Genomic DNA, 56830 nt, shown 5'->3' on the forward strand with positions numbered 1-56830 from the left:
CCCCGACCCGGTCCCGCCCGGCCCCGAGCCCGACCCGGTCCCGCCGACCCCGGCGCCGAGCCCGGCCCCGCCTCCGGGCCGGCCCTAGAACCTCCCGGTCGGCCCTACAGCCTCCGGGCCGTCCGGGTCGGCTCTAGAACTGCCGGAGGCGCCGGGGGCCCAGCTCCGTGCGCGGGCCCAGCGGACGTTCCAGGCGGAGAGCGACGTCGCGCACCGCGACGCCGGACACGTCCGCCATGACCGGGTTCAGTTCGAGCCGCGCCACCTCCGGCAGGTCGTACCCGAGCCGCGAGACCCGCAGCAGCAGCTCCTCCAGCGCCGCGACGTCCACCGGCTGCGCGCCGCGATGGCCGAGCAGCAGCGGCGCCGTCCGGATCGCCCGGATCAGCTCCGCGGCCTCCACGTCGGTGAGGGGCCCCAGGCGGTAGGCGCGGTCGTCGAGCAGGGCGGCGGTCTCGTCGGCGAGGCCGAACGAGACGACTGCGCCGAACGACGGGTCCTCCATGGTCACGACCCGGGTCGGCACTCCCCCGGCGGCGGCGTCCGCGGAGATCGAGATGCCGTAGCAGCCGAGCAGCTCGGCGGCCTGCTCCGGCGTCGCCTCCACCGGGTCGCCCGAACCGAGCCATCCCTCGACCAGGGCCCGCGCGCGCTTGCGGTCCGTTCCATCCAGCTCCGGCAGGCGGCCTGCGGGGGTCCGTCGCCATTGCGCGTACTGAATCACGTAGGCCAGGGCCCGGACGGCGTCCTCCGGCGCGGCATAGGACGGCACCGAGCCCTCCGCCGCCGTCCCGTCCGGCCCGGTGATCCGCAGGTCGGCCGGCATGCCCTCCGACCCCAGGTACGTCGCCACGATCGGCTTGCTGCCGCCCGCCGCCAGCCGCAGGATCTTCTGCGGGACGCGCACGTCGTACCCGCCGATCGTGGGCGGCGTGAACAGCGCCACGATCGCGTCCACGGAGTCGTCGGCCAGCGCGCCCGCCAGCGCCGCCTCGTAGTCGTCGGCGTCGGCGCGCGGCCCGAGGTCGACGCGCGGGCGGACCTCCAGGCCCAGCGCGACCGCCGCGTCCTGCGCCAGCAGCCCCAGCGAGTCCGAGTTGTCGATGATCGCGATCCGGTCGCCGGACGGCAGCGGCTGGTAGGCCAGCAGCTGCGCCACGTCGAACAGCTCCGCCAGGTCCTCCACCCGGATCAGGCCCGCCTGCTGGAACAGCGCGCTCACCGCGTGGTCGGGCAGCGTCAGCGCGCGCGCCGCGTGCCCGATCGGGACGCCCTGCGTGCTGCGGCCGCTCTTCACCGCCACGATCGGCTTGCGGCGGCCCAGCCTGCGCGCCAGCCGCGCGAACTTGCGCGGATTCCCCAACGACTCCAGATAGAGCAGGACGGCCTTGGTCGCCGGGTCCTCCTCCCAGTACTGCATCAGGTCGTTGCCGGACACGTCCGCCCGGTTCCCCGCCGACACGAACGTCGACAGCCCGAGGCCGCGCTCCGCCGTCCGCTGCAGGATCGCGATGCCGAGCGCACCCGACTGGGAGAAGAAGCCCACCGGGCCACGGCCCGGCATGGTCGGCGCCAGCGTCGCGTTCAGCCGCACGTCCGGGTCCGTGTTGGCGATGCCGAGGCAGTTAGGGCCGACCACCCGCATCCCATAGGCGCGGGCCAGCCGCACCAGCTCCTCCTGGTCCGCGCGTCCCTCCGGGCCCGTCTCACCGAACCCCGACGACACGACGACCAGCCCCCGCACGCCCTTCCCCGCGCACTGCTCCACGACCTCGCGGACCGCGTCCGCGCGGACCGCGACCACCGCCAGGTCCACATCGTCGGGAATGTCCAGGACGGACGCGTAGGCCCGCACCCCCGCCACCGCCGTCGCCGTCGGATGCACCGGGTACACCGGCCCGCTGAAGTCCCCGCTCAGCAGGTTCCGCAGGACGGTCTGCCCCACGCTGTGCTCCGCGCGGCTCGCCCCCACCACCGCGACCGACGACGGGAACAGCAGCCGCTGGATCGACCGCGACTCCGCCCGGTGCTCGCGCGCCGCCATCACCTCCACCGACGTCTCCGTCGGCTCCAGGTCCAGGACGAGCTCGATCACGCCCTCCTCGAACCGCTGCTCCGCCTGGTAGCCCGCCTCGCGGAACACCCGCGTCATCCGCCGGTTGTCCGGCAGCACGCTCGCCACGAACCGGCGCACGCCCCGCTCCCGCGCCGCCGCCGCGATGTGCTCCAGCAGCACCGCGCCCAGCCCCCGCCCCTGATGGGCGTCCTCCACCAGGAACGCGACCTCCGCCGTCTCCGGCCGGTCGCTCAGCATGTCGTACCGGACGACCGCGACCATCTCCTCGCCGATCGTGGCGATCAGCGCGACACGCCGGTCATAGTCCACTCCCGTGAAGTGCTCGACCTCACGGTCCGTGAGGTACGGGCGCGGCGAGAAGAACCGGTAGTAGATCGACTCCGGCGACAGCCGCGCGTAGAAGACCCGCAGGAGATCGGCGTCCTCGCTCCGGATGGGCCGCAGATGCGCCGTCCCGCCGTCACTCAGGACGACGTCGGCCTCCCACTGATCCGGATAACCCTCGGTCACGTACCCGAGCGTAAGGCACGCGGCGCCGGCGGCACGCTGAGGAAAAACCCGGGTTCCCGGGTTTCGCTGCGCGTTCGAGACCTAATCGGGGGCCGAGAGCTGTTACGGTCGTTCCACGCCCTGAATGCCGCTCGCGCGGGCCGTGTTGATCGAGGTGATGACTCCATGACGCGCGTGGTCGTGGTCGGCGATCTCATGACAGACACCGTGGCTCGTGCCGCGTACCCTTTGGCGAAGGGCAGCGACACGCCCGCCGCCGTGACGACCCATGGAGGAGGCTCGGGCGCCAACGTCGCGTCCTGGCTCGCCCTGGAGGGGATCGAGGTCGCCTTCGTCGGCCGCCGCGGCTCCGACATCGCCGGCCGCAACCGGGACATGGAGCTGATGGGGTACGGCGTCGACGCCCGCCTCGTCATGGACCAGGAGCGCCCCACCGGGACCTGCGTGGTCATGGTCACCCACAAGGGCGACCGCACCATGCTGTCCGACCCGGGCGCCAACGCCGCCCTCCTCCCCGAGGACGTCGAGCGCTGCAAGGACCTGTTCTCGCAGGGCACCCACCTGCACATGTCCGGCTACTCGCTGATCAACGAGGGCTCGCGGAAGGCCGCCATCCACGCCCTCGAGCTCGCCCGCCAGGCGCAGATGTCGGTGTCGGTCGACGGCGGCTCGTCCTCCCCGCTCAAGCGGATGGGCGCCGAGCCGTTCCTGGAGTGGACGCAGGGCGCCCGCCTCCTGGTGGTCACCGCCAAGGAGGCCGAGATCCTCACCGGCCGCGAGAACCCGGCCGCCGCCGCCAAGGTGCTCACGGCCTGGTACCCGCAGGTCGTCATCAAGGTCGGCGAGGACGGCGCGCTCTGGTACACCAACGGCCGGCCCGAGCCCGTCACGGTCGCCGCCGAGCCGGTCGAGAAGGTCGTCGACGGCACCGGTGCCGGCGACGCGTTCATCGCCGGGTTCCTGCCGCCCTGGCTGGACGGCAAGCAGCCCGCCGACGCGCTCACCGCCGGCTGCCGCCTCGCCGCCCAGGCCACCCAGCACCTCGGCGCCCGCCCGTCCCTCGACGTGGTCGACAACCAGATCAAGTAGCGCGGACGGCTCTGCGCCCCCGGTTCAGGCCAGGGGCGTGTAGGTGCGGACGTCCTCGCGGACGGCGGCCCAGAGACGGTTCAGCGGGTGCCCGGCGTCGTAGCGCTCCAGATCGGCGCGCCGGACGAACGCGCCGGTCATCAGCTCGGCCTTCGGCTCCAGGTCGTCGTGCAGGCCGATGGCGCGCAGCGGGACGGCGTCCGGATCGTCGCGTCCCGCCATCCCCCGCCCGATCGAGCCGGTGACGATCATGCAGCCGCGGACGAAGCCGGAGCGCAGCAGCGACAGCCCGTAGTGGACGTCGTCGATGTCGGCGACGACGTTCAGCCGGTCCCGGAACGCGGGGCCGTACCAGGTGGCCAGCAGGTCGGCGACCAGGCCGGCGGGCGGCAGCACCAGCGGGACGCCGCCGAGCCGGCTGGTGCGGACCGGCCCGTCGGGCAGCTCGCTCTCCGGCAGGTTGGTCAGCAGCAGCGCCTGCCCGCGCGCGTACTCGATGACCTCGTACTCCTTCAGCCGCTGGTCGCCCTCCGGCGTGCTGACGATGCTGCCGCACACCAGGTCGACCTGCTTGGTCTCCAGCCGGGACCACAGGTCCTTCGTGCGGACGTGCGCGACCTTGAACTCGACCTCCCGCTGGCGGAACTCCTCCGACACCCGCGCCCAGGCGCGCGACACGATCGGCAGCGTGAACTCGGTGGTGCCGACCGTCAGCATCCGGCCGAGCCGGCGGCGGCTCCAGTGGATCGACTCCAGCCAGTTCTCGATGGTGGTCCGCGCCAGCTCCACCGTCGTCTCGCCCGTCGGGGTGAACAGGAAGTCCTTCCCGCGTCCCTGCCGGACGGTCAGCACCTCCCCGCACAGCGCCTGGCTGTTGCGGTTGAGGGTGTCGAGCTGCTTCTGGACGCTGGACTGCTCCCGCCCGAGCGCCCGCGCGGCGCGCAGAGCGGACCCCGTCTCGTGCACCACCAGCAGCGTGCGGAGCTGGTCGAACGTGGTGTCCAGCAGGCCGGGAGGGCAGTCGAGCAGCGCGTCGAGGGTCGATGACACGGGGAGGGACATTACTACCTGCTCCTTCGTCCCGCTGAAATGGCCGTCCGTTCATTTGAGCGGGAAATGATGACATTTCCCGCTCAACTTATCTCAAGATGTTCCCTCAAACAGCTGGACAGGGTTTTCTGACCTCTAGAACACTTTCTTCCCGTCGCCACCCGTACCCGAGGAAGCAGATCCGTGACGCCGACCGCCCCCGCGCACCCCGTCCCGCCGACCCGCGGCGGGCCGCCGGAGAAGATCGCCATGCCGGTGCTGCCGTCGGCGGTCCCGGCGCAGCCGGGCGACCTGCTCGTCTACTCGGCCGTACAGGCCGGGCGGCACCAGCCTCGCCCCTCGGGCGACCCCGAGGGCCTGGGGGTTCTCCCTTAGAGGCCGTCCTTGACCCCGGTTCGCCGCGGCTCTTCTCCGCCGCGGCGCCCGGACCGGTCACCGGTCCGTGCGCGGGGCCGCGCGCACGGGCCGGTCCACCGCTCCGCCCGCGCCTACAGGGGCGCGCGGGCGGCGCTCGCGGTCACGGCCGGGCCGCTCCCGCCCCCCACAGGCCCGGCCGCCCGAGAGCCACCCCCTGAACCCACCGCATAGCCCGGCCGCCGACAGCACCGCAGGTGGTGAACATGGCCGGTCGGCGGCGGCGTAGGTGAGGGCGGCGAGGTTCCCCGGCCGGGGACGGCGCAGGGTGCCGCGTACATGCTCGTCGGCGCGGCCGTGGTGCGCCGGGCGGCACAGCGAGCAGCACATGGCGTGATCGACGCGCGGAACGGGAGCGCGGACGCGGCACGGCAAGCCGCCCCGACACGGCAAGTAAGCAAGACCCGACGCGGCGAGCAGCACGTGACGCGATCGGCGCACGACCGGGCACGCATGCGCACCGCGAACGGGGCGCAGCACGGCAAGCGAGCACGGCGCGGCATGGCGAGCAGCACATCGGCGCAGGCACGGCACGGCGAGCAGCAAGTGGCGCGATCGGCGCACGATCGGGGCGCCGGTGGAGCATGAACGGGAGTCGGCCCGCATGCGGCGCGGCACGGCAAGCGGCACGCGGCAAGCGGCACGGCAAGCGGCACGGCAAGCAGCGCGGCGAGCGGGGCGGCGAGCGGGGCGCGGCGAGCGGGGCGGGGGCTGGGTGGCGGGAGGGGCGTGGGATGTTCGGGGTTGCTGGGGAACAGGACACGTGTCGTCCGGCTTGCCATGTACGCCGGCGGTGAGCGCCCGAGGCGGGCGCGCCCATAGGACCGAAGGAGAGAGCCGCGATGCGTGCTGTCATATTCGCCGAGTACGGCGTCCCGTCCGTCTTGAAGGTCGTGGAGACCGGCCTGCCGGAGCCCGGGCCCGGGCAGGTGCGGGTGGCCGTCCGGGCCGCCGGGGTGAACCCGATCGACGTCAAGGTCCGCTCGGGGTCCATGTCGGGCGGCAAGCCGCTGGCGGCGCCCCGCTCCCTGGGCTCGGAGGTCTCCGGGGTCGTGGACGCCGTGGGAGACGGGGTCGCGGACGTGGCGGTGGGCGACCCCGTCGCGGGGTGGCCCGTCGGCGGCGGGTACGCCGAGTACGCGCTGATGTCCGTCTACGCGAGGAAACCGGACGCGCTGACCTGGGAGCAGGCCGCGGTGCTGCCCGTGGCGGGCGAGGCCGCGCTGCGGTCGCTGCGCGCGCTCAAGACGCGCCGGGGAGAGACATTGCTGATCAACGGCGCGTCCGGCGCCGTGGGCGCCCTCGCGACGCAGATCGCCGTGGCCGACGGCGTCACGGTCGTCGGTACGGCGGGCCCGGCGAACCTGGACCGCGTGCGGTCGTTGGGCGCGGCAGCCACCGCGTACGGCCCCGGCCTGGCCGACCGGGTCCGTGAACTGGCGCCGCAGGGAGTGGACGGAGTCTTGGACGCGGCCGGGCACGGGGCCCTTCCGGACGCGATCGCGCTGCGTGGCGGCGTGGACCGCGTCGTGACGATCGCCGACCCCGCCGCCTTCGACCTCGGCGTCCCGTTCCTGTCGGGCGGCCCGGAGGACCAGACGGCGGAGGTGCTGCGCACGCTGCTGGAGGCGGCGGCGCAGGGGCGGATCACTCCGCCCGCCGCGCACGGCATGGCGCTCGATCAGGCCGTGCAGGCGCACGAGCAGGTGGAGAAGGGCGGCGCGGGGAAGATCGTCCTGCTTCCCTGACGCGCCTCTCGACGTGGGCCCTTCGGCGGGCACGGGCCCTGGTCCGCCGCGGGGCGACCGGGTCAGTTGGGGGTGGCCAGCGTGAGCGGGAGGATCGCCTGGGCGCCCGCCTCTTTCAGCAGGCGGGCGGCGACGGTCATGGTCCATCCGGTCTCGATTCGGTCGTCGATCAGGAGAAGGGGCCCGGCCGCCTCCTTCGCGGCGATGGCGACGGGGTCGGGCAGCGTCAGCGAGGTCCAGACCGAGCGGAGGCGCTGCGCGCTGTTGTGCCGGCGCGGGACGGGCTCGCCGACGGGGACGAGTTCGCCGAGGTAGGGCAGGCGGCCGATCTCGGCGATGCGGTGGCCGAAGGTGGTGACGAGGCGGGGCCGGGAACGCGAACCGATCGTGACGACGCCGGCGGGGCGGGCGGGCCAGTCCCAGGCGGCGAGGACCTTGACGACCGCGTCGACCATGTCGGCGGGGACGTCGGTGTCGCCGCCGGCGAACAGTTCGCGGAGCCGGTTGCCCCAGCCGATGTCGGTGAGGCGGCCGAGGGCGCGTCCCGTCTCGGCCTGCAGGTCGGGTTTGATGCGGCCGGAGACGCCGAGGTCGTCCTTGACGCCGGTGGGCCACATGCGGCGCGGGGCGACGTCGACGCCGGGCCGGTGCAGGCGGTCGCGGGCCTGGGTGGCGCCCTCGGCGGTGACGTCGGCGGGCCAGTGCTCGCCGGTGCAGTTGTCGCAGCGTCCGCAGGGCGCCGCGGCGGGATCGTCCAGCTGCCTGCGGAGGAACTCCTCGCGGCAGTCCGCCGTCACGATGTAGTCGAGCATGGCCTGCTGCTCGCGGCGGCGCTCGGCCGTGACGCGCTCGTAGCGCTCGCGGTCGTAGGCCCACGGGAGGCCCGTGGACGTCCAGCCGCCCTTGACGCGGCGGACCGCGCCGTCGACGTCGAGGACCTTCAGCATCATCTCCAGGCGGTTGCGGCTGAGGTCGACCTGGGGTTCCAGCGCGCCGGTCGACAGGGGGCGGTCGGCCGCGTCCAGGACCTCCAGGGTGGACCGGACCACAGGCTCCGGCGGGAACGCGAGGCCGGCGAAGTAGGCCCAGATCTCGCGGTCCTCGCGGCCGGGGAGCAGGATCACCTCGGCGCGGTCGACGCCGCGCCCGGCGCGCCCGATCTGCTGGTAGTAGGCGACCGGGGACTGCGGCGCGCCGACGTGGACGATGAAGCCGAGGTCGGGTTTGTCGAAGCCCATCCCGAGGGCGCTGGTGGCGACGAGGGCCTTCAGCCGGTTGGCCTGGAGGTCCTGCTCGGCCTGGAGCCGCTCGGCGGGCTCGGTCTGGCCGGTGTAGACGGCGACCTCGTGGCCGCGGTCGCGGAGGTAGCCGGTGATCTCGTGGGCGGCGGCGACGGTGAGGGTGTAGATGATGCCCGAGCCCGGCAGCGACGCGAGGTGCTCGCCGAGCCAGGCGATGCGCTGCTCGGCGGTGGGCACGGCGACGACGGCGAGGCGGAGCGAGTCGCGTTCGAGCGGCCCCCGCAGGACAAGGGCGTCGTCGCCGGCGAGCTGCTCGGCGACGTCCTGGGTGACGCGGGCGTTGGCGGTGGCGGTGGTGGCGAGGACGGGTATGCCGGGCGGGAGCTCGGCGAGCAGGGTGCGGAGGCGGCGGTAGTCGGGGCGGAAGTCGTGCCCCCAGTCGGAGATGCAGTGCGCCTCGTCGACGACGACGAGGCCGGCGCCGGCGGCCAGCCGCGGCAGGACCAGGTCGCGGAAGTCGGGGTTGTTGAGCCGTTCGGGGCTGACCAGCAGGACGTCGACCTCGCCGGCCTCGACCTCGGCGAAGATCCGCTGCCAGTCCTCGGTGTTGGCGGAGTTGATCGTGCGGGCGTGGATGCCGGCCCGGTCGGCGGCCTCGATCTGGTTGCGCATCAGCGCCAGCAGCGGTGAGACGATCACGGTGGGGCCGGCGCCGCGCTCGCGCAGCAGCCGCGTCGCCACGAAGTAGACGGCGGACTTGCCCCACCCGGTGCGCTGCACGACGAGGGCGCGGCGCCGTTCGACGACGAGGGCGCGGATGGCCGTCCACTGGTCGTCGCGGAGCCGGGCGTGCTCTCCGGCGAGGGCGCGCAGGCACCGCTCGGCATCGTCGCGGAGTCCGTCGGGAGTGCTCATGCCCCCTTTGGTACCAGCGGCGGCCGAGCGGTCGCACCAGAACGACGTTCTGTGGATAACCCGCCGGGCCGACCCACCGGTGACGCTCAGTGCCGCCATGGGTAGCCTGCGTGGAAGATCGGTTTCATGGCGGAAGGACAGCGGCGGGGGATGGGCGCGGCGGAACGCTTGCGGCGGACGTGGCATGTCCTGTGGGACGGATCTCCGCCGGAGCCCCCCGAGGACGAGCCGAGCGAGGTCGTCGATCCGCGTGCGGTGGACCTCGTCCTGCGCGTAGGCGAGCTCCTTCTGGCCAGCGGCGAGACCACCGAGCGCGTGAACGAGGCGATGCTGGGCCTCGCGGTCGCCTATGAGCTTCCGCGCTGCGAGGTGCAGGTGACGCTCACCAGCATCCTGGTGTCCGCCCACCCCGGTAAGGGCGCGCCACCGGTGACCGGGTCGCGGGCCATCCGCCGCCGTACGCCCGCCTACTGGCGCCTCACCGGACTGCACGCCCTCGTACAGGAGGCGTCCATCGGAATGCTGGAGCTGGACGAGGCCCACAAGCAGCTCGCGGAGATGAAGCGGGGGCGCGGCCCGTACCCGCCGTGGCTCATCGTCGCGTCGCTGGGGCTGATCGCCGCCTCGGCCAGTGTGCTGTCGGGCGGTGGTCCGCTGGTCGCGGGGACGGCGTTCGTCGCCACCCTGCTGGGCGACCGGACCGCCGCCGCCCTCGCCCGGCGCGGCATCGCGGAGTTCTTCCAGCTGACGGTGGCCGCCGCCATCGGCGCCGCGGGCGCCGCCATCGTGGTCGCGGCGGGCAACCCGCAGCACGCCTCGACCATCGTCACCGGCGCGATCCTTGCGCTGCTACCGGGACGGCCCCTGGTGGCCAGCATCCAGGACGGCATCACCGGCGACCTCGTCAGCGCGGCCGCGCGCGGGCTCGAGGTCTTCTTCATGATCGCGGCCATCGTCGCGGGCCTCGGCGCGGTGGTGTACATAGCGGTGAACCTGAACGTGCCGATCGACGTGAGCCACCTGCCCACGGCCCCGGTGACGCTGAAGCCCGTACAGCTGATGGCCGCTGCCGCCGTGTCGGTGACGTTCGCGGTGTCGCTGGCGGCGCCGCGGGACGTGCTCCTGGCGTCCGCCCTCGGCGGCGCGCTGATCTGGACGATCTACGTGCTGCTCCGGGGATGGAACGTTCCGCCCGTGCTGGCCTCGGCGATGGCGGCGATCGTCGTCGGTGTGCTGGCGAACTGGCTGGCCCGCCGGCACGGGGCGCCCGTGATGCCGTACGTGGTGCCGGCCATCGGCCCCCTGCTGCCGGGGACGGCGCTCTACCGCGGCATGGTGGAGCTGAACACGGGATCCCCGCAGTCGGGTGTGCTGAGCCTCATCGGCGCCCTGTCGGTGGCCCTGGCGCTGGGCGCCGGCGTCAACCTCGGTGGCGAGCTCGTGCGCGCGTTCCAGCGCGTCGGGCTCACCGCGGGGGGCCGCTGGGCGCGTCCGGCGGCGCGCCGGACGCGCGGCTTCTGACCGCCCGACGCGGGGGCGCTTCCAACCGCTCGACGCGGGGCTTCCGACCGCCCGAGGCGTGGCGCTTCCGACCGCCCGGCGTTGCACGCCTCCCGAAACTGTCGGTGGCGGACGTTACCTTCGCGGCATGTACCGACAGGGAGACATCCTGATCCTGCCCGTGCCGGAGGACGAGGTACCGCAGTCCGTGCGGGACCTGCCGCCGTCCCCGAGGGACGGCCGGGGGCGCATGGTGCTGGCGCTGGGCGAGGCCACCGGCCACGCGCACGCGCTCACGGCGCCGGGTTCGCTGCTGCGGGTCCCCGACCCGCTGGCGCCCGACCACCTGCACCTGCCGTCCGGTGGCCGCCTCGTACACGAGGAGCACGCGGCGATAACGCTGCCGAAGGGTTGGTACAGGGTGATCCGGCAGCGCGAGTACGTGCCGGGCGCCGTCCGGGTCGTGGCGGACTGAGGGGCTACGCAGATGGTCACCGAGATGCGGCGCGAGACCCACTACGTGGTCGGCGACTGGCAGGCCGACGCTTTCCGCACCGACCCGGCGGACCGTGCGCGCGCCGAGGCGGGTGTGGCCGCCGCTTACGCGGCCGCCGGCTTGCCCGCGCCCGAGCGGTTCGTGTGGGTGCCCTCCCCCGCGCGCGGGGCCGTCGCGGCCGCCGTGCTGGGCGGGCATGAAGCGGCGTTGCGGAAGGCGGGCCTGGACGACCTGCTCGCGCAGGCCCACGCGGACCTCGGCGAAGGCCCGGCGGGGGCGAGCGTCCTGGCGGACGTGCGGACCCGCCCGTGGGAGACCGAACGCACCGCGGCCTGCTCCGAACAGGGGCCGGAGCAGTGGCCGCGGACGTGGGGCGAGACCGGCGGCCTCCTGTGGAACCAGGTCCAGTCACTGGTCACCCGCGTGCGCAGCGCTATCGGCGAGCAGGCGCAGGGCCGGTCTGCCAGGGCGGGGAACCCGCTGCCGACGCCGGAGGAGAACGCCGCCGAGGGGATCCTGCGCGCCGCGACGCTCGACGCCGTCCTGGGGCAGCACGACGCGCCGTGGCTGGCGCTGTTCGAGTCGGTGGGCCGGCTCGATGGGCCTTTGGCCGGCCTCGCCGAGGTGGCCCGTTCGTCCGGCTGGTGGTGGCCCTACGAGCGGCTGGTCATCATGTCGGAGCGTCCCTGCGAACTGCACCGCGACGAACCGGGGCGACTGCATCGCGGAGACGGCCCGGCCCTCGCCTACCCCGACGGGTTCTCGCTGCACGCCTGGCGGGGCATGCCGATCCCGCCCGATTTCGTGGCCTCGCTCACCGGCCTCACGGCCGACCGCATCTCCGCCGAGGAGAACGCGGAGCTGCGCCGGGTGATGCTGGAGATCTTCGGCTACGACCGCTACCTGGCGGAGACGGGCGCGCGCCCCCTGCACCAGGACGAGACCGGCGTGCTGTGGTCCATCGACCTGCCCGGGGACGAGCCCGTCGTCATGGTCGAGGTGGTCAACTCCACGCCCGAACCGGACGGCACGCACCGCACCTACTACCTGCGGGTCCCGCCGTCCACACGCACCGCGCGCGCGGGCGTCGCGTGGACGTTCGGCGTCGACGAGGCCGACTACCGACCGCAGAAGCAGACCTGAGCCTCCGGACGGCGGCCTCCTGCGCGCGCGCCCGTACCGTCCGTCCTCGTGGCGGGAGCCCCTTGGTAGCACTTCCCCAATTACCAAGGGGCGCCCGCCCGCTCCCGCCCAGCGCTCACGGGGTCGCGGCCTGCGCCCAGGTCACCTTCCCCTCGCCGGCGGGCCGCCAGCCCCACGAGCGGGACAGGGCGCCGACGAGGAAGAGCCCGCGCCCGCTTTCGGCCTGCATGTCGTGCGGTGGCTCGACGGGCCCCTCGGGGTTGTCGTCCCACACCTCCACCATGGCCGTCTTGTCGTCGGGCAGGTACAGCACGAGGGTGGCGGTGTTGGCGTGACGGAGCGCGTTGGTGACGAGTTCGCTGGTGATGAGTTCGACATCGCCCGTGGTGTCCGGGCGGTCCCAGCCCTCCAGCGCGGCGCGGACTATGTCGCGCGCCGCGCGCACCGACGTGTCCGCCGGCCTCAGTGCGAGGACGAAGTGGGGGCGTTCGAGATAGTCCACGGCATCACCTAACGGTCGCCTGCTATCGCCAGCATGCGCCCTCCAGGGCGGTCGTGCACGGGATCCGCTCCCTATGTCATGACCGTCCGCGCGGCTCGACCACCGCCTGATTCGTTCACTGTTCGCAGTCATTCAACTCCGTGTCGTGACCATGCGGGACCATCCACAGCGTGGCGGCACGGACGGAGAATTGCAAGACGCTCGCGGACGCCCGCCCCGCCCGCCGCCGTCCGGCCGCCGCGCAGGTCGCAGAGGTGGGTCACCTTCCGGTTACATTCCGCTGAGCAAGGCGGGGATGCGTTCCAGGACACCCCCGGCGAAGGTGTCGTAGAGGCCCAGCGGCTCAAGGTGGACATAACCGATGTGACAGTCGCACCTGTCCAACGGGCAAGGGCGCGGGGCGAGGGCGTCGCGGAATGAACCGTCGTAGAGGTTGCCGAGGACGGCCGGGACGAAGTGGCAGCGGCGCACCGTTCCCTCTCCGTCGACCGATACGACGGTCTCGCCCGTGCGGCAGGCGAGCCCCCGGCTGGCATGGGGGTGCCGGCTGAGCGGGAACAGCGGGTCGAGCGCCGTCCAGGCGTCGGCCTCCTCGTCGCTGTAGGCGCGCCCTTCGGCGGCGTTGACCCACAGGTAGGTGCCGTCCGGCAGTTCGGCGCGGAGGCGGCGCGCCGCGTCCAGGTGCTCGGGTTCGCCAACGATCCCGACGCTGTGGCGGACGCCGCGTTCGGTCAGCTCGCGGCACTTCCCAAGGAAGCGGTCATAGGGCACCTGTCCCGGGTGGTAGGTGGCCCAGAGGGCGAGCTTGGACAGGTCCGCCTCGGACGTCCACGACACCCGGTGGCTGAGGTTCGTCTGGATCGCGACGCGCTCGACGTGCGGCAGGTGGCTCAGTTCCGTCAGCGCTCGCCGGTACCAGGACCGTACGAGCCCTTCGCCCCACGGCGTGAAGAGGACCGACACCCGGTGCTCTTGCGCGGCCACCCACGCGGTGAAGCGTTCGAGTGCCGCACGGTCCGCGCGCAGTTGCTCCGGTGTGTCCCGCCGTTTGGCGAACGGGCAGTAGGGACAGTCGTAATCGCAGCTGGCGAGCGGCCCTCGATAGAGAATGGTGAGGTGCTGCATCAGCGCGCCTGGTAGGAGGCCATCAGTTCCCTCACGTGTCGGGAGAACAGCCGGGGCCCGATGGCGTCGGAATGGGCGAGGCCCTCGGGTGTGAGCCGGAGAGTCGTCTCCGTGGTCTCCAGCCAGCCGAGGTCGTCGAACGGCGCCAGCTCGGCGGCAAAGTCGGCGCAGGGGTCGGTGCCGAAGCGGGCCTTGTAGGAGCCTCGGTCGAGCCCGTCCGCCTGAAGGAGCGATTGGAGGAGATGGCGGCGGCGCCGCTCTCCCTCATCCAATGCGAATCCGACCCGCGCGGTGCTGAAGTCGTTCTCGCGCACGTAGCCGTCGATGATGGACCGGACGTGCCGCTGCTCGACCGCGTACTCGAACGAGTAATGCAGACCGGCCGTGTACGAACGCGCTCCGCACCCTAGGCCGACCATGCCGTCGGTCTGGCAGCAGTACTCGGTGCCACCGGCCGCACCGCCAGGGCGCCGGAACATGCGCATCGAGACCTGCTCATAGCCTTCACTCAGAAGATGGTCCCGGCCGAGGCGGTAGAGGGCGAGGCGCTCGTCGTCCCAGTCCTGCGCGCGGCGCCCCAGACCGGTTAGAGGGCGCACATAGAGCGGGTAGAGGTAGAGCTCTTCCGGGCGCCATTCCAGTGCGGCGTTCAGGGAATGCAGCCACGTGGCGGGTGTCTGCCCATCGATGCCGTAGATGAGGTCGATGTTGAGCGTCGGGAAGCCCACCGCTCGAATCCGGTCGAGGGCCGCCTCCACTTCCGCGCGCTTCTGCGGGCGCACGGCGGCGCGGGCCTCCTCGTCGACGAAGCTCTGCACCCCGATGGACACCCGGGTGGTGCCATGTTCGGCGAGCACGGTCAGCCGGTCGGTGGTCGCGGTCGCCGGGGACGTCTCCACGCCGAGCGGAATGTCACCGAATCCGGGAAACCTGCGGGCGATGGCGCAAAGCCGTTCCAGTTCCGCCGCAGTGAAGTACGTGGGGGTCCCGCCGCCGAACGCCGCGGTGGCGAACGACGCGTCGTCTCCCAGGGCTTCCAGTACGGCGGTCGCTTGGCGGTCGAGAGCGCCCAGGTAGGCACCGGTCAGCTCTTCGGGTGCGCCCGTGCGGGTGAAGAGGTTGCAGAAGCCGCATCGCATCTCGCAGAACGGCACGTGCATGTAGAGGAAGAGCGCGTCCAGCGGTTCCGCCGCCCATACCTGCCGCAATGCGGGTTGTGGCGTCAGCGGACGGTAGGCGGTCTTGTGCGGGTAGGCGTAGACGTACGCCTGGTACGGCCCGGTGGTGGTCACGACAGAACGAACTCCCCGTACGGAACGGTCCACACGACTTCATGGCCGATGCGGTGACCGGTATGGCCGTCCTCGCCGTACGCCGTCCCGTGGTCGGAGCAGACGATGACCAAGCAGGGACGGCGCATCAGATCGAACAGGCGCCCTATATGAGCGTCGACATGGCGCAGCGCGGCGGCGTGGCTGGCGCGAGTGTCCCCGTGCGCGCGCGTACCGCCGTCCAAGTAGAACCAGTTGGGTTGATGCAGGGACGCGACGTTCAGAAGCAGGAACAGGCGGCGATTTGCCGGCAGCGCGGCCATCACCTCGGCTATCCGGTCGAGCTGGTTGGGCAGCGAGGCCGGATCCGTCACTCCGAACCCGGGTTCCCAGTGGCTCTCGGCGAACAGCGACGGCAGCGCGGAGCCGAGCGGCGTGAGCTTGTTGAAGAAGCCGACGCCGCCGACGCACACCGTGTGGTAGCCGGCCGCCGCGAGCCCGGTGGGCAGGTCGGCGGCGTCGAACGTCCATGTTCCGGCGCCGGTCGTTTCGCTGCCCGGGAACGCCCCCGCGAACGGACGCGGGTGCGGGCCAGGGGACGCGGGCGTGGGCAGGAAGCCGGCAAGCATCGCGGCATGGGCGGCGTAGGTGAAGCTGCCTGGCGTGTGGCGGCGCTCCCAGCGGCCACCGGGAAGCAACGAGGCCAGGGTGGGCGTCTCACCGGTGGCCGCCAGTTCGGCGGCCACGTCGTAGCGCAGCGTGTCGAGCGTCACCAGCAGCACGTCGTGGCTGCCGATGACCTCGTTCATGTCGTACATGCGGGGGCGATCTCCGGCAAAGCGGCTCTGACCTGGGCAGTGTAGGTGTCCAGCCCCTCGGCCGGGCCTCCGGCCAGGCCCGTGAGCCCAGGGAGCAGGTCGCCGAACGCGTTGACCTCGCACACGGCGAACCGCCTCATGCCCTGGAGCACGAGCAGGTCCACTCCCACCATCGGGCTTCGCGGGAAACAGTCGGCTGCCCGCGCGCACACGTCGAGCGCCCGGTGCCATCCGTCTCGCCCAAGCACGCGCCGCACCGCCGCCACATCACCTCTCACACCACCGAGATGCAGGTTGGTCATGGGGCTGCGGCTGGTCCGCACGACAACGTGCGTAGGCGTCCCGCCTATGACGACGACCCTCAAGTCGAACACGCGCCCGCCGAGCGACGCCTTGGGCAGCCACCGCTCGACATGCAGGCCGTCAGGTGCGAGCGCGTCGACGAGCGCCGCGACCTCCCTCTCCATCTCGTAAGTGCGGACACGCAACGAGTTGAACAGACCCGTTCCGTTCATGGCCGTCGAGGTGACTGCCCTTACACGGCCGCCCGGTGCCGTCTGTAGGGCGACCACACCGGACGCCGACGAGCCGTGCGCAGGCTTGACGAAGACCCTCCGCTCCCCCAGCTCGTCCATAAGCGCGCGCAACTCCTCATAGGAGCGCGCTGGTGGGAGCGCCTGCGGAACCGGTACACCGTCCGCTGCCAGCCTCGCGTGCGACCGCCGCTTGTCGAACATGACCGCGATCTCCTCGACGTCGCCGAGGAGACGAGCGCCCGCGCGCGCGGCGGCGTCCTGGATCCGGCCAAGTGCGGCAACGAACGTCGAATACCAGCGCGCGCCCCCGCCCACACGGGACGGATCCCCGGGACCGCGCAAGAGCGCGTCCGCCGCCGGGTCCTCCCCTGGGGAGTCGATGCGGAGCACATCGTCCGGGGCGAGCACGACATCAGTGCCACGGAGAACGTCCGTCCAGGGGATGAGGCGCGGCTCGGGCAGTCCGAGGGACCGGCACGCTTGCGCGAACAGCGCGGGACGCCGGTCGCCCGGCGCCCCGACCACGACGAACCTCATCGGCCCACCGCGTTGCGAACGCTCACTCCGACACCGCGATGTAGTGCCAGTCCCCGTCCGGCTTCTCCTGGTCGCTCAGGTCGACCTCGACCCCGGGGAACGCGGCCTTCACCCGTTCCACCATGGCGTCGGACAGGAAATGGTGATGCAGATCCAGCTTGCGCAGGTGGGTGAGGGGCTGCCCCGACAGCAGCGCCTCCGCGCCTTGGTCGGTGAGGATGCCCATCGCCAGGCTCAAGGACTCCAGCCGCGCCACGATGGGCGCGCCCGCGACGGCCGCCGCGATCTCGTCCTGGATCTGGCTGTCCTCCAGGCCGAGGTGGCGCAGCGCGGGCAGCCGCTCGCCGGACAGCAGCGGAGCCAGGTCCGCGACGGTGGCGTCGCCGCCGTAGTTGTCCTCCCCCAGCCACAGGTCGAGGTGCTCCAGGTTCGGCAGCTCGCTCGCCCCCACGGCCCGGACCACGTGCCCCGGGAGGCCGCCCGACTCGAACCGCAGCACCCGCAGGTGCGCGCTCTTGATCGGGGACAGCACGAGGCCCTCCGCGCCGCGGATCTCGAAGCGCTCCAGCTCCGGGAACGCGGTGAACAGCGGCGAGACGTCCCCGTGCTCGATCCAGGAGATCTCCGACTCCTCCCCGGTGATGTCGCCGAGGAAGAGCGCCCTCAGCTTCGGGAAGGCCGCGGCGTGCTCGGTCAGCAGCGCCACCGGGTCGGCGTGGTTCTCGTCGTAGGACGCGCCCCAGTAGCCGACTATCAGCGCCGTCACCTCGGCGGTGTCGACGGTCTCCCGGAACCGCGCGAACGTGTCGGCGAAGGGCTCCTCGTCGAACATCGTCCCGACGTACCAGGCGGCCTCGCCGGCGGGCGGGAGATCCTCGCCGGTCTCCTCCCCGCCGGCCGCACCGTCGTCGTCCTCGTCCGCCACCCCCCTCTCGCAGTCGAAGGTGGCGACCGGCAGGCCGGCGTACTCCTCTAGATGCTGATAAACGCCCATGAGTCCCTTTCGGAAGTTCGTCGGGACCATGTCCTATCAGGACCGAAGGACAAACCGCGGCACTTTGGGCGCACCGCCGCGTCCGGGGCGCTCCGGAGCCGCTAGGACGCCATCAGCACCGAGCCCTTGTACTTGTCCTGCACGTACTTGCGCACCTCGGGCCCGCGCAGGAGCTGGACGAGCTTCTTCACACGCGGGTCGTCCGCGTTCTCCGGGAGCGTGACGATGCCGTTGGCGTAGGGGTTGCCCTCCGCCTTCTCCGCGGCGAGCGCGTCCTTGGCCGGCGACAGGTTCGCCTCGAGCGCGTAGTTGCCGTTGATGACCGCCGCGTCGACGTCGTCGAGCGAGCGCGGCAGCTGCGCGGCCTTCAGCGGCTTGAACTTCAGGTGCTTCGGGTTGGTCGCGATGTCCTTCTCGGTGGCGCTCGTGGGCGCGCCCGGCTTCAGCGTCAGCAGGCCGTTGTCGGCGAGAAGCTTCAGCGAGCGTCCCTCGTTAGCCGGGTCGTTGGGCACCGCCACGGTCGCGTTCTGCGGGATCGCCTGCAGGCTCTTCACCTTGCTGGAGTACACGCCGAGCGGCTCCAGGTGCACCGGCGCGACGAACGTCAGCTTGGCCCCCGACTTCTTCTCGTACTCCTCCATGAAGGGCACGTGCTGGAAGTAGTTGGCGGTGACCTGCTTCTCCTTCAGCGCGGTGTTCGGCTGCTGGTAGTCGTCGAAGGTCACGATGTCCAGCTTCAGCCCGGCCTTGGCCGCCAGATTGTCCTTGACGTACTTCAGGATGTCGCCGTGCGGGACGGGGTTGACCGCGACCTTCAGCGGGGCGTCCGGATCGTCGGACGCCTCCGAGGAGCCGCAGGCCGCCAGGCCCGCGATCAGGCCGACGGAGGCGAGAGCAATGGTGATCTTGCGAAGCACGAAGAGTGCCTTTCTGTGCGGTGAGAGCGGTGTCACTTGTGGGACAGGCGGCGGGCGACGAGGTCCCCCACCGCCTGGATGATCAGGACGAGGACGACGAGCAGCAGCACGGTCGCGACCATGACCTTCGTCTCGAAGCGCTCATAGCCGTAGGTGACGGCGAGGTTGCCGAGCCCGCCGCCGCCGACCGTGCCGGCCATGGCGGTGTAGCCGATCAGCGCGATCACGGTGACCGTCAGCCCGGACACCAGGCCGGGCCGGGCCTCGCGCAGCAGCACCTTGCCGACGATCTCGCGGCGGGTCGCGCCCATCGCGTCCGCCGCCGCGATCACACCTGGATCGACCTCGCGCAGCGCGATCTCCACGAGCCGGGCGTAGAACGGGATGGCGCCGACGGTCAGCGGGACGATCGCGGCGGCGTTGCCGATGCTGGTGCCGACCACGATCCGGGTGAACGGGATGATCGCCACCATCAGGATCAGGAACGGCAGCGACCGGCCGATGTTCACCACCACGCCGAGGACCTTGTTGACCGGCGGCGCGGGCAGCAGGCCGCCGCGTTCGGTGACCACCAGCAGCACGCCGAACGCGAGCCCCAGCACGGCGGTGAACAGCGTCGCGACGCCGGTCATGTACAGGGTCTCCCGGGTGGCCGGCCACAGCAGCGGCATGACCTCGTCCCAGCTCATCGGGCGTCCTCCTCGGCGGCCGCGGTGGTGGTGGGTGCGGCGGACGCGCGGGCGGGCGCGGTCGCGCGGTCCCGCACCTCGACGGCGAGGCCGGACTCGCGCAGGAACGCCAGCTGCGCGGCGTTCACCGACGGGTCGCCCGGCAGCTCGAGCTGGAGCCGCCCGACCCGCTCGCCGCCGACCGTCTCGACGGCGCCGCCGAGGATGTTGACGTCCAGCGCGTACTTGCGGGCCAGCGCCGACACGAACGGCTGGTCGGTCGCCCCGCCCACGAAGGTGACCTCGACGAGCGTCGTGCCGTCGCGGGGCTCGGCGGCCGGCAGCGGGAACAGCCCGCGTGCCAGCTCCGACCCGGGACGCGCCAGCAGCTCGGTCACCGGGCCGGACTCGGTGAACCGGCCGTCGCGCATCACCGCGGCCGAGTCGCAGATCCGCTTGACCACGTCCATCTCGTGCGTGATCAGCAGGACGGTGAGCCCGAGGCGGCGGTTCAGGTCCCGCAGCAGCTCGAGGATCGACGCGGTCGTCTCCGGGTCGAGCGCGGAGGTCGCCTCGTCGGACAGCAGCACCTTCGGACGCCCGGCGAGCGCCCGCGCGATGCCGACGCGCTGCTTCTGCCCGCCGGAGATCTGCGCCGGGTAGGCCTTCGCGTGCCCGGTGAGCCCGACCAGGTCCAGCAGCTCGGCGACCCGCGCGGCGCGCTCGCTCCGCGGGACGCCCATGACCTCCAGCGGGAACGCGACGTTGCCGGCCACCGTGCGGCTGCCGAGCAGGCCGAAGTGCTGGTGGATCATGCCGATGCCCTGGCGGGCGCGGCGCAGCTCGGCGCCCCGCAGCGCCAGCATGTCGCGCCCGCCGATCACGATGCGGCCCTCGTCCGGTCGGTCCAGCAGGTTGACGCAGCGCAGCAGCGTGCTCTTGCCGGCGCCGCTCGGGCCGAGGACGCCGAAGACCTCGCCTTCGCGGACGGTGAGGTCGACGCCGTCGACGGCGGTCACCTCGCGCTCGCGGGAGCGGTACACCTTCCTGAGTTTTTCGATCTGAATCACAGAGAATCATCCGTGCGGACGGGCGCCGCCCTGGTCGGAGGCGGTGCGGGGGTGGACGGGCTGCTCTTTGGCGCACCGGATCAGGCGCGGTGGCGACCGCTCATGCCAGGCGACCGGCGGCGGTTATCCACAGAACGCGGTTCCACTTCCGCGTCCCGGACGGCCGGCCGACGATGTCCTCGACGGGTCCGGCCGCGGCGGCCGGGTCCGGTGGAGGCGGCCTCGCGCTCGATCGGGCGCGCGGCCGGTCAGGTTCGACCGGGGGGATACGGGGCGTGGCTCAGCAGATGGCGTTGGATGTTCATGCGCGACTCGGGTCTCGGAGTTCGCTCGCTTCGGGGCGCGAGGCTCAGGCAGGGGCCCTCAGCGGTCACACATTCGCCGGCAGCACGTACGCCGCATGGCCCGCGGGTTCAGCGGGCCGCGCTCACGGCACGGACGTACGAGGCTCATGTCAGCAGTCAACCAACCAACGACAAATGACGCAAATCGCGCGGCGGTCGCGAACGCGCCGGTCAGCCGCGCCCCCGCGACGCCGGACACCCCGGCGGGACGGGCCCGCGCCGCGTACCCGGCCGCCGTCCGGCAGGCGCGCGGAGAGACGCGCACCCTGCACTGTCAGGGGGATCGCGTCAGTCGTCGGTGTAGTCGAGGTACGACGAGCCCGACCCGCTGCGGACCGAGATCAACCGGTCCGACCGGTCGTCGACGAGCGCCCGGTTGAGATGCGTATCACCCGAGCCCGTCCAGCCCTGAACCCGGTAATGGGAGCCCGCGGGCACGATGATCTTCACCGAGCCGGAGTCGGCCGACACGCCCACGGTCCGCGGCGGCTCGGCGTAACGCAGGTCGAGCTCCCCGGCGCCCACCACCGCCTCCGTGTCGGACGAGGCCAGCCCCGTGCCGCGGATCGTCCCCGAGCCGACCCGCGCCCGCAGCGCGCCGTGCGAGCCGGCCACCCAGATCTCCCCCGACCCGGTCCGCAGGTCCAGGTCGCCGTTCACGCCGCGCACGGTGATCTCCCCCGAGCCCGACGCGGCCGACACGCGCACCCCGGCCGGCACCTGGACGTCGATGTCGGCACCGCACTCCCAGCCACCGTAGAGCCCGACTTGGCCAGGGCACCGCGAAACGATGAACAGCACGTCGCCATGGAGCGACTCCGTCACGACCGGCTTGCGCAGCACCCACTTCAGCCGCTTGAAGACGCGCGCCTGCCCGGCCGGGCCCGTCCCGACCGACACCTCGGCGCTCCCGGCCTCGATCCGCAGCTCCTTGATCGCGTGATGGTACGGGGTGACGTCCTCCGCGGTCCGCCGCATCGCCCGCCCGCCCAGCCCCAGGCAGAAGGGGACGACCACGACGACGGCCGTCGCGGCCGCAAGAAAGATCCACACACCACGACGCCGCGCCCGCCCCTCCCCCACCACCCCCGGCCCGGCAATCTGCGCCGTGGCGCCACCACCCCCGGCGGCGCCACTTCCACCAACGCCCGCCCCGCTCGCACCCGGCCGGGTCGCGATCGGTTCGGATACGTCCTGCCCAGTGACGTCCTGCGCGGTCACGTCCGGTTCGGGGGTCTTGGGGTCGCCGGTGCCCTTGCCCGGGGCGGTCATGTCTCGCCGTCCAGGAAGCGGAGCACGGCCAGCACTCGGCGATGGTCGCCCTCGGCGTGCGGGAGGTCGAGCTTGGCGAAGATGTTGTTGATGTGCTTGGCGACAGCGCTCTCGCTGACCACGAGGGCACCGGCGATCCCGGCGTTCGAGCGGCCCTCCGCCATCAGCGCCAGGACCTCCTTCTCACGAGGGGTCAGCCGGTCGAGGGGGTCGCGATGACGGCGCAGGAGCAGTTGCGAGACGACCTCCGGGTCCAGCGCGGTGCCGCCCGCGGCCACCCGGCGCAGCGCGTCCAGGAAGACCGACACGTCCGCGACCCGGTCCTTCAGCAGGTACCCGATGCCGCTGGTGCTGGTCGACAGCAGGTCCGCCGCGTACCGCTCCTCGACGTACTGCGACAGCAGGAGGACGGCGACCTCGGGCGCCTCGCGCCGCATCACCAGCGCGGCGCGCACGCCCTCGTCGGTGAAGCCCGGCGGCATCCGCACGTCGACGATCGCGGCGTCCGGGCGGTGCTCGCGCACGGCCGCCAGCAGGCCCTCCGCCTCGCCGACCGCCGCCGCCACCTCGAACCCCGAGGTCTCCAGCAGCTTGATCAGCCCGGCCCGCAGCAGGACCGAGTCCTCGGCGATCACAATGCGCACGGCAACTCCACGGTGACGGTCGTCGGCCCTCCGGCGGGGCTGATGATCCGAAAGGTACCGTCCACCGACCGGACCCGCCGCGCGAGCCCGGTCAGGCCCGTCCCCCGGGACGGGTCCGCGCCGCCGACGCCGTCGTCGGCGACGGTCAGGCGCAGCCGCGCGCCCTCGCGGATCGCCGCTACATCCACTGCAGTCGCCCTGGCGTGCTTGACGACGTTGGTGAGCGCCTCGGAGACGACGAAGTACGCGACCGCCTCGACGGTGGAGGAGGCGCGCGGCTCCACCTCGACGCGCAACCGGACCTCCAGCGGTACCCGGGCCGCGATGCCGGACAGCGCCGCGTCCAGGCCCCGGTCCTCCAGCACCGCCGGGTGCAGTCCGCGGATCAGGTTGCGCAGCTCGGTCAGCGCCTCCTTGGCCTCCTCGTGCGCCTCGACGATCACCCGCATGGCGTCGTCGGGCACACCGGTGAGGGTCTCGCGGGCCAGCCCGAGGTTCAGCGCGAGCGAGACGAGCCGCTGCTGCGCGCCGTCGTGCAGGTCGCGCTCGATGCGGCGGCGTTCGAGGTCGGCGGCGTCCACGACGCTGGCACGCTTCTCTGCCAGGTCCTCGACCCGCCGCTCCAGTTCGGCGGCGCGGTCCGGCCCGAGCAGTGCGACCGCGGCACGCGCGTCCAGGCGCCGGACGCCCGCGGCAACCCACGGCGCCGCCACCAGCAGCAGGACACCGACGACCGACAGCATCCCGACACGGACCGCGTGCGCCTTGTCCACCGAGCTCAGCGGGCTCGTATCGGGCAGCGCCCAGGTGTACGCGCCGGTACACGCGAGGATCGCCCCTCCGGCCCAGGCGGCGATGGTGGCCAGTCCACCGAATGCCAGGAGCGGCCCGACGATCAGGTGGTACCGGAGCATCCGCCACACCTCCGGCTTGCGGAGACCGCGCAGCACCTCCCACGCGCGACCTTCGTCGAAGCCCGGTATGGACGGAATGTGCAGCCCCAGCATCGCCCAGCAGCGTTCGCGCTGCCAGCGCGTCAGCGGGCGCAGCGCCAGCAGCGTCAAGGCGCACGTCCCCGCCAGCACGAGAAAGATCGGCGTCGCGTTCACCGGCGCCCAGAAGGGCCAGACCGAGCCCAGGACGGCCCAGCCGGCGAACTGCAGCGGCACCCCCGAGGCGACGAACGTGGTGTCGCGCCACGCCGCCGGCGACCACGGAGCATGCGCGAGGGCACGCCGGGCCGGAGAGATGGATGCCATGGACGCAACCGTATTGCCCCAGTTAGGGCGTCGCCATGAAGCGAACATCCGGTACGGAGGTGAACCTGGTGCCACCCCTGGTCGGATATGCGCGCTACTGATCGTGAGCCGGTCCGCGGCCAGGCTTGAGCCGGCACCCGGTCAGCGGTGCGAGATCACCAGGGAGTCCAGTCATGGTCGCGAACACCGTCCCCTTCCCCGTCCCCGCTCGCCGCCCCCGGCCGCTACCCCGGCTCCGGCGAGCCGCCTCCCGCTCCACAGCACCCCGACCAGCAGCGCCCCAGAACACGGCGTTCCGCCCCTGGTCGTCCTGCCTGGGGACGCTGCGCCAGTGGGAGCGCTGGATCGGCCTGGGCTTCGCCGCGGGCGGCGTCGTGATGGTGCCGTGGATGTTCGTCCTGGCCCGAGCGCTGCCGTCCAGCACCCAGGTGTCGAACTGGTCGATGGCCTGGGTCGGGCTGGACGCATTGATCGCCGCAGGGCTCCTCGGCACCGGAATCCTGCTCAGCCGGCGCGACCCGCGGCACGGCCTGACCGCCGCCGCCACGGGCGCCCTCCTGACCATGGACGCCTGGTTCGACGTCCTGACCTCCGCCCCCGGCGCGGAGCGCGCCCTGGCCGTGGCGATGGCCGCCGGGCTGGAGCTGCCGCTCGCATGCGCCTGCGCGGTCCTCGCCGTCCGGGCCCTGCGCCCCGCCCCGGCATCCGTCCAGCCGACCGGAATCGAGGACGGCCAGCCGGCACCCGCCAAGCCCACCGAGACCGACGAGATCACCCCAGCGGCGACGAATGCCTGACTCGCACAAGAGCGATTGACACCACAGAACGCGCGGGAAGCAGAGGGGAGCGCAGCCGAAAGGCCATGCACAGCACGGCCGGACAGCAGGCAGGACGCAGTCGGCCAGCACAGGGAACGCTCAAAAGCACGACGGAGAGCGACCGGGCACCACGACGGAGCACGGCCCGGAAGCCTCTGCAGAGCGCAACCCGACAGCACGGCCGAACGCAGCCGGAGCGCACCAGGAAACGCCGTCCGAATCACGACTGAGCGCAGCCGCACAGCACGACGGAACGCGGCTGGACAGCACGACGGGGCACCCGCGGGAAGGCTCGCAGAGCGCGGCGGGAAGCTAGGTAGGACGCGGTCGGACGGCACCACGGAGCGTGGCCAGAAAGCCCGGCGGGGCACGACAGCCCGGCGGGGCACGACAACACGACGGGGCCACGACAACACGACGGGGCACGACAACACGACAAGGCAGGCTGGAAGGCCTCGCAGAGCGCAGCGGGACGGCTTGGCAGGACGCGGTCGGACGGCACCACGGAGCGTGGCCAGAAGCCTGAGGGAGCGCCGCCGCACAGCACTGCCGAGTGCGGCCGGACAGCACTGCCGACCGTGGCCGGACAGCATGGCGGAGCGCGATCAGGCAGCACCACGGCTCGCAGCCGGACAGCATGGCGGAGCATGATCGGGCAGCACCACGGATCGCGGGCGGAAAGCACGACGGCGGGCGGTATGGCGGCAGCAGGTCGGGGCGCGGTCGGGAAGGCCGTCGGAGCGCTACCGGAGAGCACGGTGGAGCGTGGCTGGGAAGCATGTCTGAGCGCGGCCGGTAGGGACGGCTGGGGAGGCCGGTGGTGGTGCGCGAAGAGCGGGCTGGAGGAGGCCTGCGGAAGCCCATGGAGGCATGGAGATGGCGCGGGTGCAGGGCGGCTGGGCCATGGATTGGGAGGGGCGGTGTTCGAAGGTGTGCGGAGCGTGCGGGGAGCGCCGGGGCGAACGGGGCGGAGCGCTCGGACCTCGGCGGATGCGGGGCCGGTGAGAGGGCGAGAGGTGCAGGCGACGGGGCGATGAAGGGCAGATGGCAAAGCATCGACGGGAGTAGGCCAGATGGGTGAAACCAGACGAGCCGGACCTCTAGAGTGAGTCGAACGTCGGGGCCCTCTCGCGGGAGGGCCCCTCGCCCTGCCTGCACGATCAGAGGTCCCCCGAACATGAACGACCACGAGGTGCATGAGGAGTGCCTGCGGCTCCTTCGGGACGGCATGCCCGATCCCGCCCCCGACACCTTCGACGAGGAACGGGACTTCCTTCCGCTCGGCCGCGACATGGACGGCGACGTCGCCGTTGTAACGTTCCTCCACCAGTGGAGCGGGGCCGGCGTCGACCCGTTCATCGAGGGTCGAACGTTCCACCGGCGGGACGGCGAATGGATGGGGCTTGGCGGAGGCGGCGGCTCGGCGCCCTACGAGCCGCTGGTGCGCCGCTCGTCCGGTGAGATGGGCCGCTACCTGTACAAGTACGGCACGGGGCGAACGGTCCGGAACGCCAACCGGCTGCTGCCGTGGGGCGCGAAGTGGGTGAACGAGGCCCGGCTGCGCGCCTCGGCCGAGGTGACCCGGGTCCGGGTGGGCAAGCGGCTCCTGAACGTGCCCGCCCACGGGCACATCGTCGTGGTCTGGGGCGCCCGGCGCGGCCCCGTTCTCGAGGCGCTGGCGGCTGACGGCTCGGTGCTGGACACGCTGGACCTCGACCGTCCTTCCGTCCCAGCGCGTTCGGATGCTTGATATTTGACCGATCGTTCTCGATAGCCGTACGGTCGAGCCCATGGCACGGACCAAGGAGTTCGATCCGGACGCGGCGCTGCAGCATGCGCTGGAGCTTTTCTGGGAGCGCGGATACGAGGCGACCTCCATGGCCGACCTCGTCGAGCGTCTCGGCATCGCCCGCGCGAGCGTCTACGCGACGTTCGGCGGTAAGCACGAGCTGTTCCTGCGGGCGCTCGAGCGCTACATCGAGACGACCGACCCGAAGATCGCGGAAGCGCTGTCGCAGCCCGGTCCGGTCCTGCCGGCCGTCCGCGCACTGATCGACCGCTATGCCGACGAGGCAGGCCGGGAGCGGCCGCGCCTCGGCTGCCTGGTGGTGAACACGGCGGTCGAGCTGGCCGGCCGCGACGCCGAGGCGGCGCGGCTGGTCGAGGCGAGCTGGAACTTCCTCGAGGCGTCCCTGACGTCGGCGCTGACCCGCGCCCGCGCGCAGGGCGAGCTGCCCGCCGACGCCGACCCGCGCGCGCTCGCCCGGCTGCTGCTGGTGATCTTCCAGGGCATGCGCGTCCTGGGCCGGGCACCGGCGGAGGAGTCCCGCATCCGCGACGCCGCCCGCCAGGCCCAAGCCCTCTTCCCTTGATCACCACCCCGCACCGGCCAATCCGCAACGGCACCCGCCCGACGCCGGCCAGCCCCACCGGCCGGGCCCAGGCCGACCAGCCCCACCGGCCGGGCCCACGCCGGCCAGCCCCACCGGCCGGGTCCACGCCGACCAGCCTCACGCCAGCCAGCCCAGGCGGGGTGTTGGATTCGCCGCTTATTCGAGATCGATCATTCTGGAAATTGGGAGAGGTCATGAGGGAACGCTTCGTTGATCGGGTCGTGCTCGTCACCGGTGGGGCGGGGGCGATCGGGCGGGTTACCGGCCGCGCCTTCGCTGAGGAGGGCGCCATCGTGGTGCTGGCCGGGCGGGACGAGAAGGCCCTTGTGGATGCCGTCGAGGAGATCCGGGCCAAAGGCGGGCGCGCCGATCATGTGGTCGCCGACCTGACCGTCTCCGGGGACGCCGCCGCCATGGTCTCCGCCATAGTGGGCTGCCATGGCGGGCTGCACGTCGCAGTCAACAACGCTGGAACGTTCGGCGCGGTCGGGCCCGTCGCCGACATCGACGACGACGCATGGCGCACGGTCATCGACGTGAACCTGACGGGGGTGTTCCTGTCGATGAAGCACGAGATCGCGCACATGCGCGCGCACGGCGGCGGCACGATCGTGAACATCGCGTCCAACATCGGCGTGCACGGGCGCAGGCCCGGGCTGGGCGCGTACGCGGCGTCCAAGGCGGGGGTTAGCATCCTGACCCGCACCGCCGCGATCGACCACATCGCCGACGGGGTGCGCGTCAACGCGGTCAGCCCGGGGGCGAGCGACACCCCGATGTCGCTGCGGCCCGGTGAGACGAGGGCGGAGCGCGACGCGCGGTTGAAGGCCTCGATCCCCGCGGGGCGCCCGAGCGACCCGTCCGAGGTCGCCGAGGCCGTCCTGTGGCTGGCGTCCGACGAGTCGGCCTATCTGGTCGGTCACGACATGGTCGTGGACGGTGGCACCACCGCCTGACAACGCATCTCCCACGGCCCGCTGGGGCAGACTCACCGTATGGCCCTGTCGCCCGACTACGACGCCGACCCGGAGCGGTTCCGCCTCGCCGCGCAGGTCACCCGGCGGTACCTGATCGGGGCGCGGAGCCTGCATGACCACATCGCCGCGAAGCTGCTCGCGGCCGGGGCGTCCCGGGTGCTGGACATCGGCTGCGGGGAGGGCGCGCTCAGCCGCGCCCTCCCGGACCCGCCGCCGTTCAAGCTGGTGGGGCTGGACGCGTCCGCGACGCTGCTGGGCGCCCACCCCGGGCCTCGGGTGCGGGCGAACGCGCTGCGCCTGCCGTTCCGTGACGGCGCCTTCGACGCGGCCGTCGCGGTCAACATGCTGTACCACCTGGACGAGCCGCGCCTCGCGCTGCGCGAGGCGCGGCGGGTGCTCGCGCCGGGCGGGACGCTGCTGGTCTCGGCGATCTGCCGGACCGACAGCCCGGAGCTGGCGCCGGTCTGGCGGCCCGAGCCGTCCTCGTTCGACGCGGAGGACGCGCCGGCGCGGGTGTGCGAGGTGTTCGGCGAGGTGGAGGTGGAGCGGTGGGACGCCCCGCTGATCACGCTCCCCGACCGGGCCGCGATCCGGGACTACCTGATCGCCCGCCACGTCCCCCGCCCGCAGGCCGCCGAGGCGGCGACCCGGCTCCCGACCCCGCTCCCGGTGACCAAGCGCGGCTCCCTCCTCCTGGCCCGCCGCTGACCCGCGTCCCAAGCGGGCGCAGGGGACGGCGGCTACAGCCAGCCGAGATCGCGGGCGGTGCTGACGGCGGCGTGGCGGTTGTGGACGCCGAGCTTGGTGACGGCGGCGGACAGGTAGTTGCGGACGGTCCCCTCGGACAGCCCGAGCGTGCGGGCGATGCGGGAGACGGGGGCGCCGTCGGCGGCGGCGCGCAGGGTGTCGAGCTCGCGGGGGGTGAGGGGGCATTCCTCGGCGGCGAGGGCGTCGGCGGCGAGCTGCGGGTCGATGTAGCGGGCGCCGGCGGCGACCTGGCGGATGACCTGGGCGAGCTGGGCGCCGGGGGCGTCCTTGCCGAGGAAGCCGCGGACGCCGGCGGCCATCGCGCGGCGCAGGTTGCCGGGCCGGCCGTGCGCGGTGACGATCACCAGCCGGCAGCCGGGGAGGTCGCGGGAGAGGCGCTCGGCGGCGGCGAGGCCGTCGAGGCCGGGCATGTCGATGTCGAGGACGGCGACGTCGGGGCGGAGGGCGAGGGCGCGGTCGACGGCCTCGTCGCCGCGGCCGACGTCGGCGGCGACCTCGATGCCGTCCTCGGTCTCCAGCAGCAGGACGAGGGCCTCCCTGATCAGCAGGTGGTCGTCGGCCAGCAGGACGCGGATCATGCCTCTCCCCTCGCCGCGGGCGCCGCCGGGGACGCGGGCACCGCGGGGCTCGCGGGCACCGCGGCGGTCACCCGGAAGGTGCCGTCGCCGGACGGGCCGGCGCTGAAGCGGCCGCCGGCCGCGGCGATCCGCTCGGCGAGGCCGGTGAGGCCGCTGCCGGAGTCTCCGGCGGCGCGGCGCGGCGCGCCGTCGTTGACGATCTCCACGTGGACGTGGTCGCCGCCGGTGCGGACGGTGATCTCGCACCAGGTGGCGCTGGAGTGCCGGAGCACGTTGGTGGCGGCCTCACGGGCCACCCAGCCGAGGGGTTCGTGTACGTGGGCGGGGAGTTCGGGGGAAACCTCGGGCCGGTCGCAGCGGATGCCGGCGGCGCGCAGGACGGCGGACATGCCGTCCAGTTCGGTGCGCAGGGACGTGGCGCGGTAGCCGCGGACGACCTCGCGGACATCGCGGACGGAGTCGCGCGCCATCGTCTGGATCTCGGTGAGCTCCTTGCGGACGCGGCCGGGGTCGCGGTCGAGGTAGCGTTCGGCGACCTCGGCGCGGAGCGCGACGGCCTGGAGGCTGTGGCCGAGGACGTCGTGCAGGTCGCGGGCGAAGCGGAGGCGTTCCTCGCCGACCGCGGACCGGGCCACCTCGGCGCGCGCCTCCCGCAGTTCCTGGACGACGTGGAACAGCCACACCTGGACGTATCCAGAGAAGGCGGCGAGCGGCACGCCGACCATCTCGTAGAGGACGCTCAGCGCGGGCAGGCCGAGGAGGACGCCGTAGACGGGGGTGAGGACGGCCGCGGCGGCGGCCACCGGGATCGCCTGCCGGAGCGGCAGGACGACGGCGATGAGCCCGGCGGGGACGAGGAGGGCGTTGCCCCAGCCGTGGCCGACGCCGAGGAGCGGCAGCGTCCAGCAGATCGCGGCGATCGCGGCGAGCCCGAACCGGTGGCCGGGGGCGGTGCGGCGCATCATGTTGAGCCACAGCATCCGTGCGTAGAGCGCGAACGCGGTGGCGACGCCGGCGGCGGAGAACGCGACGCGGGCCGGATCGTGGCGGTCGAAGGCCTCGTACCAGAGCGCGGGCAGCAGGAACCCGGCCAGGGTGACCGCCGTCATCCCCACGATGATCGCGGCGATGACGGTGGGGCGCGGGATCCTCGGCTGCACGCGCCCAGAGTATGCGGGCGTCGAGGGATGCGGGCGCCGCCGCCGCAGGTGCGCGGGGACGATCCCGCCCAGGGCGTGCAGGAGCGGGGTGGGGCCGCCGTCGTCCACGCGTCCGGCGCCGGCCAGGCGACGCGGGGTGGGGTCGCCGTCGTCCACGCGTCCGGCGCCGGTCAGGCGGCGAACGGGGCGCGCGGGGCGTGGAGGGCGCGCCGGGCGGCGGTGCCGAGCCGGGCGGAGGCGCGTCCGGTGACGAGGCGGCCCTCGTCGAGGACGCCGACCCGGTCGGCGCGGCAGGCCTCGCCGGTGTCCCGGGTGGTGATCACGACGGTGCTGCCGTGCGCGGCCAGCAGGAGCAGGACGGACCACACCTCGCGCGCGGCGGCGTCGTCGAGCCCGGCGGTGGGCTCGTCGAGGAACAGCACGTCGGAGCGGCCGATGAGGGCGAGCGCAAGGTCGAGCAGGCGGCGGCGGCCGGGGGCGAGGCGCTCGAACGGGACGTCGGCGTGGCCGGTGAGGCGGGCGAGCCGGAGCGCCTCGTCACGGGTGATCGGGTCGAGGGTCCAGCGCCGCCAGGTGTCGATGATCTCGGCGACGGTGAGGCCGGGGAACAGGCCGCCGTCGCGCCAGACGGTCCCGGACCGGGCGGCGTCGCGGTCGGTGTAGGGGTCGGCGCCGCGGACGCGGATCGTCCCGCCGGTGGGGCGGCGCAGGCCGGCGAGCATCTCCAGCAGGGTGGTCTTGCCCGAGCCGTACCGGCCGAGCAGCGCGTACACCTCGCCTTTCGCCACGGTGAACGAGACGTCTCGCACGGCCTCGTTCAGCTGCAGGTCGCGTACCTCGATCACGTGTGCCTTCATGGGTCCCATGCTGCCGAGGGACGATCTCCGCGTGCAGTCATGAACGTCAGGTGCGGGCCGTGAGGTTCGCAGGGGTCGGCCATGACATCTGTCATGGATGCGCGATGGCCCAGCCTTGGGGCGGTATCAGGGCGCCTTCGCCGTGGAAGGCGGCGTCCCCGGCGATGCAGGTCCATCCGGCGGTGGGGAGGTCGGCCTTGGCGGGCTCGTCGGCCACGTTGAGGACGACGCCCAGGCGCTCTTCGCCCTGCCCCACTGTGTAGGAGAGCGCCGTGTTGGTCAAGGTGGCGACCTGCGTGTGCGCGCGGACGAGCCATGGGTGGCGGCGCCTCACGCCGATGAGGCCTTGGTGGAGGCGGTGGTGGGGAGCGCCGTGTCCGGTCGTCTCGTCGGGGCGTTCGGGGAAGGCGGGACGTATGGCGTCGTCGCCGCCTTCGCGCTCCTCCTTGATGCCGTGGAAGGCGAACTCGTCGCCGGCGTAGATGGACGGGACGCCGGCGGTGGTGAGGAGGATGACGAGCGCATGGGTGAGGTGGCGCTCGTCGTCGAGGCGGCTGGCGATGCGCGTCACGTCGTGATTGCCGAGGAAGGTCTGCGGTACGAACGTCTGGAGCATCCCGTCGTGGCGGGTGAGCGCATGGGCCAGTTCGAAGAAGTTGCGGTCGTTCAGTGAGCTCCAGATGGCCTTCCATAGTTCGTACTGGGTGACGGAGTCGAGGCCGCTGCGTTCGACGAAGCCCGCATAGTCGCCGTGGATGACCTCCCCCAGGAGCCATGCGTCGGGGAAGCGCGCGCGGACGCGGTCGGTCACCGTCCGCCAGAACTCCGCGGGGACGGCGTAAGCGGCGTCCAGCCGCCAACCGTCGACGCCGCGCTCCAGCCAGTGGCTCATGACCTCGACCGTGTAGTCGGCAACGGCCGGCTCGTCATGGTTGAGGGCGACGAGCTTGTGGTGGCCCTCGAACGTGCGGAAGCCGCCGTCGCCGTCGGGGACGAACCATCCCGCGTACGGCGACGCGCCGCCCTGCGCCTGGACGTCGGCGAAGCGCGGGGAGCTCCGCCCGACGTGGTTGAAGACCCCGTCGAGCAGGACCCGGACGCCGCGTCCCGACGCCGCCTCGACGAGCCGCAGCAGGTCGTCCTCGTCGCCGAGGCGCGGGTCGACGCGGAAGTGGTCGACGGTGTCGTAGCCGTGCGTCTCGGAGTCGAACACCGGCCCGAGGGCGAGGCCGTTGCAGCCGAGCGCGACCAGGTGGTCGAGCCATCCGGCGATCCGGTCCAGGCGGTGCGCGGGCCGGGCGCCGGGCGGGAGGGCGGCGCGTTCGGCGCCGGTGAAGCCGAGGGGGTAGACGTGCCACCAGATGGCGTGATCGGGCCAGCGCATGCGCGTCTCCTTACCCGGGAATCAGCAGTCCCAAAATAGTAAGCAGTAGCGAACTATTCCGCCAGCCGTTCCATCAGCCGGGCGGCGAGCCTCAGCACCTCGCGCTCGGTCTCGCCCAGCCCGCCGAGCGCGCCGGCGAGCCAGGCGTCGCGCTCGTCGAGGTCGCGCCTGAGCGCCTCGCCCCCGGCCCGGGTGATGGTCAGCACGGCCTGCCTGCGGTCCCGCTCGTCGCGCGTGCGGACGATCAGCCCGGACTCCTCGAGCTCCGCGAAGACCCTGGTCAGCGACTGCGGCCGCTGCCCCTCGGCCGCCGCCACCTCGCCGGCCGAGCTGGGCCCGTTGCGGGCCAGGTGCCCGAGCACGACCAGCTTGTTGCTGCTCAGCGCGTCCGGGGAGCGCGAGGAGCGCATCCGGCGCGCCATCCGCATCACCCCGCGGCGGATCTCCACCACCGCTTCCCTCGGCACCTCGGGCCGATCGCTCCCCATAATGCTACGCTATCCCTTACTATCTATCGGAGGTGGGCCATGGCGGCGGGCACGATCCGGGGCCTCGGCGCCGCGCAGGCGCCGGTCACCGTCGCCGCGACCACGGTGGCCGCCATGCTGGCGTCCTTCGGGTCGGCGCTGCTGCTGGAGCACGCGGCGCACCTGCACACGGACGCCGTCATGCAGGCCGTCGTGCTGTCCGTCACCCTGTCCAGGGGGCATCGCGGCGCCCGCCCGTCCGACCGCCTGATCGGGTTCGCCGTCATGCCCGCCGTCGCCCTCGTGTCGGTCGGCCTCGGCATCCTCATGCGCGACGACGCGTTCGCGGGGGACGCCGCGTTCGCCGCCCTCGTCACGTCCGGGGTCTGGATCCGCCGCTTCGGGCCGCGCTTCACCAAGGCCGGCACGCTGATGATGCTCCCAGCGATCGCCCTGCTCGTCATCCCCCACGGCGCGCCCGGCGCGCCGTCGACGCACCTGCTGTGGGCTCCTGTGGTGGCGCTCATTCCCTACTTCTGGGTCACGGCCGTCCAGGTCGCCGTGGAACAGCCATGGCGCGGCGGCCGCGTGGAGGCCGCCCCGGCTCCCGCCCCCAGCAAACGGCTGCTCGCAAGCACCCGCATGGCGGCGCAGATGGGTGCGGCCCTGTGCGCCGCGTTCGCCATAGGGCACCTGCTGTTCCCGGATCATTGGTCGTGGGTCGTCCTGACGGCGTTCATCGTCTGCAACGGGGCGCGAGGACGTGGCGACGCCCTCCACAAGGGTCTGCTGCGCGCGCTCGGCGCGGCCGGAGGGACGGTCTTGGCCGCCGCGGCGTCCGGCTTGTTCGCACCACGCGACCCCCATGCGGTCGTGCTCATCTTCGTGGTGCTGGGCGTCGCAGCATGGTTGCGCCAGCGGAGCTACGCGTACTGGGCGGGCGGGGTGACGGCCGCGCTGTCGCTGCTGTACGGGTACTTCGGCCAGTCCGCCACTCCCTTGCTCGAAACACGCCTGGAGGCGATCCTCGTCGGCTCCGTCATCGGCACGGCCGCCGCATGGTTCGTTCTTCCCTTCCGCACGAGGGACGTTCTGCGCCGCCGCACATCGCAGTCCTTGGCGGCACTGACCGATGTCCTGAAGGGCGAACCGCACGCCCTCATCCGGTTCGAGAACTCCGTCGCCGAGATGGACGACCTCTACGGACCTCTGCGGCTGCACCGCTTCGTCACGCGCGCGCAGCCGCACCCAGCGGATGTCGTCGACGTGCTACGCGAGGCCGTGCCTCACGTCCGCGCCCTTAGGCCCGGCGTCGAAGGACTACGCGCCAACGTGGGCGCCGTACGGCGCGCGGTGGCCAGACGACACGACGGCACTCCCTACAGGACGCTGCCGCCAAAAGAAGACGCCACCGCACACGCCATAGACGCAGGACTGGCCCGCCTACACGAGATCTATGCCCCGTCCACAGAGGAACCCAAGCGGGAACCTAAGCGCGGACCAGAATCTCCGGAGAAAGCTCGTCCGGCCGGGTGACACCGGACAGCGCCATGGTCAGCTCCAGTTCGGCCTGGATGCAGCGCAGGACGTGCTGGACGCCGGCCTGCCCGCCGAGCGCCAGCCCGTAGGCGTACGGGCGCGCGAGCAGCACCGCCTTGGCGCCCAGCGCGAGCGCCTTCGCCACGTCCGATCCGGTGCGGATCCCGCTGTCGAACAGCACCGTGGCCTGGTCGCGGACGGCGTCGACCACGCCGGGCAGGGCGTCCAGCGAGGCGACGGCACCGTCGACCTGCCGCCCGCCGTGGTTGGAGACGATCACGCCGTCCATGCCCGCGTCCACCGCGCGGCGCGCGTCGTCGGGGTGCTGGACGCCCTTCAGCGCGATCGGCCCGTCCCAGTGGTCCCGCAGGAAGACCAGGTCGTCCCAGGTGAGCGACGGGTTGCCGAAGTTGGCGACCCAGTGCAGGAGCGCGGCGTCGCGGTTGGCGTCGGTGACTGGCCCGCCGACCGCCTTCTGGAAGACGGGGTCGCTGAAGTAGTTCGCGACCCCGATGCCGCGCAGGAACGGCAGGTACGCCTGGTCCAGGTCGCGGGGCCGCCACGCCAGCGTGAACGTGTCGAGCGTGACGACGAGCGCCGTGTAGCCCGCCGCCTTGGCCCGCTCCAGGAAGCTGACGGCAAGGTCCCGATCCTTCGGCCAGTACAGCTGGTACCAGCGGGGCGCGCCGTCGCCGTTGGCCTCCGCGACCTCCTCGATGGAGTGGGACGACGCGGTGCTCAGCACCATGGTCACCCCCTCGGCGCCCGCCGCGCGCGCGGTGGCGAGTTCCCCGTCCGGGTGGAAGATCGACTGCACGCCGATCGGCGCGAGCAGGATCGGCGACGGCATCGCGGTGCCGAGGACGTCCACCGACAGGTCGCGGTGCGCCACGTCCCGCAGGAATCGCGGGACGATCCGCCACCGGTCGAACGCGTCCCGGTTGGCGCGCGCGGTCGCCTCGCTGCCGGCCGATCCCGCCACGTACCCGAACGCCTGCGCCGACAGGACGCCCTCGGCCAGCCCCTCCAGCCTCGTCAGGTCGGTGGGCAGCGACGGCCGCACGTCGCCGAGTCCCTGCAGGTAGATCGAGTTCTGGAAGTCGGCCAGCGCGCTCATCGGGTACCTCCACGGGGGTCGCGGCCGGGGCGCGGCCGCGGGTGAGAACCGTCCGGGACCAATCTGCCACGACCGCTGACCGGATCGTGCGCCGCGGCCCGCCGGGATCCGATCCGCGACCCGTCCGGGATCCGATCCGCGGTCCATCCGGTGGGGCGGGCGAAAGATGTCGGCGGGACCGGCCACAATGTGGGGCATGGCACGACGCGGATCCCAAGCCCCTCCCCCGCCGCCGGACTTCGAGGAGAACATCGTCGACGTCGACGTCTCCGAGGAGATGCGCGGCAGCTACCTCGAGTACGCCTACTCGGTGATCTACCAGCGGGCGCTTCCCGACGCCCGCGACGGGCTGAAGCCCGTCCAGCGGCGGATCCTGTACTCGATGAACGAGATGGGGCTGCGCCCCGACCGCGGGCACGTCAAGTGCGCGCGCGTCGTCGGCGAGGTCATGGGCAAGCTGCACCCGCACGGCGACAGCGCGATCTACGACGCGATGGTGCGGATGGCCCAGCCGTGGGCGATGCGGATGCCGCTGGTCGACGGGCATGGCAACTTCGGCTCGCTCGGCGGCGACGACCTGCCCGCCGCCATGCGGTACACCGAGGCCCGCATGTCCCGCGAGGCGCTGATGATGGTCGCCTCCATCGACGAGGACACCGTCGACTTCCGGCCGAACTACGACGGCCAGGAGCAGGAGCCGGAGGTGCTGCCCGCCGCCTTCCCGAACCTGCTGGTGAACGGCGCGTCCGGGATCGCGGTCGGGATGGCCACCAACATGGCCCCGCACAACCTCGGCGAGGTGGTCGCGGCGGCCCGGCACCTGATCGACCACCCCGACGCCACCCTCGACGACCTGATGCGCTTCGTGCCCGGCCCCGACCTGCCCACCGGCGGCATGATCGTCGGCCTGGACGGCATCCGCGACGCCTACGAGAAGGGCCGCGGGACGTTCCGCACCCGCGCCACCACGACCATCGAGAACGTCACCCCGCGCCGCAAGGGCATCGTGGTCAGCGAGCTGCCGTACGCGGTCGGCCCGGAGCGCGTCAAGGCCAAGATCAAGGAACTCGTCAACGCCAAGAAGATCCAGGGCATCGCCGACCTGAAGGACCTCACCGACCGCAACGTCGGCCTGCGCCTGGTCATCGAGATCAAGAACGGCTTCAACCCCGAGGCCGTCCTGCAGGACCTCTACCGGCTCACCCCGATGGAGGAGACCTTCGGCATCAACAACGTCGCGCTCGTCGACGGCCGCCCGCGCACGCTCGGCCTGCGCGAGCTGCTGCAGGTGTACGTCGACCACCGCATCGAGGTCGTGCGGCGCCGGTCGATGTTCCGCCGCAAGAAGCGCGAGGACCGCCTCCACCTCGTCGACGGCCTGCTGGTCGCGCTGCTCAACATCGACGAGGTCATCCAGGTCATCCGGCAGAGCGACGACGCCGCGCAGGCCAAGCAGCGGCTGATGCAGATCTTCGAGCTGTCGGAGATCCAGGCGCAGTACATCCTGGACACCCCGCTGCGCCGCCTCACCCGCTACGACCGGCTCGAACTGGAGAAGGAGAAGGAGCAGCTCGCCAAGGAGATCGCGAAGCTGACCGCGATCCTGGAGTCGGAGCGCAAGCTGCGCGGCCTGGTGTCCAAGGAGCTCGGCGAGGTCGCCTCGGAGTACACGACCCCGCGCCGGACGATCCTGCTGGAGTCCTCCGGCCACACCGCCGCGGCGGCCGTCCCCCTGGAGGTGGCGGACGACCCGTGCACGGTGCTGCTGTCGTCCACCGGGCTGCTGGCCCGCACGCACGGCGCCGAGCCGCTGCCCGACAGCGGCCCGCGCGCCCCCCACGACGTGCTGGTCTCGGTCGTCCCGGCGACGGCCCGCGGCCAGGTCGGCGCGGTGACCTCGCTCGGGCGGATGATCCGCATCGACGTCCTGGACCTGCCGGCGCTGCCGCCGTCGGCGACACCGCCGTCCCTGGCGGGCGGCGCGCCGGTGACCGAGTACGTCGAGCTGGAACCGGACGAGACCGTCGTCGGCGTGGCGGCCGTGACGGACGAGGGCGGCGGGCTCGCCCTCGGCACCGCGCAGGGCGTGGTCAAGCGGGTCGTCCCCGACTTCCCCGCCAACCGCGACGAGTTCGAGGTCATCGGGCTCAAGGACGGCGACCGGGTCGTCGGCGCCGTCCATCTGCTGGCGGAGGACCAGCACCTGGTGTTCATCACCACCGACGCGCAGCTGCTGCACTTCGCTGCGTCGAACGTGCGGCCGCAGGGCCGGGCCGCCGGCGGCATGGCCGGCATCAAGCTGGGCGCGGGCGCCCAGGTGCTGTGGTTCGGTGCGCTCGACCCCGGCCGCGAGGCCCGGGTGATCACGGTGTCCGGGTCGTCGTCGGCGCTGCCCGGCACCCAGACGGGCGCGATCAAGCTGGCCGACTTCGCGGACTTCCCGGCCAAGGGCCGCGCGACCGGCGGCGTCCGGGCGCACCGGTTCCTGAAGGGCGAGGACGTGCTGCTCCAGGCGTGGGCGGCGCCGACCCCGCTGCGCGCCGCCGGCGCGAACGGCAAGCCCGCGACGCTGAACGTGACGCTCGGCCGCCGCGACGGCTCCGGCGAGAGGCTCAGCACCCGCATCGTGTCGATCAGCGGGCCCATCGGCCCCGTCCCGCCGGACTCCGGCGCCGACACCGACGAGGCGTGACGGTGAGCCGGGCCCGCGGTCGGCGGGCCCGGCTCGCGTCGGTCAGGCGGCGGGGGCGAGGGCTCCGGTCACGATGAGGACGCTGGTCATCGGAGTGCCTCCGGCGCCTGTTCGAGCGAGGTGGAGACGGACGGGGCCGGCGTCGTGCCGGGCATGCCGAGAAGGACGGGCCCCTTGGGCGGGCGCCACGCGCTGGGCTTGCACGCGTCCCGGCAGGAGCCCTCGGTGGAGCAGCACAGCGAGCAGATGTGCCCCTGGTGGAACGGGCAGGTGGCCATGTCCGCGACGTCGTAGGACCCGCCGCACACCGCGCAGGGCAGTTCGGTCGCGCCGTCGGGGAAGACGCTCGTCCGCGCGATGTACCAGCGGCCCCGGGTGGCCGCCGCGACGAGGGGCGGCAGCGCCAGCGCGAGGACGAAGGCGATGAAGGGCGACAGGTCGGCGGCCGTGGAGCCGAACGCGCCGTAGTAGGCGACGATCGAGACGGCCGCGGCGGCGACCATCGAGCCGAAGCCGACGGGGTTCACGTTGTACAGGTGGGCGCGGCGGAACTCCACCTCGGGCGGGCTGAGCCGCAGCCAGCGCTTGTTGATGACCAGGTCGGACGCCATGGCGGCGATCCAGGCGATGCCGATGTTGGCGTACCAGGCCAGCACGGTGACGATGTGGGCGAAGATGTCGATCTCCATGAGGACCAGCGCGAGCGCGACCTGGAGGATCACCCACACCGCGCGGCCGGGGTGCCGGTGCAGCAGCCGGGAGAAGAAGTTCGACCACGACAGCGAGCCCGAGTAGGTGTTCATGATGTTGATCTTGATTTGCGAGAGCAGCACCAGGACCCCCGCGAGGACGAGCGCCACGGTGTGGTTCCCGACCGCGCGCTCGTACACGACGGTGAACAGGTCGACCGGGACCGCGACGTGGTCGGGCGTCGTCTCGGTGCCGGCGTAGCCGACGAGCAGCGTGGACGCGAAGAAGATGACGATGGCGAACAGGGACAGGCCCGGGCCGCCCATCAGCACCGCCAGCCGCCATCTGCGGCGCCCCGCCGCGCCCTTCGGGTCGGGCATCAGCCGCAGGTAGTCGCCCTGTTCGCCGATCTGCACCGCGAACGACAGCTGCGCGGCGGCGATGGTGAACACCGCGGTCAGCGTGAGGCCGCCGACGGCGGCCGCCCCGTGCGCGGTGACCGGGTGGACCATGTGGTGGCCGGCGGAGGGCGAGGTCGCCGCGATGACCAGGGCGAAGCCGATCAGCAGGATCCACAGCGGCCACGTCCACGCCTGGAACTTCGAGCTGAAGGTCATCCCGTAGAGCGTCAGCGGCACCATGACGACGGAGACGATCACGTACGAGACGTGGACGTCGACGTGGCAGAGCGCGGTCACCGCCTGCGCCATGATCGCGCCCTCGTAGGCGAGGAAGATCAGCGTGTAGGTCGCGTAGACCAGCGAGGTCACCGTGGAGCCCAGGTAACCGAACCCGGAACCGCGGGTCAGCAGGTCGATGTCGATGTGCTTGCGGGTGATGGCGAACGCGATGACGATCGTCAGCGGCAGCGTGACGACGCTCGCGACGGCGAACCCGAGCAGCGAGCTGCCGAAGCCGAACTCGTTGACGAACGCGGCGTCCAGCGCGTATCCCGCCATGGCGGACAGGCCCACCAGGCAGCTCAGGAACACCATCCACGGCGACCAGGTGCGGAACGCGCTGGGCGTGTACCGCAGGGAGTAGTCCTCCATCTGCGGGTTCTCTGCCAGATCCAAACCCGGCTCCTTTCCTAGCGGGGCGGCGGGCACCGCAGAAGCTAGGAACGGGATGTTTCTCCGGGGTGTCGGGGCCGGTTGCGCCCCGTTACGCCGGATCGTCCCCCGAAAAAGGGGCTCTGACGTGCGCATTCGTCCCGGCGGGCGCGGCATGCGCCGCGTCGTGGCGGGTTTCGGCCGGACTCGTCGCCGGAGTCATCCCGCTGTCAGGCGGGCGTGGAGCGAGCGCAGGTGGTCGCGCAGGTCCGGCCAGGGGAACGTCGCGCCGCTCGGTTCGTCCGAGTCGGGGTTCGGGAGGCGGTCCGGGTCGAGGAGGACGGTGACGCCCCAGGCGCGGAGCTCGGCGACGCTGCGGGCGAAGGCCGGGTGGCGGGCGAGCGCCGCGTTCGGCCACGGGGCGGCGACGATCGGGCGGCCCAGCCCGACGGCCTCGTTGAGCAGGCCGAGCGCCAGCGTGTCGCTGATGCCGTGCGCCCACTTGTTGACGGTGTTGAAGGTCGCCGGCGCGACGGCGAACGCGTCGGCGGGCGGCAGGACGTCGGGCTCCTCGGGCCGCTTGTAGTCCGAGCGGACGGGGAAGCCCGTCAGCGCGGACAGCCGGGCGGCGTCGGCGAACTTCGTGCCGGACGGCGTCGCGACGACGCAGACCGTCCAGCCGTCGCCGAGGAGCCGTTCGGCGAAGGCCGGCAGGTCGGCGGCGGGCCGCCCGCCGCAGGCGATCACATACAGCACCGGACGCGCGGGCACCCGACCTCCTCGGTTCCGACCGGGTACCAGCCTGCCACGTCCCGGTCAGCTCTCGACGTCGTCGGGTCCCCAGTGCGCCTCCATGCGGACGATCTTGCCGTCGGCGCCGAAGGTCATGACGTCGATGACGCGGACGCGCATGCCGGGGACGGTCACGGTGAAGGCCATCGCGGCGCGGTCGCCGTGCGAGCCGCGGATGGGGGCGTCGAGCGAGAGCTTCGCGCCGGCGGACACGGCGTTGCCGTAGAACTCGTCGATCGCGGCGCGGCCCTCCATCGGCGGATTGCCGACCGGGTCGACCACGACGGCGTCGTCGGCGAACAGGCCGGTGACGGCGGCGACGTCGCCGGAGTTGAAGCCGTCGACGTAGGCCTGGAGGGTGCTCTTCATCTGTTCCTGGGTCGGCATGCGAGAAAGGCTACCAAGCGCACGCTTGGCTCCCGATCGGCCCCGGGCCCGCGGCGCCGACCCTAGGCTTGACCGCGTGACGGGGGAAGCCGGAGACGGACCGGAGGGGTCGATGACGGACGCCGCCCGGGCCGCCGGGACGCCGCCGAAGAAGGCGGCCTACCGGCGGTCGGCGGGATCGCCGCGCGGCGAGGCGAGGCGGCGCGAGCTGCTCGAACGCGTCACCGACGACCTGGCGGTGAACGGGCTCGTCGACTTCTCGCTGCGGCGCGCCGCCCGCGCGGCCGGCACCACGCACAAGGTGCTGCTCTACCACTTCGACGGCGCCGACGACCTGCTCCGGCAGGCGATCGCCAAGCTGCGCGACCGGCGCATCGGCAACGCGCTCGCCGTCGCCGCGGCGGAGCGCGGCGACGGGACGCTGGCGGACCGGGTGCGCGCCGTCTGGCCGACCCTGATGAACGAGGAGCCGGGACTGCGGCGGGTCCTCGACCAGGCCATGGGCCTCGCCATGTACGACGTGGAGCGGCACGGCGAGCTCGGCCGCGGGGCGTCCCGCCAGTACATCCCGATCCTGCGGTCCTTCTGCCCGCCGGACTGGCCGGAGGCGCGCAAGCTCCAGGTCGCCGAGATGATCCTGGCGACGCTGCGCGGCTTCCTGCTGGAGCGGCTGATCAGCGGCGACACCGCCGGGGTCGAGGCCGGGTTCGCGGCGCTCGTCCGCGCGCTCGAGCACGAGGAGGCCGCCGGGGAACCGCCGGCGCCCTAGTGCAGGCTGAAGGCGGCCGCGCGGCCGGCGTGCTCGTCGGACGCGGCGCGCTCGGCGCACTCCGCCAGGCCCTCCAGGAGGTCGGCCGGGCCGCCGACGGCCTCGTCGTAGTGCCAGTGCCGGACGAGGGCCTCGCCGTCGGGACCGGGGTCGAAGCGGCCCTTGGCGAAGCAGCCGGCGACGGCCATCCGGACGATCACGCGGTCGCAGTCGTCCAGCTGCGCCACGTAGGCGGCCGCGTCGATGAGGCCGATCGCGGCGCGGGCGTTGCGGCAGTCGTCGGCGGGGTCGGGGCGGGCGATCCGCCACTGCGCGTACGGGCGCAGGTACTCCGCGATCATCACGGTTCGGTGCACGCGAGGTCCTTCCGGGTTCCGGGACCTCCCATGCTGGGGACCGCTCCACCGCGGGGCGGGCGCCTTGACCGAGGTCTTGCCGCCCGCTGACCGATTGATCGTCCCGGCCTCGCGCGGGTGGCTAGGACCCGGCCAGGCCGTGCCGGAAGGCGTAGGTGACGGCCTGCGCGCGGTCCCGCAGCCCGGCCTTGGCGAACAGGTTGTTGATGTGGGTCTTGACCGTCGCCTCGCTGATGAACAGGTCGCCGGCGATCTCGGTGTTCGACCGGCCCTGCGCGATCAGCGCGAGCACCTCGGCCTCGCGCCGGGTCAGCCCGTCGGGCAGCTCGCCGCGGGCGGTGCGGACGGGCCGCTGGTCCGCGGCGACGGCCTCGACCAGCCGGCGCTGGATCGCCGGGTCGAGCTGCGCCGCGCCGCCGCGCACCGCGGCGACCGCGCGGGCGATCTCGTCGGCCCCGGCGTCCTTGGTCAGGTACCCGCGCGCCCCCGCGCGCAGCGCCGCGAAGATCGACTCGTCGTCGGCGTAGGTGGTCAGCACGACGACCTCGACGTCCGGATGCGCCTGCTTGATCCGCCGGGTCGCCTCGACCCCGTCCACCCGCGGCATCCGCAGGTCCATGAGCACCACGTCGGGCCGCAGCTCGCCGACCATGGCGACGGCCTGCTCACCGTCGCCCGCCGACCCGGCCACCTCGATGCCCGGCAGCAGCTCCAGCAGCAGGACCAGGCCCTCCCGCACCACCGTCTGGTCGTCGACGACCAGGATCCTCGTCTCGTCGCTCACCGCGCCCCGTCCCGTGTCACGCCGGCACCCGGAGGGCGACGCGGAATCCCGCGCCCTCCGGCCCGGTCTCCAGGGTCCCACCGATCAGCTCCGCGCGCTCCCGCATGCCGACCAGCCCGTAGCCGCCGCCCTCGATCTCCAGGACCGGCTCGGTCGCGCCGGTGTCGGTCACCTCGAGCCCGACGGCGCCGCCGAGGTAGCACAGCGTGATGCGCGCGCGGGCGCCGGGCGCGTGCTTGCGGACGTTGGTGAGCGCCTCCTGGGCCGTCCGGACGACGGCGAGCCCCGCCTGCGGGGGCAGCTCGCGCGGCACGCCGGTCACCTGGACGTCGCAAGGGCGCCCCGTGCTGGCGTAGAACTCCTCCGCCAGCTCCGCGATGACCTCCTTCGGCTCGGGGATCTCGCCGCGCAGCGTCGCCAGCGCGCGCCTGGTCTCCTCCAGGCCGGACTTGGCGAGGTTGCGCGCGCGCTCGACCCGGTCGAGGGCCTGCACCCGGTCGCCGTCCCGCGACAGCAGCAGGCGCGCGCCCTCCAGGTGGACGATCTGCGCCGACAGCGAGTGGGCGAGGATGTCGTGGATCTCGCGCGCGATGTGCGACCGCTCGGCCAGCACCGCGTTGGCCGCCTCGGCGCGGCGGGTGGCCTCCTGCGCGAGGGCGCTCTGCCGGCTCGCGAGGGCGCCGAGGGTCAGGCCGACGAACGCGGCCAGCAGCCCGTAGTCGGGGCCGCGGTCGTAGGCCTCCCCCAGCGCCGCCACGACGACCACGGTGGCGGCGCCGATGGCGAGGCCCCAGCGCACCCTCGTCCGCATGATCAGGGCCCACATCGCGGCCAGCGAGAAGAAGTACCCGCCGCCGCCGTGCGGGGCGACGGCGTACAGCGAGAGCGACGTCCCCATCGCGGCCAGGAGCAGCACGTTCCCGATCAGGCGCCAGCGGGAGTCCTTCTTGCGCCCCACCCACAGGCCCGTCCCCAGGAAGACGAACGTGGCGGTGTTGAGCAGGACCACCGCGAGGCCCGTGCCGTGCAGGGCCGGCGCGGGGGTGGAGTTCAGCAGCCCGCGCAGGTAGGCGACGGCTCCCCAGATCAGCGCGACCGTGATCGCGATCGTGCGGACGAGCCGGTCCTCGGGAGCGAAGGGTCCGAACCTCACGGTGCGACGCTAGCCGGTGCGGTCCCGCCGATCCGCCTTCCGCGCCACGCGACCAGCAGGTTCTGCACGATCAGGGTCAGCGCGAGGAAGACCAGGAAGACGCTCGAGCCGAGCTTGAGGCCGAGGGCGTGCCCGGCGGCGAGGAACCCGACGCGGCTGAGGATCGACACCAGCCAGGCCGCGACGGTCCAGCCGGTGCCGCGCCGCCACAGCTCGCCGTCCTTCTCCCGCCACAGCCGGACGGTGACGGCGCGCAGGGCGCCGAACGCGACGGCGGCGACGGCCTCGGCGGCGAGGAGCGCGACGCTGAGCGCCGCGTGCGCGTCGTCGAGCAGGCCGCCCTGCGCGATGCCGATCACGGCGAGGACGGCCGGGAGGGTGTAGAGCCGCCGCTCGCCGACCGGCCGGGCGCGCAGCTGCCGGTAGAGGACCAGTGCGAGGACAGCGAGCGCGATGAGCACGTTGTCGGCGGTGTTCATGGACTCGACGCTAGGCCGGGGCGGCCGCCCCGGGGATCGGCGCGGGGCTGGAGCCGGGGTTCTCCACCGGCGGGTGGAGAACCCTCGGTGAGCGGCGGCTCACCCGGCGAACAGTGCCAGTGAAAGCTGGCCTTATCCGGTCAGGTGTGCGATCTTGCTTCGAGAAACACTCACGTTTTTGAATCGGGTGCACACCCGCGCGTGGATCGCTCCAACGCCGTCCGCGCACATCGACGAAAGGCGCGTCCAGAACCCGTGAAATCCATCCTCCGCGCCGCCGCCGTGGCGGCGCCCCTCACCCTGGCGCTCGGCGCGGTCGCCGCACCGGCCCAGGCGTCCCCCCAGGCCCCCGCGACGGCCGCCGCGGCGCCGGCCCCCGGCGTCCCGGCGTTCGACTTCGCCAAGGACTGCCCGCCGCTGCCCGCCGGCATCGATCCCACCCTCGGCCTGTGCATGCAGATGGTGGTGACCGGCGGCTCCATGAAGCTCGGCGGGCTCAGCCAGACCATCACCCAGCCGATGCGGATCACCGTCCAGTCGGTCCAGGCCGACGCCTCGTCGAACTCCGAGTTCACCAGCGTCACGCTGACCGGCAAGCCGATGACCATCCCCGGCGGGGTGCTCGGCCTGCTCGGCCTGAACGTCCCCGGCCTCGACGGCCTGCCGTTCAACAAGGTGCAGGTGCAGCCGAAGTACACCGGCGGCTTCACCTTCAACCTGCCGAACGCGGGGCTGGAGATGAAGATCAAGATCATCAACGACGCGGTCGGGAAGGGCTGCTCGATCGGCTCCAAGAAGGACCCGGTCAAGCTGAACCTCGGCGTCGACCTCGGGCAGATCAGCGTCGTCGACGAGGGCGACCCCGCCGACTCGTTCCACCACCCGCCCGTCCTGCACACCCCCGCCGCCGACACGACGTTCGCGGTGCCGAAGACGGACGGCTGCGGGCTGTTCGGGCCGGTGATCGACTGGAAGGCCGGGCTGCCGTCGGCGTCGGGCAACAACGCCGCGTCGTTCGACACCTACCTCGCGCTCGCGCCGTACGCCCCGTGGCCCACGGCCTCCGTGCAGCGCAAGGCGGCGCAGGACCCGGTCCAGCAGCTGCGCAACCTGCACATCACCGGCTGACGCGCACCACCGGCTGACGCGCACCACCGGCTGACGCGCACCACCGGCTGACGCGCACCACCGGCTGACGCGCCCCTCCCCGGAGCCGTGCACGACCTGACGGCCCCGGCCCCGCACCGGGCGCGCACCGCGGACCGGCTCGCCGGGGGTGGCGCCCGCACCACCCCCGGAGGGAGCGGCTACATGTCGATGCGCTCGGTGTCCAGCTCGGACGCGCCCGCGGTGATGAACTCCCGGCGCGGCGCCACCTCGCTGCCCATCAGCAGATCGAAGATCTTCGCCGCCTCGTCGGCGTCCTCCACCCGGATCCGCCGCAGGATGCGGTGGCGCGGGTCCATCGTGGTCTCCGCGAGCTGGTCGGCGTCCATCTCACCGAGGCCCTTGTAGCGCTGGACGGGCTCCTTCCAGCGCTGCCCCTTGCGCTCGAACTCCACCAGCTTGCGGGTCAGCTCGCCGTCGCTGTAGCAGTAGACGTACTTGTCCTGGCCCTTCTTGGGCTTGACCAGCTCGATCCGGTGCAGCGGCGGGACCGCCGTGAACACCCGCCCGGCCTCCAGCATCGGCCGCATGTAGCGGAACAGCAGCGTCAGCAGCAGCGTGCGGATGTGCGACCCGTCGACGTCGGCGTCCGCCATCAGGATGATCCGGCCGTAGCGGGCGGCGTCGATGTCGAACGTGCGGCCCGACCCGGCCCCGATCACCTGGATGATCGCCGCGCACTCGGCGTTCTTCAGCATGTCCGCGACGGACGCCTTCTGCACGTTGAGGATCTTGCCGCGGATCGGCAGCAGCGCCTGGAACTCGGAGTTGCGGGCCAGCTTCGCGGTGCCGAGCGCCGAGTCGCCCTCGACGATGAACAGCTCGCTGCGGTCGTCGGCGTTGCGGCAGTCGACCAGCTTCGCCGGCAGCGCCGAGTTCTCCAGCGCGTTCTTGCGGCGCTGGTTGTCGCGCTGTGTGCGGGCCGCGATCCGGGTCTTGGCCGCCCCCGCGACCTTCTCCAGCACGGCGCGCAGCGGCTGCTTCTGGCCGCGCGGCGGGTTCTCGAAGACGGCCTTCAGCTCCCGCGTCACCACCTGCGAGACGATCCGGGTCGCCGCCGAGGTGCCGAGGATCTCCTTGGTCTGCCCCTCGAACTGCGGCTCCGGCAGCCGGACCGTCACCACGGCGGTCAGGCCCTCTAGGACGTCCTCCTTGATGACGTCCTCGTCGCCGTTCTTCAGCAGCTTCGTCGCGCGCAGCTGCTCGTTGACGACCTTGAGCACCGCCCGGTCGAACCCGCGCACGTGGGTGCCGCCCTTCGGGGTGGCGATCACGTTCACGAACGACCGGGTGGTCGTGTCGTAGCCGGTGCCCCAGCGCAGCGCGACGTCGACCTCAAGGTCGCGCTCGACGTCCGTGGGGGTCAGATGGCCCTGCTCGTCCAGCACCGGGACGGTCTCGGTGAAGTGCCCGCGGCCCTGCAGCCGCAGCACCTCGATGAGGGCGGCGTCCTTGGCCAGGTAGGTGCAGTACTCGCTGATGCCGCCGTCGAAGCGGAACGTCTCCTCGACGACGTCCTCGCCGCGCTCGTCGCGGACGTCGATGGTGAGGCCCGGGATGAGGAAGGCGGTCTGGCGCATCCGGTCCAGGACGAGGGACTGCTCGACCGTCGCGTCCGCGAGGAAGATCTGCTTGTCGGGCCAGAACCGGACGCGGCAGCCCGTGACCTTCCTGGCGACCTTGCGGATCTGCCGCAGGCCCGACTTCTTCTTGAACCGGGCGTTCGGGCGGCCCTCGTCGGCGAACTCGCCCGGCAGCCCGCGCCGGAAGCTGATCGCGTGGGTGTGGCCCTCGCGGTCGACCTCGACGTCCATCCGGGCCGACAGCGCGTTCACCACGGACGCGCCGACGCCGTGCAGGCCGCCGGAGGCGGTGTAGGACACCCCGCCGAACTTGCCGCCCGCGTGCAGCCGGGTCATCACCAGCTCGACGCCGGGCAGGCCCGTCTTGGGCTCCAGGTCGACCGGGATGCCGCGGCCGTTGTCGCCCACCTCGAACGACCCATCGGCGTGCATGGTCACGCTGATGTGCGTGCAGTACCCGGCCAGTGCCTCGTCGACGCTGTTGTCGACGATCTCCCACAGGCAGTGCGCCAGGCCACGGCTGTCGGTCGACCCGATGTACATTCCGGGTCGCTTCCGCACGGCCTCCAGCCCCTCCAGCACCGAGAGGTGCCGGGCGGAGTAGCCGTGCGGGTCATCGGTCATCGCTTCGGCGGTCGCGGCGGTCAACTGCGTGTGCTCCTCGGGGGTAGGACATTCGGCAAGAGGGTACCCCCGGGCACCGACAAACGTTCGAAAGGCTCGCCGCCGCGGCCCTCCGGGCACGTCCTCGCCGTCGATCTTGCGGGCGTCCGGCCGCAGGTCCGGAGGTTCCTGCCCAACCCCGGGTGGAGTACCGCAAGGTCCACCTATAGGTGGGTGTACGGGTCGCCCCGTTTCCCTAATGTCCTGGTCATGGCAGAAACGATCGAGGTCAGCGGGCTCCGCAAGCGCTACGGGGACGTCAACGCGGTCGACGGGGTGACGTTCTCCGTCGCCGAGGGCGAGTTCTTCGGGATCCTCGGGCCCAACGGGGCCGGCAAGACGACGACCCTGGAGATCGTCGAGGGGCTGCGCCAGGCCGACGAGGGCGCGGTCTCCGTCCTCGGCCTGCCCCCGTGGCCGCGCAACCCCCGGCTGCTCCCCCGGATCGGCGTGCAGCTGCAGGCGTCGTCGTTCTTCGAGCGGCTCACCGTGCGCGAGCAGCTCCGGACGTTCGGGTCGCTGTACGGCGTCCCGGCGCGCAAGGCCGACGCGATGCTGGAGACCGTCGGCCTCGCCGACAAGGCGGACGTGCGGGTGGAGAAGCTGTCCGGCGGGCAGGCGCAGCGGCTGTCGATCGCGTGCGCGCTCGTACACGACCCCGAGCTGGTCTTCCTGGACGAGCCGACCGCCGCGCTGGACCCGCAGGCCCGGCGCAACCTGTGGGACGTGCTGAGCGCGATCAACACCGAGGGCCGCACCATCGTCCTCACCACCCACTACATGGACGAGGCGGAGGCGCTCTGCGACCGCGTCGCGATCATGGACGGGGGCCGGATCCTGGAGCTCGGCCCGCCCGCCGTGCTGGTCCGCGGGCTGGATGCGCCGGCCCGGATCAGCATCGCCAGCGGCCTGCTGGACGCGGCGGACGCCCGCCAGCTGCCCGGCGCCGACGACGTCGAGGACGACGGCGTCTCGCTGGTCATCTCCACCCGGGACCCCTCCGCGGTGGTGGCGGCCATGGCCGCGAAGGACGCGCTGGACGGGGTGCAGATCCGCGGCGCGACCCTCGAGGACGTCTTTCTGGAGCTCACCGGACGGGAGTACAGGGCGTGAGCACACTCGAGAGTTTCAAGAGCCTGTCCCGGGCGATGTTCCTGGGCTTCCGCCGGGACCGGGGCGCGCTGTTCTTCACGGTGCTGTTCCCACTGATGTTCCTGGTGATCTTCGGTGGCGTGTTCGGCCACCAGAGCACGTCCAAGGTGAAGGTGCTGGAGATCGGGCGGGTCCCGGTCCTGGACCAGGCGATGGCGCACGGCGGCGACGAGCTCGGCGACACCATGAAGCTGTCCAAGTCCTCGGACAGGCACGACGCGCTGCACAAGGTCACCAAGGGCGACGCGGACGCGGCGGTGGAGCAGGTCGGGAACCAGCTGGTCGTGCACTACTCGGCGGCGGACCAGGTGAAGTCCGGGACCGTGCAGGGCCTGATGAACTCGATCGTCCAGGGCGCGAACCAGGCGGCGACCGGCAAGCCGCCCGCCTACCACGTGACCTCGCAGCAGGTGGAGGACGATTCGCTGAAGGCGATCCAGTTCTTCACGCCGAGCCTGCTGGGCTGGGCGCTGGCGTCGGCCGGCGTGTTCGGGGCGTCCCAGACGCTCGTGACGTGGCGGACGAAGGGCATCCTGCGCCGCCTCCAGCTGTCCCCGGCCCCGATACCCACGGTGTTCGCCGCGCGGGTCGCGGTGAGCCTGGCGGTGGCGCTGGTGCAGTTCGCGCTGTTCGTGGCGGTCGCGCAGCTGCCGTTCTTCGGCCTGAAGCTCGGCCACTACTGGTGGATGGCCGTCCCGATGGTGCTGTCGGGGGTGCTGGCCTTCCTGGCGATCGGGATGGTGATCGGCGCCTGGGCGAAGACCCAGGAGACGGCGCAGGCGGTCACGCAGCTGGTGGTGCTGCCGATGGCGTTCCTGGGCGGCTCGTTCTTCCCGCTGGACGCCTCCCCGACCTGGATGCGGACGCTGGCGTACATCTTCCCGCTGCGGTATCTGAACACCGGGATGCTGAACGTGATGGGCCGCGGGCTGGGCCCGATGTCCGCGCTGCCGCAGATGGGAATCCTGCTCGGTTTCGCGGTGGTCGGCGGGCTCGTCGCCATGCGCCTCTTCCGGTGGGACAGCGCCTGACATTCCACCGTGGCGCGAGGGTGTGATCTCGGTCACTAATCGAGCCATTCCGCTGTGGGCGTACGAAGAAACAGGTTGGGAACGTCCACGTCGGGTTAGATGTTGTCCTAAGTACCGACCCCGAGCATGAGGAAGGTGCCGTGACTGGAGCCCTTGCCCCGACCAAGCCGCTGACCGTCGCCGACCGGTGCGACCGCTGCGGCGCCCAGGCCTACGTCCGTGCGGTCCTTGTAGGCGGCGGCGACCTTCTGTTCTGCGCCCACCACGGGCGTAAGTACGCGGAGGCCCTGCGCGCCAACGGGGCCGACATTCAGGACGAGACCGACAGGCTCAACGAAACCCCGGCTACCGCTTCGGAAGACGAGCGGTAGGGATCGAATAGCACACCCCGCAGCGGCGGCCACCGGAGACGGCGGCCGCCGTTCGCATTTCCGTCGCCGCCCCCATCGGACCCCATCCCAGGGCAACGCGAAATGGTTTCACAACGTGATCGATCAATCACGCTGAGTATTCAATTGGCGGCGGCGAAGTGAGGCGGGTCACGCGTTCGCCGCTTTTCTCACCCGGCGGTGACCGTCTTCACGCGATAGTGGTATCCGCCGGATTCGTTGAACCCCTCGGCCGCGTACATCGCCCGTGCCGGGGCGTTCCGCTCCACCACCACCAGGTACGCCCGCTCGCACCCCTGCTCGCGGCCCCAGCCGAGCAGGGCCCGCAGGACGCGCCGCCCCAGCCCGCGCCGGCGCGCCTCCGGCGCCACCGCCATCGCGTAGATCCCGAGCCACTCCCCCTGCGGCACACCGCGCCCCACGGCCACACCGTCCAGGGAGGCGTAGCCCGCCGGGACGCCCGTGAGGATCTCCGTCGCGAGCGGCAGCTCGTCGTCGTACCTGCCGTCAACGGACCACCACACGTCCAGCCAGTCCGGGGACGGCTCGTCCGCGATCTCCACGCCGTCCCGCTCGTACGGGCCCGCGATCTCGGCCGCCATGCCGAGCGTGGGGTCGACGAGCTCGTAGCCCCGCGCCTCCAGGACCGCGTCCAGTCCCTCAGGCCGCGCCCTGTCGCTCAACGAGAACACCGTGGGCAGCCCCAGATCCGTGTAGTAGCCCTCCGCGCGCGCGAGAGCGGCCTCCAGATCGTGAGGAGCCTCCAGGGGAAGGACGGAGTTGGCGCGCTTGGTGACGCCTCCGGCGTGGCGCAGCAGCCACCCGCCAATATCCTGGACGGACCGCGCCGGCCACGCCGCGGCCACGAGTCCGTCCAGGTCCCGCGGCCCGGGGACCGTCGAGCATCGAGTCATCGAAGAGCACCGCTTTCGGGGGGATCGTGCACATCCTGCTGCCGCCGTCGGAGAAGAAGGCTACCGAGGGCGACGGCCCGCCCCTCGACCTGGCCTCGCTGAGCCTCCCGGAGCTCACCGCGGCGCGCAGGCGGGTCATCACCGCCCTGACCAGGGCGTGCCGCCGCAAGGACGCGGCCGAGACGCTCGGCCTCCCGGCCGGGCAGATCGACGAGGCCCTCGCGCGCAACCGGGCGCTGAAGGAGGCGCCCGCACTGCCCGCGGCGCGGCTCTACACCGGCGTCCTCTACGACAACCTCGACCTGCCGAGCCTGGACCCGGAGGCCGCCGCCGAACGCATCGTGGTCTTCTCGGGCCTGTGGGGCGCCCTGCGGCTCACCGACCGCGTCCCGCCCTACCGGTTGTCCATGTCGGTCTCGCTTCCGCCCCTCGGCCGTCTGGGGACGTTCTGGAAACCCGCGATGAACAAGGCGCTCCGGCCGTCCGGGCTGATCGTCGACATGCGGTCCGGGCCGTACGCGGCGGCCTGGAAGGCCCCGCAGCCCGCCGTGGCGGTCCGGGTCTTCCGCGAGACGATCTCCGGCGGCGTCCCCAAACGGACGGTGGTCAGCCACATGGCGAAGGCGACCCGCGGGGCGATCGCCCACGACCTGCTGAAGGCCGGCGCCGACCCCGCGACGCCCGAGGAGCTGCTGAAGGCCGTCGCCGACCTCGGCCACACCGTCGAGCTCAACGGCACCAACCTCGACGTGATCCTGCCGTCCTGACCCGACCCCGGTCATAGACCCGCGTACGCGAAGGCACCACCCGCGTACGCGAAGGCTCCTTCCGCGTACGCGAAGGCCCCCGTCCACCCGGACGGGGGCCTTCGCGGTAAGAGAAATGTGTCAGTCGAGGTAGTCCCGCAGCACCTGCGAGCGGGACGGGTGGCGCAGCTTCGACATGGTCTTGGACTCGATCTGCCGGATGCGCTCCCGGGTCACCCCGTACACCTTGCCGATCTCGTCCAGCGTCTTCGGCTGGCCGTCGGTCAGGCCGAACCGCATCGACACCACGCCCGCCTCGCGCTCGCTGAGCGTGTCGAGCACCGAGTGCAGCTGCTCCTGCAGCAGCGTGAAGCTGACCGCGTCGGCCGGGACGATCGCCTCGGAGTCCTCGATCAGGTCGCCGAACTCGCTGTCGCCGTCCTCACCGAGCGGGGTGTGCAGGGAGATCGGCTCGCGGCCGTACTTCTGCACCTCGACGACCTTCTCCGGGGTCATGTCGAGCTCCTTGGCCAGCTCCTCCGGGGTGGGCTCGCGGCCCAGGTCCTGGAGCATCTGGCGCTGCACGCGGGCCAGCTTGTTGATGACCTCGACCATGTGCACCGGGATGCGGATGGTGCGGGCCTGGTCGGCCATCGCGCGGGTGATCGCCTGCCGGATCCACCAGGTGGCGTACGTGGAGAACTTGTAGCCCTTGGTGTAGTCGAACTTCTCGACCGCGCGGATCAGGCCGAGGTTGCCCTCCTGGATCAGGTCCAGGAACAGCATGCCGCGGCCGGTGTAGCGCTTGGCCAGCGAGACCACCAGCCGGAGGTTGGCCTCCAGCAGGTGGTTCTTGGCGCGGCGGCCGTCCTCGGCGATCCACTCGAAGTCCTCGAGGTCCTCCTCCGACAGCGCGGGGCCGTCGGCGGCGAGCCGCTCCTCGGCGAACAGGCCGGCCTCGATCCGCTTGGCGAGCTCGACCTCCTGCTCGGCGTTGAGCAGCGGGACCTTGCCGATCTGCTTGAGGTAGTCCTTGACCGGGTCGGCGGTGGCGCCGGCCGCGGCGATCTGCTGGGCGGGCGCGTCCTCGTCGTCGTCGCCGAGGGTGAAGCCCTCCTCCTCGGCGGGAGCGTCGCCGGGCTTCTTGCCGGGGGCCGGGGCCTTGTCCGCGACGGCGGCCGGGGCCTCCTCCTCGTCGGCCTCGGGCGTCTCCTCGACCTCGGGCGCGTCCTCCTCGAGGTCGACCTCGAGGTCGTTCAGGTCCTCGTCGAGGTCGACGTCCACGTCGTCCTCGAGCTCGGGGTCGTCGGCGGCCTTCTTGGCCGGGGCGGCCGCCTTGGCGGCGGCCGGCTGCGCGGCCTTCTTGGCGGGCGCGGCCTTCTTCGGCTTGGCCTTGGCGGACTTGGGCGGGGCCGGCTTGGGCGCCGAGGGCCTCGGGGCCTCCGGGCGCGGCGCGGGCTCCTCGGGCGCCGCGTCGTCGCCGACGACCGCGGTCACCGTGTCGGGCTGCTCCTTCGCGGCAGCGGTGGTCCTGGGCCTACGCGCCGGCGGCGCCGCGCGCTTGCGCGAACGCTTGGGCGCCGCGGAATCGGCAGCGCTCACCACGACGGTCACACCCTCCTTGCTGAGGCTCCGCAGAATGCTGGAGGCCTTCGACACGGGGATGTCGGCCTCCTCGAACGTACGGCGTACGTCGTCGGCTTCGAGGTAACCCTGGGACCGTCCACGCTCGATCAGTTGCGCGATGACGTGATCGTGCAGATCTGACGCTTTCGAGGTCGAGCTAGCAGGCGACACAAATACCTCTCGAACGAACGTGTGGCTTGGTTGACCCAAGTGCCCTGACGGGCCCGGCCTCACACTGGGTGGGACCACACACTGGGCGGACCTCCCGGTGCGGGACCGCAGCGTACCCGCTCTCACTGGGTCAAGCATTCTGGCACTGCTGCGCATTCCGCCCTGATGTCCTACCCGGTAACTCTCCACCTTAGAGGGCGCGGGACGGTCCTTCGTACGGACGGGACCGACTTCTCACCGTCTCCGGCGGGCTTCACTCGGGTTTCACTAGGGCTTGGGCGGGACGTGCAGGGCAAGCACGGTCACATCGTCTACCTGCTCGTACCCGGCAAGCATCCGATCGACCAGGAAGTCGACGAGTCTTTCTGGATCTCCTACCACTTCAGGTGGGGCGTCCGCGGCCGTCGCCACGAGTTCCTCCAGCCCGGCGTCCACCCCACGCCTACGGTTCTCCACAAGTCCATCGGAATAGAAGACCACAGTGTTGCCGGTCTCGATGGAAAAACTTGTCTGCTGCCGCTGGCTCGGCCAGCCGAGCGGTGTGCCGGGCTCCCGCGTGCTCACGCGCGCGGGCGCGTCCGGGGAGATCAGCAGGGGTGGCGGGTGCCCCGCGTTGCTGAAGGCGCCGCGGCCGGTCTCCGGGTCGATGACCGCGTAGGCGACCGTGGTGAACTGCTCCTCGTCCTCGGTGGCGCTGAACAGCCGGTCGAGGCCGGCGAGCACCGCGGCGGGCCGCGGGTCGTTCAGCGCGAGCGCGCGCAGCGCGTTGCGGACGCGTCCCATTCCGGCCGCGGCGAGCACGCCCTTGCCCATGACGTCGCCGACCGCGACGGCGAGCCGGTCGTCGGGGAGGCGGAACACGTCGTACCAGTCGCCGCCGACCTGCACGTGGCGGGTGGCCGGGTTGTACCGGGCGGCCAGCACCATCCCGGGAAGCTGCGGAAGGTCGCTGGGCAGCAGGCTGCGCTGGAGCTCCTCGGCGGTCCTGTGCTCGCGCTCGAACAACAGCGCGCGCTCCACCGCCAGGGCGCACTGCCCGGCGAGCGCCTCCAGGAAGACCCGCTCCTCCTCGGTGATCTCCCTGGGGCGGGTGAAGGAGAAGCGCAGCGCGCCGATCGGGGCGCCCGCCGCCAGCAGGGGCAGGCCGACCCAGGCGCGCTCCTCCGGATGCTGGGCGAACAGCTCCTTCTCGTCGCGGCCGAGCTGGAGGCGGAGGCTGTCGGGATGCTCGGCCAGGAACGGCCGGCTCTCGCGCACCGCCACCGACATGACGGTCTGGTCGGCGACCTTGATGTCGTCGCGCGCCGGCGGCCGCCCGTCGGCCTCGCCGCCGGGCTGGGACGGGGCGACGATGCTCAGCCGCAGCTTGTCGTCGTCCAGCAGCGCCACGGCGGAGTAGTCGGCGCCGATGGCGGACCGTCCGACCTCGGTGATGACCTGGACGACCTGGGAGACCGTCAGGGCCTCGGCGAGCATGGAGGTGGCCTGCTGGAGCCGCGCGGTGCGCAGCGCCGCCGCCGAGAGCTGCTCGGTCAGCCGGCCGCGCATCTCCTCGGCCTCGCGCTGGCCGGTGACGTCGGTGTTGGCGCCGACCCACTCGATGACCGCGTCGCCCTGCCGGATCGGCACGGCCCGCACGTCGAAGTGCCGGTACGTGCCGCTCTTGGTGCGGATCCGGTAGTTGGTCTCGAAGACCTGGTTCTCCGCGACGCACTCGCGCCAGGCCGCCTCGATGCGCGGGCGGTCCTCCGGGTGCACCACGGCCATCCAGCCGCCGGCGGCGTAGTCGTCGGGCGCCTGGCCGGTGATCGCGCGCCACTCCGGCGCGTCGTCGATCACGGCGCCGTCGGGCGCGGCGACCCACACCACCTGGGCGCTGGCCTCCACGAGCGAGCGGTAGCGCTGCTCCTTGCGCCGGATGACCTCCTCGGCGCGGCGCCGCTCGGTCACGTCCAGGGCGGTCAGGACGGCGCCGAGGCGCTCGCCGCCGGGTCCGCGGGCGGGCAGCCAGGTGCAGGCCAGGATGCGCTCCTCGG

Annotated in this window: 51 protein-coding genes (1 of these 51 cut by a window edge); 19 read left to right on the top strand and 32 right to left on the bottom strand. The window is 72.4% G+C overall.

The annotated features are described in order from the left end of the window. Positions 1-133 precede the first annotated feature (133 nt). The gene (locus tag F9B16_RS13260; RefSeq protein ID WP_151540340.1) at positions 134-2587 is read right to left on the bottom strand and encodes a bifunctional acetate--CoA ligase family protein/GNAT family N-acetyltransferase; all 2454 of its coding nucleotides are present in this window, start codon (positions 2585-2587) and stop codon (positions 134-136) included. Between the two features lie 165 nt (positions 2588-2752). On the opposite strand from F9B16_RS13260, the gene F9B16_RS13265 reads away from it, so the two are divergent. Further along, positions 2753-3676, top strand: a complete 924-nt coding sequence (locus F9B16_RS13265) for a carbohydrate kinase family protein (protein WP_151540341.1) — start codon at positions 2753-2755, stop codon at positions 3674-3676. Positions 3677-3700: 24 nt separating this feature from the next. Here the strand turns inward: F9B16_RS13265 and F9B16_RS13270 are convergent, their stop codons facing one another. After that, complete coding sequence (locus F9B16_RS13270) at positions 3701-4738, bottom strand: LysR family transcriptional regulator (protein WP_151540342.1); 1038 nt, start codon at positions 4736-4738, stop codon at positions 3701-3703. Positions 4739-4909: 171 nt separating this feature from the next. On the opposite strand from F9B16_RS13270, the gene F9B16_RS13275 reads away from it, so the two are divergent. After that, entirely contained in the window at positions 4910-5101 is a 192-nt protein-coding gene (locus tag F9B16_RS13275) for a hypothetical protein (RefSeq protein ID WP_151540343.1), read from the top strand. Between the two features lie 881 nt (positions 5102-5982). After that, positions 5983-6888: an NADP-dependent oxidoreductase gene (locus F9B16_RS13280; RefSeq protein WP_151540344.1), complete on the top strand. Its 906-nt coding sequence runs from the start codon at positions 5983-5985 to the stop codon at positions 6886-6888. Between the two features lie 62 nt (positions 6889-6950). Here the strand turns inward: F9B16_RS13280 and F9B16_RS13285 are convergent, their stop codons facing one another. After that, the gene (locus tag F9B16_RS13285) at positions 6951-9044 is read right to left on the bottom strand and encodes a RecQ family ATP-dependent DNA helicase (protein ID WP_151540345.1); all 2094 of its coding nucleotides are present in this window, start codon (positions 9042-9044) and stop codon (positions 6951-6953) included. A gap of 126 nt (positions 9045-9170) precedes the next feature. On the opposite strand from F9B16_RS13285, the gene F9B16_RS13290 reads away from it, so the two are divergent. From F9B16_RS13290 to F9B16_RS13300, 3 genes are all read left to right on the top strand, one after another. Beyond that, complete coding sequence (locus F9B16_RS13290; protein ID WP_225991600.1) at positions 9171-10565, top strand: threonine/serine exporter family protein; 1395 nt, start codon at positions 9171-9173, stop codon at positions 10563-10565. A 127-nt stretch (positions 10566-10692) separates the two neighbouring features. Next, positions 10693-11019, top strand: a complete 327-nt coding sequence (locus F9B16_RS13295; RefSeq protein ID WP_151540346.1) for a hypothetical protein — start codon at positions 10693-10695, stop codon at positions 11017-11019. Positions 11020-11031: 12 nt separating this feature from the next. Further along, positions 11032-12183: a DUF6745 domain-containing protein gene (locus tag F9B16_RS13300; protein ID WP_225991601.1), complete on the top strand. Its 1152-nt coding sequence runs from the start codon at positions 11032-11034 to the stop codon at positions 12181-12183. A 115-nt stretch (positions 12184-12298) separates the two neighbouring features. On the opposite strand, the gene F9B16_RS13305 is transcribed toward F9B16_RS13300, so the two are convergent. The 12 genes from F9B16_RS13305 to F9B16_RS13360 form a co-directional block, all read right to left on the bottom strand. After that, the gene (locus F9B16_RS13305; RefSeq protein ID WP_192808767.1) at positions 12299-12685 is read right to left on the bottom strand and encodes an ATP-binding protein; all 387 of its coding nucleotides are present in this window, start codon (positions 12683-12685) and stop codon (positions 12299-12301) included. Between the two features lie 270 nt (positions 12686-12955). Then, positions 12956-13810: an STM4011 family radical SAM protein gene (locus F9B16_RS13310; RefSeq protein WP_151540348.1), complete on the bottom strand. Its 855-nt coding sequence runs from the start codon at positions 13808-13810 to the stop codon at positions 12956-12958. Continuing rightward, on the bottom strand, positions 13810-15102 hold the full coding sequence (locus F9B16_RS13315; protein WP_151540349.1) for an STM4012 family radical SAM protein: 1293 nt from the start codon (positions 15100-15102) through the stop codon (positions 13810-13812). Before F9B16_RS13315 ends, F9B16_RS13310 begins: the two co-directional genes overlap by 1 nt. Beyond that, on the bottom strand, positions 15099-15899 hold the full coding sequence (locus F9B16_RS13320; protein WP_151540350.1) for an STM4013/SEN3800 family hydrolase: 801 nt from the start codon (positions 15897-15899) through the stop codon (positions 15099-15101). The genes F9B16_RS13315 and F9B16_RS13320 overlap by 4 nt, the downstream gene beginning before the upstream one ends. Continuing rightward, complete coding sequence (locus F9B16_RS13325) at positions 15887-16972, bottom strand: STM4014 family protein (RefSeq protein WP_151540351.1); 1086 nt, start codon at positions 16970-16972, stop codon at positions 15887-15889. Before F9B16_RS13325 ends, F9B16_RS13320 begins: the two co-directional genes overlap by 13 nt. Before the next feature lie 22 nt (positions 16973-16994). Further along, positions 16995-17966, bottom strand: a complete 972-nt coding sequence (locus F9B16_RS13330; RefSeq protein ID WP_151540352.1) for an STM4015 family protein — start codon at positions 17964-17966, stop codon at positions 16995-16997. 101 nt (positions 17967-18067) lie between these two features. Then, positions 18068-18883, bottom strand: a complete 816-nt coding sequence (locus tag F9B16_RS13335; protein WP_151540353.1) for a MetQ/NlpA family ABC transporter substrate-binding protein — start codon at positions 18881-18883, stop codon at positions 18068-18070. Positions 18884-18915: 32 nt separating this feature from the next. Continuing rightward, positions 18916-19572 carry a methionine ABC transporter permease gene (locus F9B16_RS13340; RefSeq protein ID WP_151540354.1) on the bottom strand — a complete coding sequence of 219 codons (657 nt, stop codon included), beginning with the start codon at positions 19570-19572 and terminating at the stop codon, positions 18916-18918. After that, positions 19569-20621: a methionine ABC transporter ATP-binding protein gene (locus tag F9B16_RS13345; RefSeq protein WP_151540355.1), complete on the bottom strand. Its 1053-nt coding sequence runs from the start codon at positions 20619-20621 to the stop codon at positions 19569-19571. The genes F9B16_RS13340 and F9B16_RS13345 overlap by 4 nt, the downstream gene beginning before the upstream one ends. A gap of 632 nt (positions 20622-21253) precedes the next feature. Beyond that, entirely contained in the window at positions 21254-22018 is a 765-nt protein-coding gene (locus F9B16_RS13350; RefSeq protein ID WP_151540356.1) for a DUF4097 family beta strand repeat-containing protein, read from the bottom strand. A 215-nt stretch (positions 22019-22233) separates the two neighbouring features. Next, positions 22234-22881 carry a response regulator gene (locus tag F9B16_RS13355; RefSeq protein ID WP_151540357.1) on the bottom strand — a complete coding sequence of 216 codons (648 nt, stop codon included), beginning with the start codon at positions 22879-22881 and terminating at the stop codon, positions 22234-22236. Continuing rightward, the gene (locus F9B16_RS13360) at positions 22869-24140 is read right to left on the bottom strand and encodes a sensor histidine kinase (protein ID WP_151540358.1); all 1272 of its coding nucleotides are present in this window, start codon (positions 24138-24140) and stop codon (positions 22869-22871) included. Before F9B16_RS13360 ends, F9B16_RS13355 begins: the two co-directional genes overlap by 13 nt. A 173-nt stretch (positions 24141-24313) precedes the next feature. On the opposite strand from F9B16_RS13360, the gene F9B16_RS50855 reads away from it, so the two are divergent. The 5 genes from F9B16_RS50855 (at position 24314) to F9B16_RS13385 (ending at position 29036) form a co-directional block, all read left to right on the top strand. Further along, on the top strand, positions 24314-24937 hold the full coding sequence (locus F9B16_RS50855; protein ID WP_192808768.1) for a hypothetical protein: 624 nt from the start codon (positions 24314-24316) through the stop codon (positions 24935-24937). A gap of 1198 nt (positions 24938-26135) precedes the next feature. Continuing rightward, positions 26136-26708, top strand: a complete 573-nt coding sequence (locus F9B16_RS13370; RefSeq protein WP_151540359.1) for a hypothetical protein — start codon at positions 26136-26138, stop codon at positions 26706-26708. 40 nt (positions 26709-26748) lie between these two features. Further along, positions 26749-27330 carry a TetR/AcrR family transcriptional regulator gene (locus tag F9B16_RS13375; RefSeq protein ID WP_151540360.1) on the top strand — a complete coding sequence of 194 codons (582 nt, stop codon included), beginning with the start codon at positions 26749-26751 and terminating at the stop codon, positions 27328-27330. A gap of 215 nt (positions 27331-27545) precedes the next feature. Then, complete coding sequence (locus F9B16_RS13380) at positions 27546-28307, top strand: SDR family NAD(P)-dependent oxidoreductase (protein WP_151540361.1); 762 nt, start codon at positions 27546-27548, stop codon at positions 28305-28307. A 39-nt stretch (positions 28308-28346) separates the two neighbouring features. After that, positions 28347-29036 (top strand): class I SAM-dependent methyltransferase, encoded by a 690-nt coding sequence (locus F9B16_RS13385; RefSeq protein ID WP_151540362.1) that lies wholly within the window; start codon positions 28347-28349, stop codon positions 29034-29036. A 32-nt stretch (positions 29037-29068) separates the two neighbouring features. On the opposite strand, the gene F9B16_RS13390 is transcribed toward F9B16_RS13385, so the two are convergent. The 5 genes from F9B16_RS13390 to F9B16_RS13410 form a co-directional block, all read right to left on the bottom strand. Then, complete coding sequence (locus tag F9B16_RS13390; RefSeq protein WP_151540363.1) at positions 29069-29674, bottom strand: response regulator transcription factor; 606 nt, start codon at positions 29672-29674, stop codon at positions 29069-29071. Continuing rightward, positions 29671-30834, bottom strand: coding sequence for a sensor histidine kinase (locus tag F9B16_RS13395; RefSeq protein ID WP_151540364.1), 1164 nt, complete (start codon positions 30832-30834; stop codon positions 29671-29673). Before F9B16_RS13395 ends, F9B16_RS13390 begins: the two co-directional genes overlap by 4 nt. Before the next feature lie 170 nt (positions 30835-31004). Beyond that, complete coding sequence (locus F9B16_RS13400; RefSeq protein ID WP_151540365.1) at positions 31005-31691, bottom strand: ATP-binding cassette domain-containing protein; 687 nt, start codon at positions 31689-31691, stop codon at positions 31005-31007. Between the two features lie 91 nt (positions 31692-31782). Beyond that, positions 31783-33075, bottom strand: a complete 1293-nt coding sequence (locus F9B16_RS13405; protein ID WP_151540366.1) for an alpha-amylase family protein — start codon at positions 33073-33075, stop codon at positions 31783-31785. 53 nt (positions 33076-33128) lie between these two features. Further along, a complete protein-coding gene (locus F9B16_RS13410) occupies positions 33129-33563 on the bottom strand; it encodes a MarR family winged helix-turn-helix transcriptional regulator (protein WP_225991603.1) in 435 nt (144 codons plus the stop codon). A gap of 39 nt (positions 33564-33602) precedes the next feature. On the opposite strand from F9B16_RS13410, the gene F9B16_RS13415 reads away from it, so the two are divergent. Next, entirely contained in the window at positions 33603-35078 is a 1476-nt protein-coding gene (locus F9B16_RS13415) for an FUSC family protein (protein WP_151540367.1), read from the top strand. Here the strand turns inward: F9B16_RS13415 and F9B16_RS13420 are convergent. Beyond that, positions 35032-36198 carry a lactate 2-monooxygenase gene (locus F9B16_RS13420; protein WP_151540368.1) on the bottom strand — a complete coding sequence of 389 codons (1167 nt, stop codon included), beginning with the start codon at positions 36196-36198 and terminating at the stop codon, positions 35032-35034. The two genes, F9B16_RS13415 and F9B16_RS13420, sit on opposite strands and share 47 nt — an antisense overlap. A 196-nt stretch (positions 36199-36394) precedes the next feature. Between F9B16_RS13420 and F9B16_RS13425 the strand changes: the two genes are divergently transcribed. Continuing rightward, positions 36395-38890 (top strand): DNA gyrase/topoisomerase IV subunit A, encoded by a 2496-nt coding sequence (locus F9B16_RS13425; RefSeq protein ID WP_151540369.1) that lies wholly within the window; start codon positions 36395-36397, stop codon positions 38888-38890. An 86-nt stretch (positions 38891-38976) separates the two neighbouring features. Here F9B16_RS13425 and F9B16_RS13430 read toward each other — a convergent pair whose 3' ends face one another. The 3 genes from F9B16_RS13430 to F9B16_RS13440 form a co-directional block, all read right to left on the bottom strand. Next, positions 38977-40656 carry a purine-cytosine permease family protein gene (locus F9B16_RS13430; RefSeq protein ID WP_151540370.1) on the bottom strand — a complete coding sequence of 560 codons (1680 nt, stop codon included), beginning with the start codon at positions 40654-40656 and terminating at the stop codon, positions 38977-38979. A gap of 195 nt (positions 40657-40851) precedes the next feature. After that, on the bottom strand, positions 40852-41403 hold the full coding sequence (locus tag F9B16_RS13435; RefSeq protein ID WP_151540371.1) for a flavoprotein: 552 nt from the start codon (positions 41401-41403) through the stop codon (positions 40852-40854). A gap of 45 nt (positions 41404-41448) precedes the next feature. After that, positions 41449-41811: a nuclear transport factor 2 family protein gene (locus F9B16_RS13440; protein WP_151540372.1), complete on the bottom strand. Its 363-nt coding sequence runs from the start codon at positions 41809-41811 to the stop codon at positions 41449-41451. A gap of 112 nt (positions 41812-41923) precedes the next feature. Between F9B16_RS13440 and F9B16_RS13445 the strand changes: the two genes are divergently transcribed. Continuing rightward, the gene (locus F9B16_RS13445) at positions 41924-42580 is read left to right on the top strand and encodes a TetR/AcrR family transcriptional regulator (protein WP_151540373.1); all 657 of its coding nucleotides are present in this window, start codon (positions 41924-41926) and stop codon (positions 42578-42580) included. On the opposite strand, the gene F9B16_RS13450 is transcribed toward F9B16_RS13445, so the two are convergent. The 4 genes from F9B16_RS13450 to F9B16_RS13465 form a co-directional block, all read right to left on the bottom strand. Next, entirely contained in the window at positions 42577-42936 is a 360-nt protein-coding gene (locus F9B16_RS13450) for a hypothetical protein (RefSeq protein WP_151540374.1), read from the bottom strand. The genes F9B16_RS13445 and F9B16_RS13450 overlap by 4 nt on opposite strands. 121 nt (positions 42937-43057) lie before the next feature. After that, positions 43058-43720, bottom strand: coding sequence for a response regulator (locus F9B16_RS13455; protein WP_151540375.1), 663 nt, complete (start codon positions 43718-43720; stop codon positions 43058-43060). 16 nt (positions 43721-43736) lie between these two features. After that, positions 43737-44873 carry a sensor histidine kinase gene (locus F9B16_RS13460; RefSeq protein ID WP_151540376.1) on the bottom strand — a complete coding sequence of 379 codons (1137 nt, stop codon included), beginning with the start codon at positions 44871-44873 and terminating at the stop codon, positions 43737-43739. Then, positions 44870-45352 carry a DUF1453 domain-containing protein gene (locus F9B16_RS13465; RefSeq protein WP_151540377.1) on the bottom strand — a complete coding sequence of 161 codons (483 nt, stop codon included), beginning with the start codon at positions 45350-45352 and terminating at the stop codon, positions 44870-44872. Before F9B16_RS13465 ends, F9B16_RS13460 begins: the two co-directional genes overlap by 4 nt. Positions 45353-45607: 255 nt before the next feature. Here F9B16_RS13465 and F9B16_RS13470 point away from each other — a divergent pair, with 255 nt between their 5' ends. Next, positions 45608-46480 (top strand): hypothetical protein, encoded by an 873-nt coding sequence (locus tag F9B16_RS13470; protein WP_151540378.1) that lies wholly within the window; start codon positions 45608-45610, stop codon positions 46478-46480. A 179-nt stretch (positions 46481-46659) separates the two neighbouring features. Here F9B16_RS13470 and F9B16_RS13475 read toward each other — a convergent pair whose 3' ends face one another. Continuing rightward, complete coding sequence (locus F9B16_RS13475; RefSeq protein ID WP_404800496.1) at positions 46660-48750, bottom strand: DNA gyrase/topoisomerase IV subunit B; 2091 nt, start codon at positions 48748-48750, stop codon at positions 46660-46662. Between the two features lie 225 nt (positions 48751-48975). Between F9B16_RS13475 and F9B16_RS13480 the strand changes: the two genes are divergently transcribed. The 3 genes from F9B16_RS13480 (at position 48976) to F9B16_RS13490 (ending at position 51319) form a co-directional block, all read left to right on the top strand. After that, a complete protein-coding gene (locus tag F9B16_RS13480; protein ID WP_151540379.1) occupies positions 48976-49878 on the top strand; it encodes an ABC transporter ATP-binding protein in 903 nt (300 codons plus the stop codon). Further along, positions 49875-50948, top strand: a complete 1074-nt coding sequence (locus F9B16_RS13485) for an ABC transporter permease (protein WP_151540380.1) — start codon at positions 49875-49877, stop codon at positions 50946-50948. Before F9B16_RS13480 ends, F9B16_RS13485 begins: the two co-directional genes overlap by 4 nt. A 140-nt stretch (positions 50949-51088) precedes the next feature. Then, positions 51089-51319, top strand: a complete 231-nt coding sequence (locus F9B16_RS13490) for a DUF7455 domain-containing protein (protein ID WP_151540381.1) — start codon at positions 51089-51091, stop codon at positions 51317-51319. Positions 51320-51507: 188 nt separating this feature from the next. Here the strand turns inward: F9B16_RS13490 and F9B16_RS13495 are convergent, their stop codons facing one another. Further along, positions 51508-52251, bottom strand: coding sequence for a GNAT family N-acetyltransferase (locus F9B16_RS13495; RefSeq protein WP_151540382.1), 744 nt, complete (start codon positions 52249-52251; stop codon positions 51508-51510). Positions 52252-52277: 26 nt separating this feature from the next. On the opposite strand from F9B16_RS13495, the gene F9B16_RS13500 reads away from it, so the two are divergent. Beyond that, the gene (locus F9B16_RS13500) at positions 52278-53018 is read left to right on the top strand and encodes a YaaA family protein (RefSeq protein WP_151540383.1); all 741 of its coding nucleotides are present in this window, start codon (positions 52278-52280) and stop codon (positions 53016-53018) included. 120 nt (positions 53019-53138) lie between these two features. Here F9B16_RS13500 and F9B16_RS13505 read toward each other — a convergent pair whose 3' ends face one another. Together F9B16_RS13505 and F9B16_RS13510 are read right to left on the bottom strand one after the other, a co-directional pair. Further along, positions 53139-54794: an RNA polymerase sigma factor gene (locus tag F9B16_RS13505; protein ID WP_192808769.1), complete on the bottom strand. Its 1656-nt coding sequence runs from the start codon at positions 54792-54794 to the stop codon at positions 53139-53141. Between the two features lie 267 nt (positions 54795-55061). Continuing rightward, positions 55062-56830 carry the 3' portion of a SpoIIE family protein phosphatase gene (locus F9B16_RS13510; protein WP_151540385.1) on the bottom strand. Its footprint extends 364 nt past the window's final position, so only the last 1769 of its 2133 coding nucleotides appear in the window; the start codon falls outside the window, past its right edge — the gene reads right to left on this strand; its stop codon occupies positions 55062-55064.

It is taken from the genome of Actinomadura montaniterrae (assembly GCF_008923365.1).
GTDB classification, from domain to species: domain Bacteria; phylum Actinomycetota; class Actinomycetes; order Streptosporangiales; family Streptosporangiaceae; genus Spirillospora; species Spirillospora montaniterrae.

Coding starts and splice junctions, on each gene's coding strand:
- F9B16_RS13265 (WP_151540341.1), top strand. CDS start 2,753: ATGACGCGCGTGGTCGTGGTCGGCGATCTCATGACAGACACCGTGGCT.
- F9B16_RS13270 (WP_151540342.1), bottom strand. CDS start 4,738: ATGTCCCTCCCCGTGTCATCGACCCTCGACGCGCTGCTCGACTGCCCT.
- F9B16_RS13280 (WP_151540344.1), top strand. CDS start 5,983: ATGCGTGCTGTCATATTCGCCGAGTACGGCGTCCCGTCCGTCTTGAAG.
- F9B16_RS13285 (WP_151540345.1), bottom strand. CDS start 9,044: ATGAGCACTCCCGACGGACTCCGCGACGATGCCGAGCGGTGCCTGCGC.
- F9B16_RS13290 (WP_225991600.1), top strand. CDS start 9,171: ATGGCGGAAGGACAGCGGCGGGGGATGGGCGCGGCGGAACGCTTGCGG.
- F9B16_RS13295 (WP_151540346.1), top strand. CDS start 10,693: ATGTACCGACAGGGAGACATCCTGATCCTGCCCGTGCCGGAGGACGAG.
- F9B16_RS13300 (WP_225991601.1), top strand. CDS start 11,032: ATGGTCACCGAGATGCGGCGCGAGACCCACTACGTGGTCGGCGACTGG.
- F9B16_RS13310 (WP_151540348.1), bottom strand. CDS start 13,810: ATGCAGCACCTCACCATTCTCTATCGAGGGCCGCTCGCCAGCTGCGAT.
- F9B16_RS13320 (WP_151540350.1), bottom strand. CDS start 15,899: ATGTACGACATGAACGAGGTCATCGGCAGCCACGACGTGCTGCTGGTG.
- F9B16_RS13325 (WP_151540351.1), bottom strand. CDS start 16,972: ATGAGGTTCGTCGTGGTCGGGGCGCCGGGCGACCGGCGTCCCGCGCTG.
- F9B16_RS13330 (WP_151540352.1), bottom strand. CDS start 17,966: ATGGGCGTTTATCAGCATCTAGAGGAGTACGCCGGCCTGCCGGTCGCC.
- F9B16_RS13340 (WP_151540354.1), bottom strand. CDS start 19,572: ATGAGCTGGGACGAGGTCATGCCGCTGCTGTGGCCGGCCACCCGGGAG.
- F9B16_RS13360 (WP_151540358.1), bottom strand. CDS start 24,140: ATGGCATCCATCTCTCCGGCCCGGCGTGCCCTCGCGCATGCTCCGTGG.
- F9B16_RS50855 (WP_192808768.1), top strand. CDS start 24,314: ATGGTCGCGAACACCGTCCCCTTCCCCGTCCCCGCTCGCCGCCCCCGG.
- F9B16_RS13370 (WP_151540359.1), top strand. CDS start 26,136: ATGAACGACCACGAGGTGCATGAGGAGTGCCTGCGGCTCCTTCGGGAC.
- F9B16_RS13375 (WP_151540360.1), top strand. CDS start 26,749: ATGGCACGGACCAAGGAGTTCGATCCGGACGCGGCGCTGCAGCATGCG.
- F9B16_RS13380 (WP_151540361.1), top strand. CDS start 27,546: ATGAGGGAACGCTTCGTTGATCGGGTCGTGCTCGTCACCGGTGGGGCG.
- F9B16_RS13385 (WP_151540362.1), top strand. CDS start 28,347: ATGGCCCTGTCGCCCGACTACGACGCCGACCCGGAGCGGTTCCGCCTC.
- F9B16_RS13390 (WP_151540363.1), bottom strand. CDS start 29,674: ATGATCCGCGTCCTGCTGGCCGACGACCACCTGCTGATCAGGGAGGCC.
- F9B16_RS13400 (WP_151540365.1), bottom strand. CDS start 31,691: ATGAAGGCACACGTGATCGAGGTACGCGACCTGCAGCTGAACGAGGCC.
- F9B16_RS13405 (WP_151540366.1), bottom strand. CDS start 33,075: ATGCGCTGGCCCGATCACGCCATCTGGTGGCACGTCTACCCCCTCGGC.
- F9B16_RS13410 (WP_225991603.1), bottom strand. CDS start 33,563: ATGGGGAGCGATCGGCCCGAGGTGCCGAGGGAAGCGGTGGTGGAGATC.
- F9B16_RS13415 (WP_151540367.1), top strand. CDS start 33,603: ATGGCGGCGGGCACGATCCGGGGCCTCGGCGCCGCGCAGGCGCCGGTC.
- F9B16_RS13420 (WP_151540368.1), bottom strand. CDS start 36,198: ATGAGCGCGCTGGCCGACTTCCAGAACTCGATCTACCTGCAGGGACTC.
- F9B16_RS13425 (WP_151540369.1), top strand. CDS start 36,395: ATGGCACGACGCGGATCCCAAGCCCCTCCCCCGCCGCCGGACTTCGAG.
- F9B16_RS13440 (WP_151540372.1), bottom strand. CDS start 41,811: ATGCCGACCCAGGAACAGATGAAGAGCACCCTCCAGGCCTACGTCGAC.
- F9B16_RS13445 (WP_151540373.1), top strand. CDS start 41,924: ATGACGGACGCCGCCCGGGCCGCCGGGACGCCGCCGAAGAAGGCGGCC.
- F9B16_RS13465 (WP_151540377.1), bottom strand. CDS start 45,352: ATGAACACCGCCGACAACGTGCTCATCGCGCTCGCTGTCCTCGCACTG.
- F9B16_RS13480 (WP_151540379.1), top strand. CDS start 48,976: ATGGCAGAAACGATCGAGGTCAGCGGGCTCCGCAAGCGCTACGGGGAC.
- F9B16_RS13495 (WP_151540382.1), bottom strand. CDS start 52,251: ATGACTCGATGCTCGACGGTCCCCGGGCCGCGGGACCTGGACGGACTC.